Annotated in this window: 46 protein-coding genes (1 of these 46 running past the window's edge); 15 read left to right on the top strand and 31 right to left on the bottom strand. The window is 39.9% G+C overall.

The features are described 5' to 3' along the window. From hrmK to larE, 3 genes are all read left to right on the top strand, one after another. Nucleotides 1-715 carry the 3' end of a hybrid histidine kinase/response regulator HrmK gene (gene hrmK, locus H6G08_RS27480; RefSeq protein ID WP_190548836.1) on the top strand. 1082 nt of this gene lie to the left of the window's left edge, so 715 of the gene's 1797 nt are visible here — the last part of the coding sequence; the start codon falls outside the window, past its left edge; it ends in the stop codon at nt 713-715. Nucleotides 716-1356: 641 nt separating this feature from the next. Then, nucleotides 1357-2124 (top strand): Uma2 family endonuclease, encoded by a 768-nt coding sequence (locus tag H6G08_RS27475; protein ID WP_190548835.1) that lies wholly within the window; start codon nt 1357-1359, stop codon nt 2122-2124. A gap of 80 nt (nt 2125-2204) precedes the next feature. Continuing rightward, on the top strand, nt 2205-3032 hold the full coding sequence (gene larE, locus H6G08_RS27470; RefSeq protein ID WP_190548834.1) for an ATP-dependent sacrificial sulfur transferase LarE: 828 nt from the start codon (nt 2205-2207) through the stop codon (nt 3030-3032). Nucleotides 3033-3169: 137 nt separating this feature from the next. Here the strand turns inward: larE and H6G08_RS27465 are convergent, their stop codons facing one another. Then, nucleotides 3170-5968, bottom strand: coding sequence for an ATP-binding protein (locus tag H6G08_RS27465; protein ID WP_190548826.1), 2799 nt, complete (start codon nt 5966-5968; stop codon nt 3170-3172). Nucleotides 5969-6720: 752 nt separating this feature from the next. On the opposite strand from H6G08_RS27465, the gene ltrA reads away from it, so the two are divergent. The 3 genes from ltrA (at nt 6721) to H6G08_RS27450 (ending at nt 10168) form a co-directional block, all read left to right on the top strand. Next, complete coding sequence (gene ltrA / locus H6G08_RS27460) at nt 6721-8436, top strand: group II intron reverse transcriptase/maturase (RefSeq protein WP_190548825.1); 1716 nt, start codon at nt 6721-6723, stop codon at nt 8434-8436. 104 nt (nt 8437-8540) lie between these two features. Continuing rightward, on the top strand, nt 8541-9116 hold the full coding sequence (tmk, locus tag H6G08_RS27455) for a dTMP kinase (RefSeq protein WP_242046297.1): 576 nt from the start codon (nt 8541-8543) through the stop codon (nt 9114-9116). A gap of 92 nt (nt 9117-9208) precedes the next feature. Continuing rightward, nucleotides 9209-10168, top strand: coding sequence for a DNA polymerase III subunit delta' (locus H6G08_RS27450; protein ID WP_190548844.1), 960 nt, complete (start codon nt 9209-9211; stop codon nt 10166-10168). A 14-nt stretch (nt 10169-10182) separates the two neighbouring features. On the opposite strand, the gene H6G08_RS27445 is transcribed toward H6G08_RS27450, so the two are convergent. From H6G08_RS27445 to H6G08_RS27360, 18 genes are all read right to left on the bottom strand, one after another. After that, nucleotides 10183-12411, bottom strand: coding sequence for a GumC family protein (locus H6G08_RS27445; RefSeq protein WP_190548823.1), 2229 nt, complete (start codon nt 12409-12411; stop codon nt 10183-10185). Nucleotides 12412-12716: 305 nt separating this feature from the next. Next, entirely contained in the window at nt 12717-13895 is a 1179-nt protein-coding gene (locus H6G08_RS27440; RefSeq protein ID WP_190548822.1) for an endo-1,4-beta-xylanase, read from the bottom strand. A gap of 113 nt (nt 13896-14008) precedes the next feature. Next, complete coding sequence (locus tag H6G08_RS27435; RefSeq protein ID WP_190548821.1) at nt 14009-14797, bottom strand: WecB/TagA/CpsF family glycosyltransferase; 789 nt, start codon at nt 14795-14797, stop codon at nt 14009-14011. A gap of 40 nt (nt 14798-14837) precedes the next feature. Beyond that, entirely contained in the window at nt 14838-15908 is a 1071-nt protein-coding gene (locus tag H6G08_RS27430; protein ID WP_190548819.1) for a glycosyltransferase family 4 protein, read from the bottom strand. 49 nt (nt 15909-15957) lie between these two features. Further along, on the bottom strand, nt 15958-17226 hold the full coding sequence (locus H6G08_RS27425; protein WP_190548817.1) for an O-antigen ligase family protein: 1269 nt from the start codon (nt 17224-17226) through the stop codon (nt 15958-15960). A 128-nt stretch (nt 17227-17354) separates the two neighbouring features. After that, the gene (locus H6G08_RS27420) at nt 17355-18728 is read right to left on the bottom strand and encodes a right-handed parallel beta-helix repeat-containing protein (protein WP_190548815.1); all 1374 of its coding nucleotides are present in this window, start codon (nt 18726-18728) and stop codon (nt 17355-17357) included. Between the two features lie 65 nt (nt 18729-18793). Further along, nucleotides 18794-19885 (bottom strand): glycosyltransferase family 4 protein, encoded by a 1092-nt coding sequence (locus H6G08_RS27415; RefSeq protein WP_190548813.1) that lies wholly within the window; start codon nt 19883-19885, stop codon nt 18794-18796. A gap of 93 nt (nt 19886-19978) precedes the next feature. Then, the gene (locus H6G08_RS27410; protein ID WP_190548811.1) at nt 19979-21256 is read right to left on the bottom strand and encodes a hypothetical protein; all 1278 of its coding nucleotides are present in this window, start codon (nt 21254-21256) and stop codon (nt 19979-19981) included. Beyond that, nucleotides 21253-22698, bottom strand: a complete 1446-nt coding sequence (locus H6G08_RS27405) for an oligosaccharide flippase family protein (protein ID WP_190548810.1) — start codon at nt 22696-22698, stop codon at nt 21253-21255. Before H6G08_RS27405 ends, H6G08_RS27410 begins: the two co-directional genes overlap by 4 nt. A 421-nt stretch (nt 22699-23119) precedes the next feature. After that, the gene (locus H6G08_RS27400) at nt 23120-24061 is read right to left on the bottom strand and encodes a class I SAM-dependent methyltransferase (RefSeq protein ID WP_190548808.1); all 942 of its coding nucleotides are present in this window, start codon (nt 24059-24061) and stop codon (nt 23120-23122) included. A 127-nt stretch (nt 24062-24188) separates the two neighbouring features. Continuing rightward, nucleotides 24189-25187, bottom strand: coding sequence for a glycosyltransferase family 2 protein (locus tag H6G08_RS27395; protein ID WP_190548806.1), 999 nt, complete (start codon nt 25185-25187; stop codon nt 24189-24191). 67 nt (nt 25188-25254) lie between these two features. Continuing rightward, nucleotides 25255-26193, bottom strand: a complete 939-nt coding sequence (locus H6G08_RS27390) for an aldo/keto reductase (protein ID WP_190548804.1) — start codon at nt 26191-26193, stop codon at nt 25255-25257. 10 nt (nt 26194-26203) lie between these two features. Then, a complete protein-coding gene (locus H6G08_RS27385) occupies nt 26204-27868 on the bottom strand; it encodes an alkaline phosphatase family protein (RefSeq protein WP_190548802.1) in 1665 nt (554 codons plus the stop codon). 41 nt (nt 27869-27909) lie between these two features. Further along, on the bottom strand, nt 27910-29367 hold the full coding sequence (locus tag H6G08_RS27380; RefSeq protein ID WP_190548794.1) for a sugar transferase: 1458 nt from the start codon (nt 29365-29367) through the stop codon (nt 27910-27912). A 1252-nt stretch (nt 29368-30619) separates the two neighbouring features. Further along, entirely contained in the window at nt 30620-32143 is a 1524-nt protein-coding gene (locus H6G08_RS27375; protein WP_190548792.1) for a phenylacetate--CoA ligase family protein, read from the bottom strand. 139 nt (nt 32144-32282) lie between these two features. Further along, on the bottom strand, nt 32283-32726 hold the full coding sequence (locus tag H6G08_RS27370; RefSeq protein WP_190548791.1) for a type II toxin-antitoxin system VapC family toxin: 444 nt from the start codon (nt 32724-32726) through the stop codon (nt 32283-32285). A 2-nt stretch (nt 32727-32728) separates the two neighbouring features. Further along, the gene (locus tag H6G08_RS27365; protein ID WP_190548789.1) at nt 32729-32968 is read right to left on the bottom strand and encodes a DUF2281 domain-containing protein; all 240 of its coding nucleotides are present in this window, start codon (nt 32966-32968) and stop codon (nt 32729-32731) included. A gap of 66 nt (nt 32969-33034) precedes the next feature. Beyond that, the gene (locus H6G08_RS27360; RefSeq protein ID WP_242046295.1) at nt 33035-33253 is read right to left on the bottom strand and encodes a RelB antitoxin-like protein; all 219 of its coding nucleotides are present in this window, start codon (nt 33251-33253) and stop codon (nt 33035-33037) included. Nucleotides 33254-33442: 189 nt separating this feature from the next. Here H6G08_RS27360 and H6G08_RS27355 point away from each other — a divergent pair, with 189 nt between their 5' ends. Further along, nucleotides 33443-33880: a hypothetical protein gene (locus tag H6G08_RS27355; RefSeq protein WP_190548787.1), complete on the top strand. Its 438-nt coding sequence runs from the start codon at nt 33443-33445 to the stop codon at nt 33878-33880. Between the two features lie 87 nt (nt 33881-33967). Next, nucleotides 33968-35926 carry a tetratricopeptide repeat protein gene (locus tag H6G08_RS27350; protein ID WP_190548841.1) on the top strand — a complete coding sequence of 653 codons (1959 nt, stop codon included), beginning with the start codon at nt 33968-33970 and terminating at the stop codon, nt 35924-35926. Nucleotides 35927-36603: 677 nt separating this feature from the next. On the opposite strand, the gene H6G08_RS27345 is transcribed toward H6G08_RS27350, so the two are convergent. Then, nucleotides 36604-36765, bottom strand: coding sequence for a hypothetical protein (locus tag H6G08_RS27345; protein ID WP_190548846.1), 162 nt, complete (start codon nt 36763-36765; stop codon nt 36604-36606). Beyond that, a complete protein-coding gene (locus tag H6G08_RS27340; RefSeq protein ID WP_190548786.1) occupies nt 36762-37094 on the bottom strand; it encodes a DUF433 domain-containing protein in 333 nt (110 codons plus the stop codon). Before H6G08_RS27340 ends, H6G08_RS27345 begins: the two co-directional genes overlap by 4 nt. Before the next feature lie 258 nt (nt 37095-37352). Here H6G08_RS27340 and rtcA point away from each other — a divergent pair, with 258 nt between their 5' ends. Next, nucleotides 37353-38393: an RNA 3'-terminal phosphate cyclase gene (rtcA, locus tag H6G08_RS27335; protein ID WP_190548784.1), complete on the top strand. Its 1041-nt coding sequence runs from the start codon at nt 37353-37355 to the stop codon at nt 38391-38393. A 147-nt stretch (nt 38394-38540) separates the two neighbouring features. On the opposite strand, the gene H6G08_RS27330 is transcribed toward rtcA, so the two are convergent. Next, complete coding sequence (locus tag H6G08_RS27330) at nt 38541-38864, bottom strand: hypothetical protein (protein WP_190548783.1); 324 nt, start codon at nt 38862-38864, stop codon at nt 38541-38543. Between the two features lie 176 nt (nt 38865-39040). Between H6G08_RS27330 and H6G08_RS27325 the strand changes: the two genes are divergently transcribed. Continuing rightward, entirely contained in the window at nt 39041-40480 is a 1440-nt protein-coding gene (locus H6G08_RS27325) for an FAD-binding domain-containing protein (protein WP_190548781.1), read from the top strand. A 109-nt stretch (nt 40481-40589) separates the two neighbouring features. On the opposite strand, the gene H6G08_RS27320 is transcribed toward H6G08_RS27325, so the two are convergent. Continuing rightward, nucleotides 40590-40937, bottom strand: coding sequence for a hypothetical protein (locus H6G08_RS27320; RefSeq protein WP_190548779.1), 348 nt, complete (start codon nt 40935-40937; stop codon nt 40590-40592). Between the two features lie 323 nt (nt 40938-41260). On the opposite strand from H6G08_RS27320, the gene H6G08_RS27315 reads away from it, so the two are divergent. Then, the gene (locus H6G08_RS27315; protein WP_190548777.1) at nt 41261-41902 is read left to right on the top strand and encodes an LOG family protein; all 642 of its coding nucleotides are present in this window, start codon (nt 41261-41263) and stop codon (nt 41900-41902) included. A gap of 256 nt (nt 41903-42158) precedes the next feature. Here the strand turns inward: H6G08_RS27315 and H6G08_RS27310 are convergent, their stop codons facing one another. Then, the gene (locus tag H6G08_RS27310; protein ID WP_190548774.1) at nt 42159-42914 is read right to left on the bottom strand and encodes a hypothetical protein; all 756 of its coding nucleotides are present in this window, start codon (nt 42912-42914) and stop codon (nt 42159-42161) included. 110 nt (nt 42915-43024) lie between these two features. After that, complete coding sequence (gene cysE, locus H6G08_RS27305) at nt 43025-43750, bottom strand: serine O-acetyltransferase (protein ID WP_190548772.1); 726 nt, start codon at nt 43748-43750, stop codon at nt 43025-43027. Between the two features lie 212 nt (nt 43751-43962). On the opposite strand from cysE, the gene H6G08_RS27300 reads away from it, so the two are divergent. Both H6G08_RS27300 and cysK read left to right on the top strand, forming a co-directional pair. Further along, nucleotides 43963-44418, top strand: coding sequence for an RrF2 family transcriptional regulator (locus tag H6G08_RS27300; RefSeq protein ID WP_242046294.1), 456 nt, complete (start codon nt 43963-43965; stop codon nt 44416-44418). 18 nt (nt 44419-44436) lie between these two features. Then, the gene (cysK, locus tag H6G08_RS27295) at nt 44437-45399 is read left to right on the top strand and encodes a cysteine synthase A (RefSeq protein ID WP_190548768.1); all 963 of its coding nucleotides are present in this window, start codon (nt 44437-44439) and stop codon (nt 45397-45399) included. A 209-nt stretch (nt 45400-45608) separates the two neighbouring features. On the opposite strand, the gene H6G08_RS27290 is transcribed toward cysK, so the two are convergent. Beyond that, nucleotides 45609-48353: a two-partner secretion domain-containing protein gene (locus H6G08_RS27290; protein WP_242046293.1), complete on the bottom strand. Its 2745-nt coding sequence runs from the start codon at nt 48351-48353 to the stop codon at nt 45609-45611. Between the two features lie 158 nt (nt 48354-48511). Between H6G08_RS27290 and H6G08_RS27285 the strand changes: the two genes are divergently transcribed. Then, nucleotides 48512-49171 (top strand): cadmium resistance transporter, encoded by a 660-nt coding sequence (locus H6G08_RS27285; RefSeq protein ID WP_190548766.1) that lies wholly within the window; start codon nt 48512-48514, stop codon nt 49169-49171. A gap of 124 nt (nt 49172-49295) precedes the next feature. Here the strand turns inward: H6G08_RS27285 and H6G08_RS27280 are convergent, their stop codons facing one another. After that, nucleotides 49296-50093 carry a sulfite exporter TauE/SafE family protein gene (locus tag H6G08_RS27280; protein ID WP_190548764.1) on the bottom strand — a complete coding sequence of 266 codons (798 nt, stop codon included), beginning with the start codon at nt 50091-50093 and terminating at the stop codon, nt 49296-49298. 640 nt (nt 50094-50733) lie between these two features. On the opposite strand from H6G08_RS27280, the gene H6G08_RS27275 reads away from it, so the two are divergent. Next, the gene (locus H6G08_RS27275; RefSeq protein WP_190548762.1) at nt 50734-51507 is read left to right on the top strand and encodes a phosphatase PAP2 family protein; all 774 of its coding nucleotides are present in this window, start codon (nt 50734-50736) and stop codon (nt 51505-51507) included. A 254-nt stretch (nt 51508-51761) separates the two neighbouring features. On the opposite strand, the gene H6G08_RS27270 is transcribed toward H6G08_RS27275, so the two are convergent. The 4 genes from H6G08_RS27270 to H6G08_RS27255 form a co-directional block, all read right to left on the bottom strand. After that, nucleotides 51762-52949, bottom strand: coding sequence for an XdhC family protein (locus tag H6G08_RS27270; RefSeq protein WP_242046292.1), 1188 nt, complete (start codon nt 52947-52949; stop codon nt 51762-51764). A 61-nt stretch (nt 52950-53010) separates the two neighbouring features. After that, a complete protein-coding gene (locus H6G08_RS27265; RefSeq protein ID WP_190548760.1) occupies nt 53011-55125 on the bottom strand; it encodes a xanthine dehydrogenase family protein molybdopterin-binding subunit in 2115 nt (704 codons plus the stop codon). Next, entirely contained in the window at nt 55122-56117 is a 996-nt protein-coding gene (locus H6G08_RS27260) for an FAD binding domain-containing protein (RefSeq protein WP_190548758.1), read from the bottom strand. The genes H6G08_RS27265 and H6G08_RS27260 overlap by 4 nt, the downstream gene beginning before the upstream one ends. A 17-nt stretch (nt 56118-56134) precedes the next feature. Beyond that, a complete protein-coding gene (locus H6G08_RS27255) occupies nt 56135-56830 on the bottom strand; it encodes a 2Fe-2S iron-sulfur cluster-binding protein (RefSeq protein ID WP_190548756.1) in 696 nt (231 codons plus the stop codon). Nucleotides 56831-57671 lie beyond the last annotated feature (841 nt).

Below are 57671 nucleotides of genomic sequence, written 5' to 3'. Positions count from 1 at the left end.
TACAGGCAGTGTTGGTTTAAGGGTTTTGGCTAAAGGGAGTTTTGTCCATTTTACCGTTTGGGACACTGGCACAGGTATCTCCCCAGAAGACCAAGCAAAACTGTTTCAACCCTATTTCCAAACTGCTAACTCCATCGCTAAGAGTGAAGGTACTGGTTTAGGTTTAGCAGTGACGCGCAAACTCGCAGAAGTTCACGGTGGTTCTGTGGAAGTTGAATCGGAGCTAAATCGCGGTTCGCGGTTTACTATTATCCTTCCGCTCAATCCTGTTGGGGATTTAGAAGGAATTGAAAGTGAAGTTTCTGATTTATCGGCTTTACCACCGATTATTCACGCTCCTAGCTCTTTTATCGACATTTTGCTGGTGGAGAATGATTTAAACAACGCCAAATTGATGCAGATTTATTTAGAGAAATTAGGCTATCAAGTGACTTGGGCGAAAAATGCGGCGGAAATGTGGGAATATTTGGAAAATCTCACACCAGCAGTGATTTTAATGGATGTGAATCTCCCGGATGATAGCGGTCTTAACTTGGTGCGGCAATTAAGAGAAAATCAGCAGTATAGTGAAACCCCGATTATTGCTCAAACAGCAATGGCAATGACAGGCGATCGCGATACTTGTCTTGCTGCTGGTGTGAATGACTATATTTCTAAACCGATTGATTTACCTTTATTAGCTAATTTGGTAGCAAAATATAGTAAACCTGAGTGAAATACCTTGAGAGACTAAGTTAGCTAAAACAAAAAGAAGCCTCTCGCTCACTGCGACAGCAGGAGCAATGAGATGAATTTTTGGGTGGCGACGAACTGACCCCTAAGCAATTCAAGCCGAAGGTTTGACAGGACAAGGGGTCGGTGAGGAGTCACCATGATCCCTTGTTTTTCTGGTAGAATTATTTTGGCTAACTTCGCCCGTATTGGTGTCTGATAAGCCTCTGCCCAGTGGCACTGCGATCATTGGTAAGCGACTCCGTTGCACAGCATAAAAGTAAGTAGGCACATCTTGATGAATACAAATTACCTCCCTTGTTTGTCCGATAGCGCAAATAGCGCAAAGTTGGCGGTGTCGGTTTCCGTCCCGCCAAACTTTGCAAGACAGCCAGCATCTCATCCAGGACAGTGAAATTTGTAGGGTACAAGGTAAGAAATTGCATAGTCTGCGGTAGGGCATTCCGTGGACTCAAAACAAAGCTCATCGCCTCCGTTCGCGTAGCGTCTCCGTCAGGAGAAGCAATAGCTGGATTGGATGAGAAGCCCACACTGTACTGCTTGCAGTCAATGTGGGAGTATGTCACATTAACAATCTAGTACCATAGACATATTTGCTGCGGGCTACCCTATTGGTTAACAGCCATGTCAGAAACAACCCTACCTGCGCCTGGGATTGAAATTCCCCCTACCCAAGCAGAACTGCCCTATGATGATGGTGTCCCGATGGAAAGTGCAAGGCATAAAGCCCAGATGGACTTGCTGATAGATGCCTTAATTCCTTGGTTATCGCACCGAGAAGATGGGTTTGTGGGCGGTAATATGTTTGTTTACTACAGTCTGGCGCAGGTGCGAAACAAAGACTTTAAAGGCCCAGACTTTTTTGTGGTGTTGGGTGTCCCCAAAGGTGAACGCAAAAGTTGGGTAGTTTGGGAAGAAGGAAAAGCACCTGATGTTGTAATTGAGTTGCTTTCGGAAAGTACAGCTACCGCAGACAAAAACGAGAAAAAGCTGATTTATCAAAATCAAATGCGTGTACCAGAATATTTCTGGTATGACCCGTTTAACCCTGATGATTGGGCAGGTTTTTCGATTCAACAAAGAGTTTACCAACCTTTAGTGACAAACGATCGCAATCAATTGGTAAGTGAATCTTTAGGGTTAGCCTTGCAGCGTTGGCAAGGAAATTACAAAGGGATTGATGCAACTTGGTTACGCTGGGCAAATTTAGAGGGAGAATTACTACCAACCCCTGAAGAACAGGAACGCCAACGAGCAGACAGAGCCGAGGCGCAGTTATTGCAAACAGCACGTAATTTACTAGCAGGTGGGATGACGGTGGAAGAGGTGGCGAGGGTTACAAGTTTGGATGCAGAAGCGATTGCACCTTTAATACCCACTTCTGAGGCGTAATACCAATTCTCCACTCACTGAGCGGCAGAATCTAGAATAGAATCTGTTGGGTGCTATAGGATCGCGGTAGGGCCGGAAAAATGACAATAACCGAAAAACTTGAGCGACTAAAAGCGATATTCGCAGAAATGGAGCAAGCGTTAATTGCTTACTCTGGGGGTGTTGATAGTACTTTGGTTGCCAAGATTGCTTATGATGTTTTAGGCGATCGCGCTTTGGCTGTAACGGCTGTTTCACCGTCGCTATTGCCGGAAGAATTGGAAGATGCGAAAATTCAAGCGGCAACGATTGGGATTCCTCATCAAATTGTCCAGACAAATGAAATGGACAATCCTAATTACACCTCTAATCCTGTTAACCGTTGCTATTTCTGCAAAAGTGAATTGCACGACACTCTCAAACCTTTAGCTAGGGAATTGGGTTATCCCTACGTTGTGGATGGCGTCAACGCTGACGATTTACACGATTATCGCCCAGGAATTCAAGCAGCGAAAGAAAGAGGTGCGCGATCGCCTTTAGCGGAAGTTGGTGTGAGTAAAATGGAAGTCCGCCAGCTTTCCCAAGAACTGAGTTTACCTTGGTGGGATAAACCAGCGCAACCTTGTCTGAGTTCCCGCTTTCCCTATGGTGAAGAGATTACTGTTGCTAAGTTACAACGTGTGGGGAGAGCAGAAATTTACTTGCGCAAGCTGGGGTTAAAGAATTTGCGGGTGCGTTCGGAAGGGGATACCGCCAGAATTGAATTACCGCCAGAACAAATTAAAGAGTTTGTGTTAACTACGGATTTACCGCAGGTAGTCTCGGCTTTTCAAGAGTTTGGGTTTATATATGTAACCTTAGATTTAGAAGGTTATCGCAGTGGTAAGTTGAATCAGGTTTTGCCAATTGCTATTGCAAATAAAGGCTAATTTGTCAATAGTCAGAGACGCGATTCATCGCGTCTGTACAATTGTCAGTTGTCAATAGATTTTGGCGGGTTTAGCACCGCTAAACCCCTACGATAGATTTTTGGAGGCGATCGCTAATGTGCGATCGCGGTTATCAATTAATTGTGTGTCTGGTTTTGATGTAGGGGAATTTCAATTGTAAATTCTGTGCCTTTGCCGATCGCAGATTTACAATGTAACTTGCCGTGATGCTTTTCTGCGACAATTTTATAACTAATAGATAAACCTAAACCAGTACCTTTACCAATAGGTTTGGTAGTAAAAAAAGGTTCAAATAATCGTTGGTGTAAATCTTCAGGGATTCCCCAACCATTATCACTAATTTTAATTAACACGTGCTGATTGATTGTTAATAAAGTTTTCACATTAATCTGCATATTTTTAAGTTGATTTTGCGTAAAAAATGCATCTTCTAAAGCATCAATAGCATTAGCCAAAATATTCATAAATACTTGATTAAGTTGTCCAGGGTAGCATTCTACGCAAGGAAGATTTTCATATTCTTTAATAACTTTTATTCCTGGACGTTTGTCATTAGCTTTGAGGCGATGAGCTAGAATCATTAAAGTACTCTCGATACCTTCATGAATATTCACTGCTTTCATTTCTGACTCATCTAATCGGGAAAAATTGCGCAGAGAAAGCACAATTTCTGTGATTCTATCAGCGCCAACTTTCATCGAATTGAGTAAGCGGGGTAAATCACTAATGATAAAGTCAATATCAATTTGTTTGGCATGAGTTTGAATTTCTGGAATAGGTTGAGGATAATGCTGTTGGTAAAGTTCGATTAATTTTAATAAATCTTGAATATATTCATCAGCAGGAATGATATTTCCTGAGATGAAATTAACTGGATTATTAATTTCATGGGCGACTCCGGCTACTAACTGGCCTAAGCTAGACATTTTTTCACTTTGTACTAGTTGACTAGCTAATTGTTGAGCTTCTGCTTTTAATTGTGCCTCAGAATTGCGTAATATTTCTTCTGCTTGTTTACGCTTGGTAATATCGTGGAGAATGACAACATATTCTTGAAAATGTTGATGGGGACGATCGGAAATTGCTACTTCTAAAACTTTGCTATTGGCGTTGTGGGTGAAAGTTTGTTCGCTACGTTTTGCCCATTGTTGGGGATTTTTAGCTAATTCTGGTAGTAATTTATTGAGGTGTTTTCCTAATAAATCAGATGGATGAATATTAAATAATAATTCTGTGGCGGGGTTTGCTTGGTGGATAATTCCTTGTTCATCTGTGACGAGAATAGCATCTTGGGCAATTATAAATAGATGTTCGGCAGCTTCTCTGGCTTCAGCGATCGCCACTACTTGGGGTAAACTTGTCCAACAGGCGATCGCAACTCCTACAAAAGCGATCGTCATCAGCAAGACAACAAATAAATTTTCGCCTTCCCGATTTCTAGTATGATTTAGCTGAAAACCAAATAGCCAGCCAACTGCGACTGCACCACACAACAGAAATATCAGGATGCTTACCTGAAGCATAACTGAATCTTGATTAATTACCAACGGACGCGATCGCTTACGTTCTATCCACCAATGAGGACGGAAAGGTGGAAAAGCCATCCGGCTGATGGTGGTATCAATAGCCATAATTCCAATGGGAAGAAATAAACCCAGCAAAAATTCTCGCCATCCCCAAGCCAGTCCACCAACGAAGAGAATGACAACTTCTACCAGCAAAATTACTAATGTAATTCGAGGAAATAAAACTTCTGGCTTGTCTCGTTGTAGCCAGATTCCTAAATGTACAGCCATAATCGAGATAAACCAGCCGATGTTACCAATAACAACGATTGCAGCGACATTTCCCCAAATTAACCAGCCAAGGCTAAGTACTAGCGTCAATGCTAATCCAGGGCCAAATACACCCCAACGGGATACTACACCAAACACAGGTGAGAGGTATTTATCATGTGATAATTGATATAGTATTCTCGGACAATTAGAAACAACAGTTGCACAAGCTAATAGACAAGAAGCTGTGATTAAAAAAGCGATCATTAAGGCAGCTGCATTTCCCCAGAAAGGTTTGGCAGCAGCTAACAAGTTTAAAAAAGTACTATCTTTGAGGTTAGCATCTGTAGCTAAACGCATCACTACCCAGGATGCACCTAAATAAATTGGTAACATTAACCAAGCGGCAACTTTGAGACTGAAGAGAGTTTTGCTAGGATGACGACTGTCAGCAACAAAAGAAGCAGCAGTTTCACAAGCATAAGTTGCATAGGTAACGTACAGAAACCATTTAGCCCAATCTCCAAAGCTAATTAAGGACAAATCTTCTGGGAAAAAGCCAGGGCTAGCGGATGAGAAAGCTAACCAGCCAAGTCCTTGGGCGGAAAAAATCAGAAGTAAACCAAATGCTGGGATAACAAAAAATAAATGTAGAATACTCAGGGCACGAGTACCACTAAATGCCAAGACAAAGGGAAGTAGCATTAAGGCAATTTCTAATATTAGCCGAGGGCAGTTAATACCCAAAGATGCTAAATTCACCTCTATTAAATCTGTGAGGACAATTGCGTTAACTGGTAATGCTGAGACCCAACTAAAATAATATCCCAAGGCTCCATAGCGAGCTAAACCAGGGTAGCGCTTCAGCAGCTTACTTGCATAGTTGGGGGTTCCACCAGCAACATTTTGGAAGTGAAATCCTAAATGCTGCATTTGATAGTTAAGTAACATTCCGCACAAAACAGCCGGAATCCAAACAAAGATAGCTTGGGAACCTAAAGCTGCATGAATTGCCGGAATTACTGTTATCCATAGGATATGACCTGTAAGACCAAATCCCCAAGTTTCCAGTGAACTTAAACTTCTAGTTAAGTTTCCCTTGAAATATGAGCTAACAGTAGCAAAATCGCAATTAGACATGATGACAGAATTGGGAATAATCTAGTTCTTTCACTATCTAGAGTTCCCATTTATCCGGGAGCAAAAGTACTTAGAAGCTGTTAGCGTAATAAAACGTCAGCAAAAAAGTTTATTAACAGCATGAGTGGCAAATTAATTGTATTTGAAGGGGTGGAAGGCTGCGGGAAGGTGCGATTCGTTGGCTAGAAACCACAACCCGTAAGGGTTTGGAGGATTAGCCGCAAGGTTCAGAACCTTGACAACTGAATGACCATGTAGGTGTGAGTCCTATCCCGCAGGTGCAGCGGTGAAAGCACTTCCCCCAGGTTCAAGACTAGCCATCAACGCCTGAAGCGGGGATGAAAAGCGAAAGTACTGAAAGCCCAATCCCTCAGTAACCGCCGAGCAAAGTACCCATGAGTAAAGCAACAGCTTGAAGACGTGTCTGAATCGTCGTTAAACCTAATCAGCGAAATAAGGCTGATACGCTGAAGCCAAAAGGCAAAGGATAAGGAGTTGGCAGTTTTTTCCTTGACCAACTTGCACTTCCGATAAACCCGGCGAATAGCGTCACTCTAAAGGTACATAGTATGGTCATTCGGAACGAAGTAACCTCTCGTATGTTCTCAGGAAGGTCGATGTCTTGAGTAGGTGCTAACCGGATACTGCGAGCAGGAAAGATTGAGTCAGAAGCGAAAGCCTGGGGTAATGCCCAGGATATGCAGACAGATTCACGGTGATTTGGAAGATAAAGTCTCAACTAAAGGGTTAAAATGTCTAAGACGAGTTTAAAGACTACGGTGGAATGGCACAAGATTAACTGGCGAAAGCTAGAGCGTCGGGTGTATAAGCTCCAAAAGAGAATTTATCAAGCCTCGAAGCGTGGTGATGTAAAAACATTTCGCAGACTCCAAAAGCTGTTAATGAAGTCCTGGTACGCCAAAGCTTTAGCGGTTCGTAGAGTTACCCAGGATAATCAAGGCAAAAAGACGGCAGGTGTGGATGGTGTTAAATCACTGACCCCAAAGCAACGTCTGGAGCTAACTGATAAAATGCAACTGGGTACAAAGGTCAAACCTACCAGACGAGTATGGATTCCAAAACCTGGTAAAGACGAAAAACGACCTTTGGGAATACCTACAATGAACGACCGCGCCTTGCAAGCACTTGTCAAGATGGCTCTTGAGCCAGAATGGGAAGCGCGATTTGAACCTAACTCATACGGGTTCAGACCTGGACGCTCGTGTCATGATGCTGTTGAAGCAGTCTTCGGGTCAATTAAGCAAAAACCCAAGTTCGTCTTGGATGCTGACATTGCCAAGTGCTTCGACCGTATTAACCATAAAGCATTGCTGAGAAAATTAAACACCTTCCCTAGCTTACGCCGACAAATCCGGGCATGGTTAAAGACAGGTGTTATAGATTCTGAGCAGTTGTTTCCAACAACTGAGGGAACGCCACAAGGTGGAGTAATTTCTCCATTATTGGCAAATATAGCCCTCCACGGAATGGAAGAGCGAATTAAACAATTTGCCGAAACGTTAGATATGAAAAATACCTACGGACGGCAACAAAGCAAAAGGGACAAAAGATACTCCCTCAGCCTAATTCGCTACGCCGATGACTTCGTGATTCTTCATGAAGACATAACCGTAGTCCAAAGATGTCGAGAAATTATCTCGGAGTGGTTACATGACATGGGTTTGGAATTAAAGCCAAGCAAAACAAGACTAACCCATACTCTCAACAAGTATCTGGGAGAAGAGCCAGGATTCGACTTTCTTGGTTTCAACATACGGCAGTTCGCCGTAGGCAAAACACACTCTAAACTTGGCTTTAAAACAATCATTACTCCAAGCAAGGAAAAGCAAAAGGTACATTATGACCAAATCGCTAGTATTATTGAAAGCCATAAATCAGCACCTCAAGAGGCACTGATTAATAAACTAAACCCGATTATTAGGGGATGGGCAAATTACTATGCGACCGTAGTAAGCAAGGATACTTACTCGGAAATTGACAACCTCATGTATCTGAAACTGAGAGCTTGGGCAAACCGCCGACATTCAAAGAAAAGTGCGGAATGGGTACTCAAAAAATACTGGCTACCCATAGGCAGCTTTAGCTGGGTTTTCGCAACCAAAAAAGGAGAGGAATATTGTCGCCTATTCAGACATGACACTACTCCAATTATCCGTCATGTTAAAGTTCAAGGCGAAGCATCTCCATACGATGGAAATCTAGTTTACTGGAGTACAAGAATGGGAAACAGCCCAGAAATGCCCACCAGGATAACAAAACTCCTGAAAAAGCAAAAAGGGAAATGTGCCCACTGCGAATTATACTTCCGCGAAAGCGATGTGCTGGAAATTGACCATATCATCCCGAAATCGCAAGGTGGAAAGGATGACTACAACAATCATCAACTCCTGCACAGGCATTGCCACGACACAAAGACAGCCAACGATGGTAGTCTGAGGTGCGTATGACAAAACGCCAAGTCACTGAGGAGCCGGATGAAGCGAAAGTTTCACGTCCGGTTTTGAAGACCAGTGGAATTGGTGACAATTTCGCTGAGTTTAATACAAGCCAAATGCAGCTTTGTCAAGCTTGGTTGGAAAATATGGGTATTTCCGTATTCTTGACGCGAGAACCAGGAGGAACAGAATTAGGTTTAGATTTGCGCCGCTTGTTGTTAGAAAAGGCTGATAATAAACCGATCGCAGAGGTAACAGAATTATTGTTATATGCTGCTGATAGAGCGCAACATGTGGAACAAGAACTTAAACCCTATTTAGCCCAGGGTAAGTATATTTTATGCGATCGCTATGTTGAATCGACTATTGCCTATCAAGGTTACGGTCGGCGATTAAATATGAGTTTAATTGACCAGCTAAATTATATTGCTACTGGGGGTTTACAAAGCGATTTGACTATCTGGTTAGATGTGGATGTAGAAGTCGGACTAGCTCGCAAACGTGGCACAGAAGCAGCTTTAGACCGAATTGAACAAGAAACCATCGCTTTTCACCAGCGCGTACAGCAAGGATACGCAGATTTAGCCGCAGCTTTTCCCGAAAGAATTATCCGCATCGATGGCAGTTTAAGTCAGGAAATTGTACACCAAACCATTCAAGGCATTTTACGCGATCGCCTATTGCTAGGATAGAGGCTAGAGACTAGGGGCTAGGAAGATAAATAACAAATTTCCAATGCCCCATGCCCAATGCCCAATGCCCAATGCCCCATGCCCCATGCCCCATGCCCCATGCCCCATTTCAACCACTTTTAGGACAGCAACAAGCCATAGAATTATTAACTCAGGCGGTGAAACAAAATCGCGTCGCACCGGCTTATCTATTTGTGGGGCCGGATGGGGTGGGACGGAGTTTAGCAGCGCGGTGCTTTATTGAATTTTTATTTGCGAGTTTTGTAGAGACAAAATTAATTTCGTCTTTACATAATCGCTTGCTGCAAGGTAACCACCCAGATGTATTGTGGGTAGAACCGACTTACCAATATCAAGGACAGTTACTCACAGCTAAAGAAGCAGGTGAGAAGGGTGTGAAGCGGAAAGCACCGCCTGTCATTAGGTTAGAGCAAATTCGCCAAATTACAGAATTTCTTGGTCGTCCGCCTTTGGAAGCACCAAGAAATATTGTCGTGCTGGAACAAGCAGAAACTATGGCGGAAGCAGCAGCGAATGCGTTACTAAAAACTTTGGAGGAACCAGGACAGGCGACTTTGATTTTAATTGCACCTACACCTGACTCTGTGTTACCAACATTGGTGTCACGCTGTCAACGCATCCCTTTTTCTCGCTTGGATGAGTCTGTTTTAGCTGAGGTACTAACTCAATCCGGTCATTCAGAGGTTTTGCAAAATCCCCCATTGTTGAGTATAGCCGCAGGTAGTGCGGGAAGTGCGATCGCATCTTATCAGCAACTCCAATCTATCCCCCCTGAGTTACTAGAAGCTGTGAAAAAAGCACCTGCATCTTACCGTCAAGCGCTGGAGTTAGCAAAAACAATTGATAAGGATTTAGATACAGAAGCACAGCTATGGTTAGTTGATTATCTTCAGCAAATATACTGGCAACAATCGTATAAAAAAGAGATAATCAAACAACTAGACAAAGCGCGTAAAGCTTTACTTTGCTACGCCCAGCCGCGTCTTGTGTGGGAATGTACTTTATTATCTTTGTATCAACAATGTCATTAATGCAGATGTACTGTTTAATTATGTCTACTTATTTCAGGAGACTCATATAGTACAGCTTGGGAAGAAGCCGAACCGAAATATTCTGAAGCATGGTAGAAATAATTGCTAGGTTCATTTTGCTCGTTAACACCATTGATGACTAAACCTAAGACATGATGATTAGCTTTCTCTAACATCTCGCGTGCAGCTAATGCACTGTTAGAATCAATCACTCCTGGTCTTGCTACTAACAAAATTCCATCAGACATTTTGCTTAAAGTTAGTGCATCAGCAGCCAGCAGTGCCGGAGGAGCATCAATGATTACATAATCATACTGTGATGAAAGTTCTTTAATTAATGATGCCATGCGCTTGGAATCTAACAAAGCTAGGGGATTGGGAGGTCTGACTCCAGCAGTTAAGACATCAAGATGATCCATCACCTTCTTGACAGCAAATCTCACATCTAAATGACCTACCAAAACTTCACTTAAACCTGCTGCACTAGTAATTCCCCAAATATGATGTTGTGAAGACACCCGCATGTCTGCGTCAATTAGTAAAACTCGACGGCCTAATTGAGCGATCGCTGCTGCTAAGTTTGCGGAAACAGTGGACTTACCTTCCTTAGCAACTGCACTAGTAACAACGATTGTTTTTAGCAGTTTATCGGAACTCAAAAATTTCAGATTAGCTTGAATCATCCGATAAATTTCGCTAGTTAGAGAGTCTGGTGTATCTCTAACTGCAATTGTGGGAATCTGATATTCTCCATCGCGTCTGCGGGATGGCGTCTTTTGAGGTAATAGAGGAATAATACCTAATAATGTATAGCCGTTAAATACTTCTTTAACTTTATCCAGTGTTTTGAGAGATTTATCTTTGATTTCTAATAACAGAATCGTACTAGTAGCCAAGAATAAACCAAACATTGCGCCTATTACTAATACCAGCATTTTTTTAGCTGCTAATGGTTCTTCGGGAACCGAACCTCGCGCAATGATCCTCGCATTCGCTGTATTAGCGTTTTCCGCTACTTGCAATTCTTGAACTTTTTTCAATAAAGTTTGATAGGTTGATTCAGCAACTTCAACTTTTCGCTCTAATTGACGCTGTTGCTGTGCTAATTTTGGCAGGATTTCCATCCTTTTTTCATGGGACGAACGAGTATTAAACAAAGAATTAAGTCTTTGATTTAAGCCAGTGCTTTGCAACTCTAATTGTAAGAAGTTATTGATGAGGTTTTGTCTGACTTCTCCAAGTTGCAATAGTCTGGGTGAAAACTGCAATTTCTGTCCCACACCAACCGTTTTGGCAATTTGTAGTTGTAGTAAATTGTTTAAATTATCTTTTTTGGCTTCCAGACTGACAATTATCGGGTTATCATCGGTAAACCGACTGCGTTCGTTAGCTAACTGTCGCTCTAGTTCTTGCAACTGTGAGAGAATTCCTTGCACAGCTGGCGATTGACTCAGGGTTGTAACAGCGATCGCTTGTTGAGTAGTTAAGCCCAGTTGCTGACGTAATTCATTTTTTTGCGCGACTAGATCGGCAAGTTGAGCCTTAACAGCATTAATTTCATTATCTATATTGGTAATAACACCAACTGATGTCCTTGTTTCTTCTGCTAAATCAACAATATTATTCTGCTCTCTAAATTTACGCAGTACAGCTTCTGCATGATTAACAGCAGCTTGAGTTTGCGGTAGCTGCCTTTCCATAAATTTACGTGTTGCTTCCGCTTCCTCACGATTTGTAACAATATCGTTGTCTACATAAATATTCATTAATGCATTGACAACTGCTGCCGCTTGTTTGGGATCGTTACTTTGATAAGTAATCTCTAATACATCTGTCCCACCAATTATTTTTAGCGTCAGTTTCTCTTGTAGTTCCTCAACTGTCAGGGGTTCGCCTTTTATGTTGGTTAATGCTAATTTATTGATGACTTTTTCCAACAAAGGCGGCGAAGAAATTACTTCTACTTGGGTGCTAATGGGATTTTGTGTAGAGACTAAACTTTTCAAATCTCCTGCTGCACCACCTTCATTACTATTAGGTAACAGATTAGTACCTATGGTTTTAAAAGAAGGTATGCGGAACCATAATTTTCCCGATGATTCATAGGTAGGCTTTAATAAAGTTGTTGCCAGAATACTTAGAGAAACTGTCCCTAAAAAAATACTCGTGATTGATATCCATCTTCTTCTCAAGAGATAGAGATAAATTTTTAAATCCAAATCAATAGATTCTCTAGATTCCATGATTTTTTATTGTATTGTTTTTTACTATTTGACCGGATGAATTCAAGTTATGATTTACTGACCACAGATACTTCTCAATTAGACAAAGTAATATATTTTTGTTAATCTAGATATCTCCTTAATTTTACCGTATTTGTTAAGACATTTTAAACTAAGGTAATTTTTACAATAAATATATAATACTTTATCATAGTATCAAGTAAAAATACATAATATGTACTTGAGAAGAATATATTAAGTAATTAGCTGGTATAAATAGATATTGATATTTTGGGATTTACTAAAGCTGTTGTGAACCTGAAGAATCAGCGTATAGGAGCATTATCAAAAGCACGCGCGATCGCATTCCAGGCTAATTTGCGTCGCAGCTTTTGATCAAGAGGCAAAGGACGCACCGCAGCTTTATCCGATCTAGGTTTAAATTCACCAAGCCAAGAATAGCGATCGCTCAATCCCCAAGTCAGAACAGCAATTACGGCTGTTTCATCCAAGACAGTCGAAAGGTAATCTTCATAAGTAGCAGCAATAATGCGATCGCGCAATGTAATATCTTGTGGTAGATAGTTATCTGCTACATCCATTTCTGTAATTATAATTTTCAGTCCCAAACTAGCAACATCCGCAAGAAATTGACGCAATTTTTGGGAATTAAATTTATATTTTCCCGGAGATAAATGACCTTGAATACCAAGACCATGAATCGGCGTATCTTTGGACTTTAAACGTTCTAGTAATTTGAGTACAGCTGTCCTTTTAGCTTCATGTTTGGGTGTGTCGTAGTCTAAACCATAATCGTTATAAAATAACAATGCTTTTGGGTCAGCTTCAGCTGTGAGACGAAAAGCTAAATCAATATAATTTGTACCCAAAGATTCTAACCAAGGGGTGATGCGCAAACCATCATCTCTACCATCATCTGGTTCTATAGCTTCATTCACTACATCCCATGAATGGATTTTACCTGCATAACGTTTAACCACGGTTTGAATATGATTTTGTAATAGCTGCTGTGCATTTTCACGATTCACAGTGTCCTTAAACCACTTAGGTAAAGACTCATGCCAAACTAAAGTATGTCCACGCAACAGCAGTTTGTGAGTTGCAGCAAAATCAGCGATCCAATCAGCAGCAGTAAAATCAAATTTATCGAATCCAGGACGAAGAGTCGTATCTCCAGCAGTCCACTTAAATTCCCATTCTGGGACAAACATACTGCAATTTTCCACTATAGCAGCCATATATGCTGGGTTTGCTGCCAGGAGACTTTTTGTACTAGTCGTTCCATAAAACAACCCTTTAGCCGCCGCACGTTGCTTTAAAGAAAGCTCCTGAGTAACTGTAAAATTCCTTTGAGGATTATCAAGTGCTTCTATATCCTGATGACGTTCCAGAATTCGACTGATTACCACTGTACTGCTAGCAGCTAAAGCACCTAAGGCGAACAAAAAATTGCGTCTAGAAGTTAATTTGAATATCTGATTCATCTCATAATTTATGATTAAAAATATTTTGGTTTTTAGTTTACATTTGTTTATAGATTTATCTATCTACCAAAGTAGGTAATAGATAAAAAATAATTTATAAAACTGAATTTTTATCAAAACTCGTCCGAATGATTGGCGATAAAGCCCTGATTAATTCGTTGTTTAAATATTCGATAAAAAAATAAAGGATTCCCTACAATATAACGTTCCCAAAGACGTGTAGGTTCAGTAATTAAGCGAGTTAACCACTCAAAACCGTTATCAGTCAACCAACGCGGGCCTCGATAAACAGAATCAGTATAAAAATCTAAACAAGCGCCTAATGGTAGAAAAACGCGAGTTTCGATTTTATTAAAGTTATCCAAAATCCATTTTTCTTGTAATGGCATTCCAAACCCAATATATAAAACATCAGGTTTAAATTTATTGATTTTCTCTATGACAACATCATTTTCACTCCCACTTTTATTAAAATAACCATGATGTCCTGCTATGCGTAAATTAGGTGCGATTTCTAGTAATTTTTTAATGGCTTTATCTGTTACACCTGGTTTACCAGCAAGTAAAAATAAAGAAACATTATCTTGCTCGCAAGCTAATGCTAAACTTTCAATATAATCTGGACAGGTCATCCGATGCCTAGATTCCATTTTGTATCCCAAAATTCTTGCGCCTAATATAACTCCAATTCCATCGCAAAATACTAAATCTGCATTATTAATAAAATTGCGATACCAAGGTAACTGATAGCTGAAATTTATAGCCCTTACATTCACGTTACCTATAATTGTTTTTTGCTCGATGCCTCCAGATTTTACGATATATTTAATTAAATCTTGTACTGTTAACTGGTGAAATCTTGTATTTAAGACAGTTATTTCTGGGTAATTGTGTAGAGTCATATAATTTGCAGAAAGTAAACGTAAAAATTTGGTTAAGTGATTATTTAATATTGTTCTTCAATGCAGATTGATAAATATTAGATAAACTGGCAATATAATTGTTGATGTCAAAAGGCTTGGTACTGTTTCTCGCATTTTTACCTAAATAGTCTTTAAATTCTCGATCGGCGATTAATAGTTGCATTGTTGTAGATAATTCGTGAATATTTCCTGGTTGTACTAGTAACCCATTTTTACGATCAATCACTAACTCAGGAATCCCTCCTACTGGTGTTGCAATCGTAGCTAAACCCCAACTCATTGCTTCCAGCAAAGCCATAGGTAAACCTTCATTATATGAAGGTAAGACAAACACATCTGATTTGGTTAAGAGTTCATCTCGTTGCTGTTCGTCTACCCAATCTAAGATAGTAATATATTCACTTAAGTTTAATTGTTTTACTAAGTCTCTGGCTTTTTGTCCTTCCCCATCACCAGCAATAATTAATTGTGCATTTTGCTTTTTTTCTTCAGGAATATCAGCAAAAGCTGCAATTAAATCAAATGCTCCTTTCCTTTCCCCAATCCTACCCAAAAATAAAAAATTAACTTTTTGAGAATTTACCCGTTGTGAAATCTCTACAGGCAATTTTACTGGATTAGGTAAAATAACAACTTGCTCTGGGTTCAAAGCCAGATTTTCTATATAAAATTTTTTCCAGCTATCTGATAAAACAATAAATCGAGTTGATTTTCTAAATATCCAACTTAATCCTAATTGTATCATTTTAGGTAAGTTAGAATAAAATACATGAAAATCAGCACTATGAGTATGCAGAATTACTGGTTTACGCATAATCCAAGCAATCATAGTAGTAATTGACTGACGAAAGGCACTACCTCGCTCAGAAACATGGATATGAACCACGTCAGCTTCTTGTTTGATAAGTTGCCAAAATAATCTTAGTAAAGCTTGGAAAAACACTAATAATTTCTCTATTGTAGAGCCATTCGGTAAAGTAGATAAATGACTAATTTCTATGTCAGAATAATTGTGTTTCATTATCAATTTTTCAACTGAAACTATTCCTCCCTGCCTATCTAAACTTTCTCCTAACATGAGAATTTTCATTTGTTGCTCTCCCTGGTTTAATAAAATAAAATGAGTAATTAGCGAATTTCTATAATGAATACAAACATTTAATTTTTTTATTACTAACTACTATCATGGAAACTTCTGTAGATACATAAAGAATCCAAAATATATTATTTTGAATTAATAAAGAAGTTTCTGTGAGATTAATCATAATTAAATAAAATAGACATATTGCTGGCCAAAAACCCTCTGAAGTATTAGTTATTCTGATGTATTTAAAACATTTGCATAACAACACAAAAAATCCAATGAAGAATATAACTACTCCGATTAAACCCAAATCTAACCATAAGTCTAAAAAACCATTGTGGGAGTTAGGCGGTGTCCAGCGAGAAGCATACCAAACAGAAGCAGATTCTCCATCTAAACCTTGCCAAAAGCCACTAAATCCATAACCTAACCAGGGACGTTCCCAAATTTTATCCCAGACTAAAGGCCAAAGATCGCCACGACCTGTTAGGGTAGCATCCTTACCAATTGAGCCAAGTAGATTATTTAAATTACTAGTAACAAATAAATATAAATTAATACAAATTATGGATATAGCACTTAAAGCTGGAACAACAGCAATAACAGGAGAGCGAAGAATTCTTAAACCTAAAAAGATTACTATAAGATTAGTAAAGCTTAACATTGATGAACTAGAACGGGCTAGTATCAAACAAATGATAGCTATGCCAAAAATAGCCCAGGTAAACAAAGAATTGCGTTTGTTAGCGCTAGCAACAAGTAAACAGTTAACGCCACCAAGAGATAAGATTTTACCAAACACATTTTTATGAGTATAGATACCTCTTAATGCTCCTGAATGTAGCCCACCCATCAATCCATATTTGGGTAATGCTATTGCAAACAATAAACCTAATATTATTGCTACACAAAACATCCAGTTAATTAACTCCATTTGCTCTTTCAATGTATAGCGACTAGCCAAATACATACCAAAAAGGCTTGTACCGAATAAAGCTACAGTCCGAACTATGGTTACTTGAGGAGCAGCAGACCAAAATATAGATAATGCAGATAAGAAGATGATTAGCCAGGTAAACTTAACTTTACTCAGTATAGAAATTGCTTTTTTCCAACGTAACAGAAGCAGAATACAAGTGATGAGATAAATTACCATAAATACAAGTTGGATTAAGCCTGTATCGGTAGGTGCTTCATCACTATCTCCCTCACTAGCTCCCCCTGAGAGGATGAGAGTTAAAGGCCCGCCAGAATAAAAAAGTAAGCAAACAATTGTAAATATTTTTTCTGAATTTAGTAAAAATTCTTTCTTGTTAATCTTCATGGATGGACAATTGGCTAGATGATTCACCCTCTGTTATTAGTGCAGGTATAGCATCAGCATAACCTGCACTAAATTTCATAATCTTTGTATTTGAAGCCAGATATTTTACTAGTTAAAAAGTATGATAACTAGTATTCATAAGCTCCAATATCATACCCACCACCAGAGGGACGCGCTTTACCGGCATAATCAGTTTTTAGGCTTGCCGAGGGATAAGCCTTATTAATTGCTGGACTAGTTTGTTGCAGTCTAAAATCACCTTGGGAAGGATTAACAAACTTGGGATCGGCAATTATATCGTTATATCCTTTGGCTTCCATCAAAGTACTATTGCCATAGATATTGTAGTTGTAAGTGACCCTTGTATTTTGTGCATTGATGTTAATGTATTTATTGGCTGGTGCATAGAGAATGTTGTTGACAATATTCACATCAGATGAATAATTAGCGAATATTTGTCCATGTTTAATATCCGGACTCTGATTGTTTAAGTAAGCCGTGTTATGCAAAATATCAACATATTGGCTCCTATATGTATGAATACCTGAGCCGCCATTGTTATATGTGATATTGTTTTCAACTAAAGTTCGTCCAGTATATACACCCAAGGTAGAGTTGTTTTGTGTGTTTTTGGAATCATCAATAATGATGCCATTGCCGTCTTCAATCTTGCCTGTATAAATCCAGGGAATGTATTGCCGATTGTTATAGACTTTATTTTTTCTGACATACATTTTGTATCCTGTATGATTATCAAAACGCCAGTTTTGATACAGGGAAATACCACTAGTACCAAAAGGTGAGTACCAGGCATTATTGAAGACTTCATTACCTTCAATGGTCACATAGTCTGTTTGAATGGCGGAAATACCTGCTCCTCCGCATCTATGAACCTTATTATTGAGAATCCGGATGTGATGGGGATGACCATTTCTGCGTCCATCAATACTAATGCAGTTACCACTGGTTAGAGGGTTGGAGGTATTAGACTTTTGACTGATGGCGTAACTAAGAGTGATATTGTCGTTGTTGCCAATTACTTCCAGACCATTGATTTCAATATACGAGGCTCCATTCTGAATTAAAATTCCATTCCATCCATTGTGCTTGAGTTTGGGGAAATGCCCAGGATATGCTTTATAAGTAATCCATGCACTAGCTGTCCCAGAACGTGTAATTTTGATGACTTCACCAACTGGAGAAGCGTTGGTATATACTCCGTTCATAATTAGGACTGTATCTCCCGGATTTGTTAAGTTGGCAGCCTTTTGAATCGTTTTAAAGGGAGAGTTAACAGAGAGTCCATTGTTGCTATCACTACCAGACGCACTGACGTAGTAGGTTTTGCTTGTGGCTTGGCTGTATAGGGTGGCTTGGTTGGAGTTGACTACCTGACTGACTGTATCACTTAAAGAAGTTGTGATTCTTTCTGGGTTAACCATACTGCTAACTAAAGAAGGAAGCAGAAGGGTTGCTATCAAACTAAATCCATTAGTAGCCATAAGAGTAAACTCCTTTAATGTGTAAAAGTCAGCTACATCCACATTAGGAAGGCTGGAATGTTGATTTACATTTTGATGGCCCTGTGATACGTTTCTACAGTTTTTTCGGCGATATTTGACCAGTTTAAATCTTGTTGACAGCGCTCTCTAGCGGCTGCTTGCATCTGATATTGTAAATTGCGATCGCTCAATAATGTAAAGATCGCATCAGCCAAAGCTGGGACATCACCAGGTGGAACTAAAAAGCCATCTTTTTGATGTCGGACTATTTCACTTAATCCGCCGATATCAGATGCAATAACTGGTATTCCCATCCCATAAGACAATGCTGCCACACCACTTTGAGATGCTTCAATATAAGGTAAAACGGAGACTGTACTGCTTTGGAACAGATCTGCTACCTGTGCCAGAGGAATGAAGTCATTTAATAGGTGGATGCGGTTACTATCATAACCGGTAGGGAAGTATTGTTCAATATTTTCACCTCTACCGGCAATAATTAATTTGACTTCCGGAATTTTGGCAGCAACAATAGGCATTGCTTCTAGTAGGTATTTTAAGCCTTTGTAAGGCCAAATTCGCCCAAAAAACAGCAATGTGTATGGCTCTCGTTGTAAACTAGTTTCACTAGTGCGTCGTTTATATAAGCTACCTAGTTCGCCATGCGGTATCACGTTCACTCGTTGTTGGGGAACGTGAAAATTTTTAGTCAGGGCATTTTTTAGAGATTGAGTATGAACTATTAATTGTTGGGAACGATAGAAAGCAAGACGCTTGGTATATTCGGATGCAAGTACACTTTCGCGATCGCCTGGATGACGAAAGACATCATGAATAGTCGTCACTAATGGTGGCATCTGATTAAGCAGTAATGTTAAGTCATACCAAGGATCGTTAGTTTCTTGAACGTGTAACACATCTGGTTGCACTTCCTTGATAATCCGCATCATCGCCATCATAGAAGCTAGATTGCGCGGATCGCGAATCCTGGGTTTGGGAAAGCTAACTGTGCGTATACTAGGATCGAGATTATCTTTACAAACAGCAGATACTTTTTCTGGGTGAATCAGCGTTAAATCAACATATTTCACCAAACTATTAGCTAGTTCAATTGTGTAGTCTTCAAAGCAAAAATGTAGTAAAGCAATCTTGAGCATAGATGATGCTGAGTTATGGCAGTTGGTAATTTTGGATTTTAGATAAACGACTCTTTACAAAAAATGGGTAATTTAATTAACCAACAGGCACACCTATGCTAATTTAGTTTGAGTAATTTTATCCAAAGTGCGATTTTTTTTCACAGATTTAGGTTTGGGAATTTTAGAATAAGCATGATATATTGCGCCGCCCAATATCTTTTTATCTATATTCTTAATAAGTTCCTTAGAACGAAATCTGCGGCTAAGACGCTGAATGCTGATGACTAAATCAGTACGATTTTGTTGTTCAAATAATTCCACCAAATCCAGATAATAAGCTTCTTCATCAAAGTGTTGAATATTTGATTTTTGTAAAATCATCTCTGCGGAAATATCATTAGCGGGAAAAGTTGTAGCCTTTTCTAACATACCTAAGGCAGCCAATTGAGCCATTGTTGCTACACATTTGGGACATTCACCACAGTTTAAATATCCTGGAGGTAAGCTTAATTGATCGCACACCCTCAATTTTTGCAGAGCTAAATCCCATTCGGCAACCAACTTAGTTTTGGTAAATCGGGAAAGGGCGATATATTCATGGCGAATTGTGAAATCATAACTGCTATAGAGAGTATCGAGCAGAGGATGTGTTCCCCAAGGTTGTAGATAAGCAATTTCATCGCTAGAACTAACTGAAATACTAGCTAGTCTGCTGCTAAAAGCATGAGCAACGGCGGATAATGCGGCACTAGTATAATAATCTTTCCAGAATTCTATACCAAACTGTTCTACATCTAAGTCTTTAACAAAAGCGTAAAGATTAGTATAAACAGGTATTAGGGTAATTCCCGCATCTTTTTTAATCTCATCAAAAGACTTGTAGGCTTTTTCATAGTTTTCTAGAGTGGTGTTAGAAAAACCATAAATAAACAGTCCATCTTTAATCGATCTAGGATGCTCTAAAGGGTAGTTGATCCGGTTCAGCCGTAAGGTAGCTAATGTATCAATACCCCCAGTAAAAAATATGCTTGCTTGCTTAGGTGTGGTGGGTGTTGGTACTGTAGTTTTGATTTTGGCTTCAATGGGAATTATAGAGCGATCGCTGCGTTTGTACCAAACTTTGAGCATAGCCATCGCTGTCTGTAAGTTTTCTAGTAACTGCGGACAAATCTCTGCATCGATGAAAACCCTTTTCTCTCCGTAGTAAAAAGCCACTATTGTGCAAGCGATTAAAAAGCTATGGGGATTGCATGATAAATCCTGTGCAAACTCTTTAGTAGTAGCAATATATACTTCCTGGGGAGCGCGATCGCGATTTTCCCAAATTACAGTTGCTCCTACCTGAAATAAATTATCTTTTTGCTCGCTCTTCAAGTTAATAATCTTCATATTTTCTCCTCAACTCGATTAAAAATTTTTTTCCAAGTAGCATTGATACCCCCTAGAGCCTGAATCATAAAACAGGCTGAAAATAAGCTATAGGCTGTGACAGCAATCGCCACATTTAAAAGTAAATTCAAGTTCACTGTTTGTAGGGCTATAAATACTAATACGATCCCTAGACTCATTAACAGGGGACGTAATATGATTTTCCATAAATTTATCATTAAGATTCGACTAAAAACAGCATAAGTAAGTATTGAAAAAGCAGTTATTATACCCATTACTTCCATTAATGCCGCGCCTAATAATTTATATTGGCTAATTAATATTATTCCCGATACACCTGATACAACAGTTGTAACAACGGTTTCAATTAGGTTAAATTTTTCCAAGCCATTGGCTAAAATAAGATAGTTAAATATTCTAACAATAGGAAATAAAATCAGCGCCAATGAACTAATGTTTAGAGCTAAAGTTGCCTGATTAAAATCAGAGTCTTGATAAATAAATTTTAGTAAATCTCCGCCGATAAAAAAAATACCCACTACGAATGGTAAGGACATTGCCATGAGAATTTCAATAATATTTTCCGTTACTTGACGCTGATTTTCCTTAGTCTTGTCTACAGCTTTTGTCAACTGAGGAAACACAGCCAGACATAAACTATTGACAATCATCATAAAGGGTTGCTGCAATTGTCCAATAGCACCATAAAGACCAACCATAACCTCACTCCCTAAAAGTGAGATGATCAGGATATCTAATCTACTAGCAACTATTCCCACAGCATCAATAGCCAAAAATGTGCGCGCAGTTTTCAAGAGTTGCCAGATAAAATCTTTCTGAAGCTGCCATCTCGGCTTAACTGTCTGTGTAATTAAAATCCACTGAATTACAAAAATTAAGGTTTCGGAAACTAAGAATATTCCAGCTAAATAATTTACTCCATAATCTAGCTGCATAAACCATAGCATTACCAGTAAACGGATAATGTACACTGGTACTGTAGAGATAGCAATCAAATTCATTCTCTCTTGAGCCTGAAAAATTGCCTCTGTGATGTTAGAAAGGGCAAAAGGAATGATTGTTAAACCCAATATGTAGCAAACTGTCGAGGTGTCAGAATTATAGGGTAGTATAAACACCACAACTGCCATTACTACATAACCGATAACACTTAACAGAAGTTGTAGGAAAGTACCACTCACCAAATAAACTGGCATTTCTTGAAGATTGCGAGATAATTCTCTTGTAAACAAGGTTTTCAGACCGAGGGAAATGATATTGACAAAGATATAATAATAGGTGAAGGCTAGGAGATATTGCCCTAAGGCATAGGCACCTAAAGTACGAGTTATAGCTGCCGTTAATAAAAATGTAGTAATACTTTGTACTACACGATTCGTCAACAATGAAAAAGTATTTTTTACTAATTTGAATTGTCCCATCTGCTTCCAAATAAAGTTTACAAAATTTTGGCTGAATCTAATGGTTGTTAAGACTTAGCGTCCAAGACATTTTTCATGTTTACATATAATTCACTTTTTGGATGGGAATTCAATATTTTTGTGTAAAAAATCAACTTCAAATCCTTGCATTGGATGGTAGATACGCTCCCAATAAAAAATCACCTGAAACCCAAATTAAGATATTAAGAAACTATCTGAAACTATGTCAAACTCTCTGGATATAAGGTTGAGGTAGTGTTTTGGGTATTTGGTGTTTAATTTTTCAGATGAATTGGATATTAATCACGGAGGTTAACCTAATTTTGTTTTAGATCTATCTAAGTTGTTAATTTCATATCATCCTCTGATAACTATGCTAAAAAATTGAATTAATCGCTGAATCATTCTATCTGTATTTCTTTTATTTTTCAGCAATTAAGAATATATTATCAGCGAATAAATAGATTTTTCTCAGAAATTTACTCAAACCACGGCGTTGTTTTTTGCTAGGGATTATAAACAGAATATTTTCGACAATTAACATCAAATGGAAATAGAAAATGCCAATGGTTCTGATTTGTTTTTCATTTCCCAGCCCCAGTTTTGATAAGAGTTTCTTCAGTTTAGCAGGCACGGCGCTATAAATGCGTTTGAATCCAGCCTGTTTTAAAGATGCTTGTAATTCATGATAAGTATATTCTTTCAGATGCATACATTGAGGTTGGTCATATCCAAAAACCAACGACAAATCATGGGGCCCTGTATGACAGTGTGGCGTAGTAAAAATGAAACTACCCTGTTGATTAAGAATTTTATAAACGCTCCGAAAATGGGTAATTAGATCATGTGGATGAAAATGTTCAACTACTTGATTAGACACGACAAAATCATAAAAATCAGCAGGTTCAAATTGGTCTAAATGTACACCATCAGAATTACCCCAAGATAAGTTATTTGATGAATTAGTTACATGTTTTGAACCACGTTCCTTAGTAATTTCTGTAGCTTTGCATTCAAACCCACATTTAGCGAAATATGCTATCATTTCTCCCTTTCCAGAACCAACCTCATAAATTTTCTTGGGTGGAGAACCAAGGATTCCTAACCAGGTTTCGTATTTGCTTACAGGTGGTGTGCTGTCTACAGAAAAGCTGTTGAGCCAGTCTAAGCTACTATAAAGAGTAGTATAGGCTTTTTCAAATACTTCCCATCGATTTTCTTGAGTTGAGTCTAAAAGCTCTTTTGTCAAGTTCTTTTCTAACTCCCAATGATTAAGTATCATTTCTTCTGTTACTTCCGCAGTCGCAGGGATGCGGTAGTTATCTTTGTACAGACTTATTAGTTTATTTCCTCTAGGTTCCATTGCTAACTCCTTTTTTCCTTTTGTTATGGGTAGATAAATAAAAATGTCTAGCTGTGACCAAAAAATTAAGCTTATGGCTATCTTTAATTGCCAAAGATTAATGACTCTATAATTGTTGATTTATTTTTCAGCTAAAAATATCATATGCTGCTTGATTACCAAAAATATAAAACTGAATACGGCGATTGATAATACCAGGAAGTTTTAAACATAAATCCAGAAAAAACTTAGGATTGTATAGAATCTCTTTCAAAGCTTTTAACCATTTTCTATCCTTAAGTGGTTCTACAATTTTGTAGTAAGATAAATAATCTTGCAAAACTCGATAATTTGCCGACAAGGCATCAGCTAACTGTGGTAATTTACTCAAAATTTGCTCTTTTTCTATAAATGTTACTGTAGCTGCGCAATTTTGAGTCAGAAAGGTTATTTTGTTGGTATAAACTAAAGAACCGGGGCGAGCCAGATAGAAATAATATGGTTCTGGAACTAAGGAAAACCGCGCTCCTCTGACTAAACAAGTTAAAGCTAGCCAAAAATCTTCAGCCACTTTTATACCTTGATTATATTGAATATTTTCTTGCATCAGGAAATGGCGTTTAAACAAAGGTTTTGATATACCTAAATGTAGTCCTTTTTTGCCATATACATCTGTTTTCACAAAATATACTGGGTTAATTTGTTTAATTTCTGGTATGTACTCTCCACTTTCTTTAATTAGGGTACTCCAAGCATGTTCTTCACCATCTTTAATCAGATATAAATCATCAGCAATCATATCTGCATTTTCTTGGTAAGCTACTTGCACAAGTCTTTCTAGGCGTTCTGGTGCATACCAATCATCTGAATCTAAAACTGCAATCCAATTACCTTTAGCTTCTTTAAGGGCGCGATTGCGACTACCACCAGCACCTAGATTTTCTTGGTTAACAAAAACTTTCAATCTTTCATCTTTAAAACTTTTGATGACTTCTAATGTATTATCTGTTGAAGCATCATCGACCACTATGACTTCAATATTTTTGAGAGTTTGCCCTAAGGCAGATTCTATGGCTCTAGCAATATAGCCTGATGTATTATAGGCAGGAATTATAACTGATACTTCGGGGCTGCTATTCGACTTCATAATTTATTTTCATCTTGGCTAATTTTCAAAATTACTGAGTTTAATATTGATGAAATACCAGGGTAAATTAGCGAACAAATTGTAGCAATTGTTTTTTTACCCATCTGAGTTTTTGTTTGAGGTGATCAAACGGAACCGAGCGGTCAAGTCTATTAACTTCTTCGGGAGATAACTGTACCATTAAGGCATTTACAGATGCTTCGATGTTAGTAGGTCTACTAGCTCCGACAATAGGAACTATTACAGGTGATTTACTTCTTAACCATGCGAGCATCAGGCTATATACAGTTATTCCTTTGGCTTCAGCTATTTCTGTAAATACTGTGAGTTTTTCTAAAGCGCTAGTACGACGCACACCTTGAATACCACCAAAGGGGCTGGAAGCCAAAAAGGTTAATTTTTCTTGTTGAGCATAATTTAATACGCCATCAAATTCATGATGTCGATACCAGGGATTTAATTGATGTTGCACAGCCACAACTTCAACTAAATCACGAGCGCGTTTGATTTCTTCTACTGAGTAATTGGACAAACCAACAAAACGGATAATTCCAGCAGCTACTGCTTCTTTAACTGGAGTAAGTGATTGTTCAATAGTGTAATTTGGATCGGGTCTGTGATGTTGCCAAATATCGATTGGTTTTTCACCACCAAGAGCTTCAAAGCTTTCGCGAATTGTTTTGCGTAAATGTTCAGGACTACCGTTAAATACCCATTCACCTTTTGGACGAATATAGCCACCTTTTGTGGCGACTAAAACATGACTGGTATCGCCATTGTACTGTTGTAAAGCTTTGCAAATCAGGCGTTCATTGTGATGTTTGTCTGACTCATCTATGCAATAGGAATCAGCCGTATCAATGATATTGATGCCCAGGTCGAGGGCGCGGTGAATAGTTGCAATTGCTTGTGATTCTGGGGGTTTGCTAACTAAAGACAGCCCCATTGCGCCCAGAGAAAGTTCGCTGATATAAACATTGGTATTACCAAGTTGCTTCATCTTCATGATGTTTACCCTAATAATTAACTGGAATTTTTAACAACGATTTACCATCAAAGTAATCGGGAATTGGCGCACCCATTAATTCTAAAATCGTAGGGGCTAAATCTACAGATCCAGCATCTGGTAAGCTAGAACCAGGAGTAATACCTGGCCCTTTAGCCATGAAAAACCCTCGATTCCAGTGAGTACCTGCACGGAATAGAGTGACAGGCCCAATTCGTCCAAAATCCGGGCTATCTACCACATCTGTCATATGTTCGTGCCATATAACTATTAAATCTGAATCTGGATGTTTGGGATCGTTATCTGTAGCCGACTTTCTAGTGCGTGCTACTTGTTTAACTAAAGGTTTTCCTGTTCTAGCATCTTTGAGACGGTAAAGAATCTGAGTTAGTTCGTTACAGATATTTTCATATTCGGAATTTGAAACAATGCCATCTCGTTCTCTTCCCTCTAAGTTGATGCGGATATGTCCATTAGCAAAGGTTGGTAGGGCAAATGCTTTCATTTGCGGCCAAAGAGGTTTATACCAGGTAGCAGGCATCCAACCAAAGGGAACAGATTGTTCTAGGAGCGAGTAAGGACTAGCCAAACCATTTTGATCGTTATATAAAAACTTGCTAGGAGTCCAAGGTCTAAATAACCGCTTGATGGGATTAGGCTCATAATTTTTCATCCACATCTCCCCTAACCAAGAATTGCGAATGGGGTTAGTAGTCATAGGTGGAGGAGGAACTTGTGGATTTCCAGGTGCAATAGCAACTTTACCTGGGAAATTGTAGCGATAAAGTAGTTCTGCTAAAAAGACGGCACTTGGTACATCACTGTAGTTTGGCCCCATACCATGCAAAGAAAAACACAGAATATAAGCGTCTTCGGGTGCTTGTTCTAAGATTTTTCCGATTCCTAGATCGATGTTTTCATATGTTTCTAGTAATGGATCGGGAACCGTACCGTTTTTACTAAGGTGCGGATAAAGTGGGTGATCTGCTTGGCTGTAATTATATATGTCGTGTCCGGCGGTATGGGGTTCGCCAAAAACTGTTAAATATAGATCCCAGGAGTTTTGTTTAAGTAAGTCGCAACAAATTGTTGTACGACGGCTAACACTTTCTGTGAGTGCTTTTCTTAGCCATTTGACGTAATCTTTATCCCACCAGATGCCAGTATCGTTATATAATATTGGGTTTTCGCCATATTGATGAGCGATTTTGCTCAAGAGTTCTGAGGGGCTAGATGCACTAGGTGCAGAGGGAAAATGTCCTCCCCATCCTAAAATTTGAATGCCATTTACTCCCTGAGAAATTCTTGTACCGGGGACATCAAATACTGCTACTTTGTATTTTTCTCCTAAGGCGTAAAAGGGAGCATATTCTTGGTAGTCGTAACCACAAAATTCCAAATTACAATCTATTTCGTAATTTTCTGGTTTATATGTTAGGGCATCCCAGTAGCCAATTTTCTCGGAACTACAACCAGTGGCAAATTGCGCCCATAATCCTTCTGTGACTGCATATTCTGTTGTTTGTCCGCAATATTTAGCTGTATTGCTGAGATGAGCGTAAGCTCCTTGTTGACGAAGTTTACTAATATTTTTCAGATATCCTTGGGAGATCCATTTATCTATTAAAACGGGATCGCCAGCATCTAAACCAATTGCAATTACTGGATTTTTCATTTACTTCTCCATTTATTCAAGATAATAATTAACTGGTAGTTTTAATAAGCTCCTTCTTTTTTGAGAACTACCATGACTGTCCTGATTAAGATTTCAAAATCTAATTGTAGTGACCAATTTTCAATGTATTTAACGTCAAGGTTAATTACTTGCTCAAAATCTAAAATGTCCGAGCGTCCTGATACTTGCCAAAGACCAGTTACACCAGGTAGTACTTCTTGACGAATGAAATGGTGTTCCAAAAACTTATCGACATCTCTTTTTGGTAAAGGACGAGGCCCGACTAGGCTCATTTCTCCGAGCAAAACATTAAATAGTTGGGGTAATTCATCTAGGCTATAACGACGGAGGAATTTACCAATCCGGGTGACGCGAGGATCGTCTTTGATTTTGAAGAGGATACCATCTTTAGTCTCATTCAGAGCCTCTAATTCTTTTTGTAGTTTATCTGCATCTGTTCTCATGGTGCGGAATTTCCAGACTTTAAACTCTTTTCCATGTAGACCGACACGGATTTGTTTGTAGAATACGGGGCCTGGAGAGTCTAGTTTGATAGCTAGAGCGATCGCTAGATAAACTGGGAAGAAGAACATTAAAAATAAAATAGTGGCAAAAAAGTCAAAGCTCTTTTTAATCCAAAAGTCTTTACCTGTAATTGCCGGACAATCAAAGCTAAGACAGGGCATTCCTCCTACTTTATTTAAAGTTAGATGTCGATAAATTGGTTTTAATTCCATTGGTAATATATGTATCGTGATGCCATAGGTTTGAAATAGCCAGTATAAAAAGAGGCGATTTTTTATGGCATCCCAAGCAATAAATACTTCCGATACTCCCAATTTATTCAGGGTCTCTATGGTTTGTTGACGGTTAGCTCTATCTAATGATTTAGCAGATGCTGTTCCATGAATAATGTAGCGTTTTTCTTGTTCAAGTAATTCAAAGATTTTCTCACTATTTTCTGAATCACAGATAATGTAAGTATGGTTAGATGCTAGAGATTTACGTCGTATAGATGCAAGATGAAGGTTAACTATCATCCTACCAGTACAGACAAGAACTATACTCATCAACCAAGATACTATGAAAGATGAGCGGGGAATATCAACTACAGGAAGATATAAAAAACCAACCAGTAGGATTAAGCCGTGGGCTAAAGTTAAAGCTGTGATAATGCGAAAGTAGTCATAACGTTTTTTACCTGCTTGATAAGTACCTTGGAGAAATAATGTTATTATTTCCACAAAAACTAATGGGACAAACACAAGTTTCGGTACATCAATACCTGGTTTATTCCATAAAGCTTCTACATAGAGAGAATGGCGTTGAGCTATTACACAGGCAGTGAATAAAAGAATAAAGTCAATGGAGATGAGAGTGAGTAATCTCAGTTGCCACAGTCCTTTTCTCACTCTGACGTATGAAGGTGCACGTAAATCATCTATAGAAGTGCTAAATTTATAGCCTGAGTTTTTCTGGAAAATACTGGAGTCTTTCATAAGTTATCAGTTGATTTATCGCCAAGTATATTCAACATTGGTTTTTTTTCGTAACTGTCATCCTAAATTTTTATTCAAACAGCATAAATGTTTCTTATCTAGAAAAAACCTCAGATATACATTGATAAATCTTGGTGGTAAAATAATGTTTTTCATTTGATGGCAATGGTTTCATGATTATTGACAATGTTACAGAGCATTTAAATTGCTCAGAAACAATAACTACGAAAACAGCCACTAAACAGGGAACAAAAAACAAAAACTTTCAAAATACAAGACGATCAGGTGAATGTTTTTACACCTGAAATTCATAGATTTTGTAATTTTGCTAGGTAGTTTCAGCGAGTTTCATGTAAAAGTTCTTATGATGTCCTGATAGTTCAGATGAAAACATGTTCATCGCCATGCATGAAACGAGGACAAGGGTAGAGCTTACAAAAATGAAATATTGCAGCTAGATGGCATATCTTAGTTAATGTATGCCAGGAATTTACTAGCTAAATTCCATTTTTTTACAATGTCAAAATCAAGTATACGCATTTTTATGGAAGTAAGATTACTTAATTTATAAAATTCATAAAAGCTTCATGAATTTGCTCTTTATCTGCTATTTTAAGTATATTTACTGGATAAAGAAGTAACACAAACAACAAATCTAACATTTGCTATAATCGTAATTTTAGTGAAATAATGAAAAATATATGAAGATATAATAAAATTAAAATTTAACTTTTTGTTAACCATTTGTTATTGCAAGCATAATATTTGTGACGAAATTAGCCAATAATTTGATTTTTTCCAAAAAAACACTACATCATAGTGCATTTTTGCTTTTTTACTACCTTTTTTTCGCTCTAACCCAAGAATTTAAGGTATTAAATTATATTGGTCTATTGTATGTATCAATTTTTGAAACAGGAAGTCATACTTTCATGCAGACATCATTTTTGCTGCTTGCAGTATGAAGGATTTACGGTGTTATGAATCTAGATGATTGAGGAATGATGCAATTTAAGAGAATAAACCCAGCTGTTGTGATGACTTTTTATAAATTTTATGAGTAATACCTAATTATTTATCAACTTTGTCGGGATACCCGATACGCATACATTCGAGTTAGCTTAAGCTTTAACACTCTAGAGTGGCACATCAATATATTCTAGAGAGCATGGCAGTGCCATGCCTCTACAATCTGTCGCATTCTCTGTTCAAATGGAGATAGAGTTGAGTTTTGATCGGGTTAACTTAAGTTTTATGATTTGCGGGTGTAGCGATGTTTAACACCGATGGGGAAATATTCGCGATCGCCTGTGGGAGCTAGTGCAAGTTGTGGCATTTGATATTCTGGGGGAACATAGTTAGCAAACTCGCTGTTGAGGCGCAGCAGTTGGGAGAGTATTGAAGATGCGATCGCTTGTTTTTTATCTTCACTAGCTTCAATTCCTGGTGCTAACTCGACAACTATGCATAAAAAGCGGTTTTTGTCTGCATCTTCTTGTACTTGCAAAACAAATTTACCTGTTACCCATTGGGAAATTGGCGATCGCTCTAAGCCGACTGTGACATTTTCTGGGTAGATATTGGCACCAAAGTAAGAAACTGTAAAGTTAGAACGTCCAAATACATACACAAACGGTAGGGGACGAATCCCTCTTGCTGGTTGAGATGCAATGCAGATATCTGGATGATGGATGGGATCGAATCCCCATGTTGCTAAAAATTTCAGCATGGCATCATAACTAATAATGCCACCTGTATCTAAAATGTTATAACGCACCAAGGGAATGCCATTATTCCCGGAAAATAGTAATGTGCGATCCTCAACTTCAAAAAAGCGGCTGATGGGGTCATATTGTATCAAGGTTGGCAGACGGGATTCACCAAATAAGGCTTTGGCTGCATCGGGGTTTTGAGCTAAAAAACGGCGAATGCAGATACTCAAGGGTGTTTCATTCCCTAATACACCAGCGTCAGCAGTTCCGTAAAGGGATGCGAAATCATAACAGGGATTTGACGCACCTATCCTTTCTGCAACTAAACTGCGCCATTCTTCACTGAAGACTTCTCCCGCCATGACTAACTTGATATGATATTGCTGCCATTGCACACCTTGAGCAATACCCGTATCAATGACATCTTTGAGAAATGGCGGATAGCCTAATAATACAACTTGGTCAAATCCTGCGCCGAGTTCTTGAACTACCCGGAAGATTTCTGTTTTATTATTTCCTGGGGTAATGACTGTGATGGGGTAACCTTTACTCGCCAGATAGCGACAGCAATTAGTGGTAAACATTCCCCCTACCCATGTACCCAGGGTAAAGCAAACCACTGCTAAGGTACGTTTGGTATCTGCATAAAAGCTGTCGTGAAAAATTTGCTCAAAGCGGGTGGCGATTTGTAGTTCATCGCTGAAAAAACGCGGCCAAAATGTGGGTTTACCTGTGGAACCGGAGGAAGCGGCTATCATATCGCATTCAGATAATTGCCCATTGCGGCACAAGTCGGTGAGAGGATAGCGGGAGATATAATTATTTTTCGCGATCGCGGGTAAATTTTGAAAATCTGCTAAACTCTGGATTGTTGCGGGATCGATTCCCTGTTCTTGGAGAAAAGCTTGGTAAGCTGGGACATTTGCAGCGACATCGTGAAATAAAGCCAAAACTGCTGATTCTGTTGGTGTTTCTAGATGCTGTTGTAGCAAGGTGTCTAGGGGTGTAGAGACAAAATCACCAAAGGCTGTAATTGCTTTTTGCTGTTGTGATGTGCTGTTCATGAGTAATTAGCAAATTAAATTAAGTAAGGCATCAAGTAAAAATAAGTAGTGCGAGCATCTTGCTCGCGCGGGCAAGATGCCCGCACTACAAATATTAAATTGTTCAACTTATTTTTACACGACTCCTAAATTAAATAAATTAAATCCAACTTTCTACAGGAAATTCCCTGACTTGACGCATTCTTTGAAAATCACTATCTGATGTTACGAGAATTAATGAATGGCGTAAAGCTGTAGCCGCAATCCACAGATCGTTTTCACCTATACCAATTTCTTGTAGTTGAGTTTTTTGGCGTTTACTCTTTTCTTTGGGTGCGAATTTTTTAATAATGTCAGTCTTTAAATCTCCGTAAATCTCTGCTGTCTCATCATCAATTGGATAAATATCTATGCGGCTAAGAAATGCTCTAATTTTGATGAGGTTTGCAGTTTTTTGTTGGGAGTTTTGAGCCATAAATCTGAGTTCGCCTGCAACAATGGCACAGGTTGCAAGTCTCACTTTTCCTAATTCCCGAAAGTAATTGACAACTTTTGCTTCACCTTCTATTAAATAACTGCAATGATTTGTGTCAAGTAAATACATGCTTAAAATTCTAGTGGCAGTCGAGTATCATGTACAAGCTGAAGACATTCTTTAATATCATCACCTGACCAAGTGCCGGCAAATTCTAGTAAATCTTCAGCTGTCGAACCATGTAATTTATTTGTATGAGAATGTTTTGCTGTATGAGTGGCTTTGATTTCTCTAATTAAATTAAGTGCTTCTGTGAGTAATTCTGGTGGTAAGTTTTCTATTTCTTGCATTAATAATTCTTTAGTAGTCATATTTTATCTGTCGCTGTATTGCTTTATTGTTCATTTTAGCGTTTTTTTAGAACTCAAATTAGATGTTTATAGTTGTGCTAATGCTTCATCAATGTTTAGAGGTATTTCCTGTTCTACTGTCTTCATTGCTAAGATGAGTCCTTCATCCTCAATAGCTTCTAGCAACCGTAGATAATCATGAAAATCTATGACTACTTTGCGGATATTACCTTCCGTGTCAGTAATCAGTTCTTGCGCAAAAGGGTATTTATCAGCTTGCATTGGGATTGTGATGTTGGTAGTCATATTATGACTTTAGCGTTAATAGATATAGTATGGCTTGAGCAAATGTATTTGTGAGATTTTATTGTTGAGTAAAAGTCCATTAAACCCAAATGCTAAGACAAATATAAATAAATTTGGATTATTTTTAGCAAATGAGTTGTGCTAGATTACAATCTCCATCAGCATAATCTCGGATTTTTTGCCTAAAATATGGAGCCTGTAACCCTAACTGCGGCGGGAATCGCTACTTTAGTTTTTACCAAAGCTTTTGAAACCACTATCGAAAAAGCTACAGAAAGTGTTTTGCAGAAGTTGGAGATGCTTCGTCAAAAGATTGTGCAAAAATTCCGGGGGACACCAACAGCAGAAGCGGCGCTAGTAAAAGTACTGCAAGGTTCCAAGGAAGATTTAGATGTGGTTGCTGCTTATTTGCAAGTAGAAATGGACAAAGATCCGCAATTTGCCAAGGAAGTGAAAACCCTGGCGACAGAAATTAACCAAGAAATTAATATTGCTAAGGTGGAAGGCAAGAATGTCCAGAATGTTAACGGTGGCGAGGGTTATCAAAATATTGAGAGTAAAGCACCCATCTTTCAAGGGGTAAACAATAGCCCGATTACTATTAACTATCATAATTCTCCTGATTGACTAGAGCCGCCTGTGGGGAAACAGGTAAAGTCTCATTCCCAAAGTGAAATACCGCAAAATTTACCCCTGAGTGGGGTAGGGGAATTTATTGGGCGTGGGGAAGAATTGCAAACACTCCACGAACTTTTGCAGCAAAATCAACAAGTAGCCATTGCGGCTATTGCGGGGATGGGTGGTGTAGGGAAAACAGAATTGGCGTTGCAATATGCAATCCAGCAGCGCGACAGTTATCAGGGGGGAATTTGCTGGTTATTGCCAAAATCTGGGGATATTGGTGTGCAAATTGTCCAGTTTGCGAGAATTCAGCTTGATTTAAACCCGCCCGAAGATTTAGATTTCTCCGCCCAAGTACAATATTGCTTTCGCAATTGGCGTGAGGGTGAAGTGCTGCTGGTTTTGGATGATATTGCTGATTATCGGGAAGTGAAACCTTACTTTACGTCTTTATCTTCTCGGTTTAAAGTACTGATGACTAGCCGTCAGCAGTTGGGGCGTATAGCAACATTATCTTTAGATGTACTGCAACCAGAGGCGGCGCTGGAATTATTAAAGTCTATTCTTGGGAAAGAAAGGTTTGAACGGGAAAATCAACGCAACCCCCAGGTAGGATTACAGTTATGTGAGTGGCTGGGATATTTACCTTTGGGTTTGGAGTTGGTGGGGCGGTATTTGGCGCGGAAACCAGATTTATCTTTCGCGGAAATGCGGCGACGGTTGGAGAAAAAGCGACTAGAACAACCTGCGCTTAATAAACCAGAACCCGACATGAGAGAACAACGGGGTGTGTTAGAAGCTTTTGAGTTGAGTTGGCAAGAATTAGAAGACGCGCCTTGTAGGGGCGGGGTTACCCCGCCCCTACTGGGGTGTTTATTGAGTTTATTTGCAGCCGCGCCTATACCTTGGAATTTGGTGGAACAGTGTTTACCAGAGGAAGACGGGGAAGATTTAGAAGAAATTAGAGATGATAAATTGTTGAATTTGCATTTACTTCAGCGCAAAGGTGAGGGAATCTATCAACTACATCCCCTGCTGCGGGAGTTTTTTCAATATAAGTTGACAGGTTTAGATAAAGCAGAGGAATTTAAGCATTATTTTTGTAGAGTAATGGTAGCAGTTGCCAAAGATATTCCTCAAACCCCTACTTTTGAGCAAATTAACAATTTCGCCCCCGTTATACCTCATATAGCTGAAGTCGCAAACAATCTCATTCAATATGTCAGTGATGATGATTTAATTTCGCCTTTCTTCGGTAACGCTAAATTTTACACTGGTCAGGGATTGTATGATCAAGCAGCACCTTGGTTTGAGCAGTGTCTAGAAGTTACAAAAAGACGTTTGGGTGAAGAACATCGACTTGTTGCAACTAGCCTCAACAATCTGGCGTCACTCTACGATTCCCAAGGTAAATACAGCCAAGCTGAACCTCTGTACCTGCAAGCTTTAGAACTATGGCGACGCTTGCTGGGTGAAGAACATCCAGATTTTGCACAAAGTCTCAACAATCTGGCGTCACTCTACCGTTCCCAAGGAAAATACAGTCAAGCTGAACCCCTTTACCTGCAAGCTTTAGAACTAACGCGACGCTTGTTGGATGAAGAACATCCAGATTATGCAACTAGCCTCAACAATCTGGCGTCACTCTACCGTTCCCAAGGAAAATACAATCAAGCTGAACCCCTGTATGTGCAAGCTTTAGAACTAAGGCGACGCTTGCTGGGTGAGAAACATCCAGATGTTGCGTCTAGCCTCAACAATCTAGCGTCACTCTACCGTTCTCAAGGAAAATACAGCCAAGCTGAACCCCTGTATGTGCAAGCCTTAGAACTAAGGCGATGCTTACTGGGTGAGGAACATCCAAATGTTGCAACTAGCCTTAACAATCTGGCGGAACTTTACCGTTCCCAAGGAAAACACAGCCAAGCTGAACTCCTGTATGTGCAAGCTTTGGAAATTTTGGATCATCGGTTAGCGCTAGATCATCCCCTTGCTGTTATTGTGCGTAAAAATTTAGCATTTCTTCGCGCTCAATTCTACTCAGAACAGTAAAATTTTAGTTCTTATCTTTATTATTCAAGCTTTTATCTCCAATTTCCGTCTTCTGAACTCGAAGTTTCCTGTTACCAACGAGAACGTTCCTGTTTTTAGCTTGAAGTTTCATGTTCTGAACTCGAAGTTTCATGTTCCAAATGAGAACGTTCCTGTTTTTAGCTCGAAGTTTCCTGTTTGGAACTCGAAGTTTCATGTTCCAAATGAGAACGTTCCTGTTTTTAGCTCGAAGTTTGATGTTCTGAGGTGGAATGATGGAGTTATGAAAGCGCTCGCTGTTTTTCACCAGTTTTCACCTATTTGAACCACATCTGTCGTAGGGGCACGGCACCAGTAAAATTATTGTATGTACCAAAAGATTATCGATGCCGTGCCCCTACAGTGTGGTCTATTTACCTGAAAATAGCTGTAATATTCTCGGTTGTTTGGTGTGCGATCGCGATCGCTTGATAAATATCGGTTAATGTTGGGTTTCGTTCCTCAACCCAACCTACACAGGTTCAGGTTTTTGATTGAATTAGTGCGATCGCTATTTTTATATTCTCCGTTGTTTGGTGTGCGATCGCAAATCCGCAGCTTATACCAGTTTCATTTTATTGAATAAGTGCGATCGCTGTTTTTATATTTTCCGTTGTTTGGTGTGCGATCGCCAATCCCCAGCTTACACCAGTTTCATTTTATTGAATAAGTGCGATCGCTGTTTTTATATTCTCCGTTGTTTGTTGTGCGATCGCAAATCCCCAACCTACACGCACAATATCTATAGCAGGATTTAACCGCAGAACTGCTACTTTTAACCGGGGTGACAAATTTTCATCGAGTAAAAAGCGAACCTTCACAAAGCGCCTACCTGCTGTTCTGTTTTTTGAGATTTTAATGTTCTCAGACGTTGCACTAATGCTGAAGGATTAGCAATAGATTCTTGATAACGCTGCTCGCGCCATGATGCTAAACGTAAAAGATAAGCGTCAATTTGTGCGCGATTATGAAGGTAAAACGTAATAGTAGCGTGAATTTGCTCTAAAGTCAGAGTGGGTAGATTTGCAATAATCTCTTCGGGTGTATATCCTTCTAAATAATACTCAAGTATATTGTCAATGCCGATGCGGTGTCCTTTCAAGCGAATATCATCGGCAGAGATAAAGTCAAAATAATCTTCTAATTGCATCGCTTCACGGTTAATTCTAGTTGCTTGCTCTATTATCTCGCTTCACAGCTTTCTAGTTGCGATTTTTAACCTGCTGTGCGTTAGCGCTTGAGTAAAATTTTCTCTGGTATGATGTGCGATCGCAATAATCTCACAAATATTGCTCATTGTTGGGTTGAGGAACTAAACCTAACCTACACAGTTGCCGAAAAATGAAAAATTTGTATTGCACTCCAGTGTAAACCGCTATAATCAAAGGTTCAAAATCATCTATTGCCCATGATTGAAATTGACGGTTCCTACGGAGAAGGAGGTGGACAAGTTCTGCGTACCTCCTTGAGTTTAGCCGCTATCACTGGCGAAGCGATAACTATTGCAGGTATTCGCGCTAAACGTAAAAGGCCGGGATTAGCCGCCCAACACCTCACAGCAGTTCGGGCGGCGGCGAAAATCTGTCAGGCGCAACTCCGGGGCGATACCTTAGGTTCAATGCGGTTGGAATTTATTCCCAGTAGCGCAGTGCAACCAGGACAATATACTTTTGATGTCACAGAAGCACAACAAGGTGGTTCTGCTGGGGCGATGACTTTGGTTTTGCAGACTGTACTTTTACCTCTAGCTTTAACAGCAGGGGAATCCCAAGTGATTTTAAAAGGCGGCACTCATGTACCTTTTAGTCCGACAATGACATACATTGAGCAAGTGTATTTACCAATGTTGCGCCGCATGGGAGTTAAGGCGACAGCAAAGTTACGCGCTTGGGGTTGGTATCCGCAAGGCGGGGGCGAAATGCAGATTAAGGTCAATGGTGGTGGGACAATTAAAGGTATTACGTTACTAGAACGGGGTAGCTTACACCAAGTACGGGGACTAGCTGTGGTGACAGAATTAGCTTCCCACATTGCGCAACGGATGGCGAATCGTACAGAAAATTTATTGCGTCAAGCGGGATTAAAACCTGCTATCGAAGCTTTGCGGGAAAAGGGAATTGCACCAGGGGCAGGTGTATTTTTAACTGCTGAGTATAAAAATAGCTTAACGGGATTTGGTGGTTTTGGACGTTTGCGCTTACCTGCTGAGAAAGTTGCAGATATTGCATGTCGGCAATTATTACATTTTCATCACACAGGCGCACCAGTTGACGAACATTTAGCAGATCAATTATTGTTACCCGCTACTTTAGCATCTGGCGCTAGTCAGTACCGCGCCTCAGAGATTAGCAGTCATTTAACCACCAATGCGGCGATTATTGAACGCTTTGGTATAGCCAAGATTACAGTGGATGAAACCGAGAAAATAATTGCGATCGCACCTGTATAAAATTAGTAGCAGATATATTTTATAGGGGACAAAGGGGACAAGGGGGACAAGGGGGACAAGGAAGATTACTGACTATTGACTATTGACTATTGACTATTGACTATTGACAAACTTCCCCAGTTATCTTTAATTGCACCAACCTAATTACTAATTCAAGTGACATAAGCATATTGATTTTTCAACCGCATAACAACTTATCTGTAAAGCAATTATGAAACTGACAATCGAATTAACAAAATCACTGTTAGATACGGAACTTCTCAGATAAACAAAAACCGCCCAAATTAACTTGAGAGCGGTTTTGAGATAGAAGTAATATATGGGGGCTTCATAGTTGTATGCCCCAGTTTCGGTATAAATCGTTCTGTATATAAGGGTATACAGGTTGATTTTGACTGGTTCCGGAAAAAACTCCAGGTTAATGCAAAAATCTAGCTGGAAAATGGGAATTGGGCATGGGGCATTGGGCATGGGGCATTGGGCATTGGGCAAATAGAATTCTTAATGCGCGAATTTTGAATTTTGAATTTTGAATTTTGAATTATTTGTCTCCCTTCCCTTCCCGTGCCAAGAAATTTACCGCTAGATTGATGCTTAAGGGTACATTAGAATCTAAACTAGTACGGGCGAACTATTGTGAGTAGATAATGTCTGATTTAATTTTATTTTGGCATCGTCGGGATTTACGAATTGCTGATAACACAGGATTAGCGGCGGCGCGGCAACAAAGTTCTCAGGTAGTGGGGGTATTTTGTCTCGATCCGAATATTCTGGAAGGGGATGATGTTGCACCTGTGCGTGTAACTTATATGATTGGCTGTTTGCAAGCTTTACAACAGCGATATGCGCAAGTAGGTAGTCAACTGTTAATTTTGCGAGATAATCCTGTAAAAGCCATTCCTCGGCTAGCTGCGGCGTTGAATGTCAAAGCTGTATTTTGGAACTGGGATGTAGAACCTTATTCTCAAGAACGCGATCGCAATATAATTGATGCTCTTAAAGAAAAAGGTATAGGATTTTTAGAAAAAAATTGGGATCAAATTCTGCATACACCAGAAGAAATATTTACAGGTGGTAATGCTGCTTACACTGTTTACACGCCTTTCTGGAAAAATTGGATTAGTAAACCCAAAGCCAAACCAGTAGAAACTCTGCATGATGTCGCAGGTTTAACACCAGAACAACAAGAAATAGCGAAACAAGCAGGCGCGATCGCATTACCCACAGCGAAAGATTTAGGATTTAACTGGGATGGTGGCTTAATTCTTCCTCCAGGAGAAGCCGCAGCGCAAAAACGGCTAGAGGAATTTACCCATGCTGCTATCAATGAGTATCAAGAACAACGCAACTTTCCCGCCATTGAGGGTACATCTCAACTGAGTGCAGCTTTCAAATTTGGTGCTATTGGGATTCGCGCCGTTTGGCAAGCTACCCTAGAAGCATTAGAAAATAGCCGCAGCGAAGAAACCGAAGTTAATATCCGCACTTGGCAACAGGAATTAGCATGGCGAGAATTTTATCAACATGCTATGTATCATTTCCCAGAATTAGCCGATGGTGCATATCGCAACACTTTTAAAAATTTCCCTTGGGATGATAACGAAGAACATTTTCAAGCATGGTGCGAAGGTAGAACAGGCTACCCCATTGTTGATGCAGCTATGCGACAAATGAATGAGATTGGCTGGATGCATAACCGTTGTCGCATGATTGTTGCTAGTTTTCTCACCAAAGACTTATTAATTAGTCCAAAATTGGGCGAGAAATATTTTATGCAACGGCTAATTGATGGCGATTTATCTGCTAATAATGGTGGTTGGCAATGGAGTACTTCTAGCGGTATGGACCCGAAACCATTGCGAATTTTTAACCCAGCCAGTCAAGCACAAAAATTCGATGCCGATGGTGAATATATTCGTCAATGGATACCAGAATTGCGTTCTCTAGATACGGAATATTTAGTAACAGGTAAAATCACGCCTTTAGAACGTCGTGCTGTTGGTTATCCTGACGCGATTGTGGATCATAATCAACGCCAAAGGCAGTTTAAAAACCGCTATCAACAGCAAAAAGAACTGGTGGGGTAAGTAGTGCGATCGCTTTTAGATTAACATTATCTATAAGTTATTTTTAAGCGATCGCTTTTGAGGTAAAAAATTATGCGATCGCTATTCCAAGCCTATCTTCAAAAAGATTTCAGACTCCAGACTTTACATGAGCTATTTGATTAGCTTCTAAACTTTGATGGCGTTGTGAAAACTCTTCAAATAATTCAAAAAATTTATCTAATGCATCACTTTCATCTTCAGAATAAAACAAAATAATTCGACTCCAAGATTGAGTGTTAACTTGATTAAATCTTTGCTCTATCCATTCTTGAAACTCTTCAAAATCCTGTTCTTGTTCTGTAGGTTCAATACCAATTTCGCGGCGAGCAAAAGTGTATGCATCTAAAAATACTTGTAAATGACTTAATGAACGCTTGCCTAAATACAAAGATGGTCTTTTTTTTACTTTTTGCAGTAATTCATAAAATTTAGACATACCTAACCTCAATATACAAAAACTTTTTTTAAATTCAATTACTGTGCTATTTACATAACTTGTTGGCGAGTTTCATCTATCTCAATCAATCTTTTTGCATTTTATATTCATTAATGATTAATCTGGCTTAGTATAGCTTTGCATAAAATCGTGGTGGATTCAGGGTTGGAAGTTAAACGCAAAGGTACGCGGAGGTATGCGCAAAGGTACGCGGAGGATTTGTGAGGAATTAAGGAAAGTTTGGATTTAGCTAATTTTGGAGTTATTTTGTGCGGTTCTAGTACTAGCGCTAAAATCTCGTTATATCTTTCAATATCGGTACTATGAGCGTACAACCAGAGTTTAGTATTTGCGTGTTTTGCGGTTCTCAATCTGGAACTAACCCTGCATATCAAAATATTGCCGCTACTTTGGGTAAGAGTATGGCAAAACGCCAAATTGGGTTAGTATATGGTGGTGCTTCTATTGGATTGATGGGTACAATTGCAACTGAATGTCTGAATGCTGGCGGTTATGTTGTTGGAGTGATGCCAGAAGTTCTCATGTCTTATGAAATTGCTCATCCTCGATTATCTTCACTCATAACCACAAATACTATGCACGATCGCAAAGCTATGATGTACAAATTATCAAATGCTTTTGTGGCGCTTCCTGGCGGTGTTGGTACATTAGATGAATTATTTGAAATTGTCACTTGGGCGCATCTTGATATGCATAAAAAACCTATCATTTTGCTGAATGTGGCTGGTTTTTTTAATACTTTACTGGCATATCTTGACCATACAGTTAAAGAAGGATTTGTATCAGATAAAGTTCGCTCTTTAATACATGTTTATGATGATGTAGAAATAATGCTAGATAATCTTCAGCCAGAAAATTATTTAGGAGATAGTGGTATTTCTGTGACTTCCTTACAACAATCTCTAGATGAATACTCACTACTTACAGAAGAGTTAAATAATTAATGTCGGTTGGCGTAACGAAAATACGGATAAATGTAGGTTGGGTTGAACGAAGTGAAACCCAACAAAGCGCCGAAAATGTTGGGTTTCGTCCCTCAAACGCCACTTGCTTCAAGCCGGGAAACCCGTCCAACGCAGTGGCTCCCCAACCTACGCTAAATCAATTTTTTGACGCTAACTGAACCGTATTGACTGATTGACACAGAAGCAAATTCCAGGCTTGAATTTAGAGGGATGATTTGATTACTTTGCTATTTCACTACAATCTTCTATCTTTAGCTTGTCTGGAAGTCGCTTCTAAAAAATCGGTAAAAACTTGGGTAAATTTGTGTATTCCCTCGCTACCGCCAGCAATTAAGCCACCAGTTAAGAAAGCATCAAAACAACGAAATATAATTAGTTGAATAGGATTACTAGCATCAAGAATTATTAGCGGTTCTAAGGAACGAATGCCAATTGCGCTAATTAATAAGCCACATAATAGCGAAGTCCATAACGCAATTATTCTTGTATTAGACTTATAAGCTAAACGTTGACGCTCTATAGCATTTAAATTGTTAATTATACTATTTAATTCATCAATATATACTTTTATTTGTGAGGATGAATCTACAACAGGGATTGGCGGATAATCTTGAATCAATTGCTGTTCTAAAGTAGTTCCGCCTGATTGATTAACTTGTATAGGATTGGCTTCTACATAAGGAATTTGACTTTGTTGTTGTTCTACGATTAATTTGCGTTTCTCAGTAATCAGGAAATTTTGTTGCTGAATAGTTACTTCTAACTGTTCTGTGGTGGGGCCTCGCCAAGTAGTAATAAAAACTTCTAAGGAACGCTCTAATAATAAAGAAATAAAAAATGGTAACGCAAGTAACTGCATAATATCATCAAATCCAAAGGGTCTTAACTCTAAAGGACGTTGTGATAACCAAGCAGTAAAAGTTACCAATAAAAAGCTAATAACTATTAAGAAAATAAATAATGGAGATTCCAGAGAAAGTTTGAGCAACATTCCTATATTCCTGTTCTGTTCCACAATATCTAACACGGAGGGAAATGTAGAACAGCAGGAAGAAATGGAGATTGTTGACTGTTGACTGTTGACTGTTGACTGTTGACTAATTAAATTCCCGCACCATCAAGAAAGTCTTCAATTACACGATCGCTCTCTGAATGGCTAGTATCAATTACTGCTTCATCTACTTCAATTGGCGATACATTTGGCTCAGTTTGTAAATGTTCTAGCTGTTTTTCTAAGTCTTTGACTCGTTCAAATAAGGCGCGGATGGCTTCTGCTTCTACGTCCCTGACTTTACCATGTGCGAGAATATCGCCATTTGCGTTGTTCTGGCGAGTGATTCTTCCGGGAATACCTACAACAGTAGTATCGCTAGGTACATCGCGCAAGACTACCGAACCTGCACCGACACGGACGCGATCGCCTATTTGAATATTTCCCAAAACTTTTGCACCTGCTCCCACTACTACATGGCTACCTAATGTGGGATGGCGTTTACCAGTCTCTTTCCCTGTCCCACCAAGAGTCACGCCTTGATATATCAGCGCATAATCACCGATAATGGCTGTCTCGCCAATTACTACCCCCATACCATGATCGATAAATACACCCTTACCAATAACTGCACCAGGGTGAATTTCAATCCCCGTTAAAAATCGGCTGATATGGGAAATAAATCGTGGAAAGAAGGGAACCCCGATTTTATAGAGCCTATGGGCTAGGCGATGAAATAGCAAGGCTTGCAGCCCAGGATAACAAAACAATACCTCTAGCCAGTTACGCGCTGCGGGGTCGCGCTCATATATGGTTCGCAAATCAGTTAGTAACATACATCCCTTGAGTGAGAAGGTCTTTGATGGGCGAGGATTGGGAATTTTTCTAAATATTCACACTATTTATCAAAATTTTATAAGATAATCTACGGTAAGTCGATAGGTATACGTACAATTTTGCGAAGAAAAAATGCGATCGCATACTATACTTTTAACAGCAGAAACTTACGCTAAATCAATCGACCTACCGTATTATATTGATTAAAGACTTGAACACTCAAACCTACGCCCTCCTGGATCTGTCGTCTAAAGTCGAATACGCACTGCTAGCACTTTTAGAGTTAGCAGGTAACCACAGTAAAAAAGTCCCTCTAACCATGAGTGAGATTACAGCCAAGCAACCCATACCAGAACGCTATCTAGAACAAATTTTGACCAACCTGCGGCGTGCTGGTTTGGTGCAAAGTCAACGCGGCTCTAAAGGCGGTTTTGTATTAGTAAGGGAGCCTTGGCAGATTACTTTATTGGAGATTGTGACTGTGGTGGAAGGCGAACGCAAAGACAAAGACAATTCAACATCCCCCACCCTCGAAAGAAGCCTCGTCTATGAAGTCTGGGAACAAGCTAATACAGCCTCCATAGAGGTGTTAAAAAGCTATACACTCCAAGACTTATGCCAGCAAAGAGAGGCTCGTTTACAACAGAGTCCCATGTATTACATCTAGTTACGCAGGAGTACCCTGATGCGGATAGCAAAAGACATCACACAGTTAGTCGGACGGACGCCTTTAGTTCAATTAAATAAGATTCCCCAATCAGCAGGCGCACTGGCGCAAATTTTGGTGAAGCTAGAAAGCATGAACCCAGCTTCGTCTGTGAAAGACAGAATTGGTGTCAGCATGGTGGAAGCCGCAGAGAAAGCCGGTTGGATAGAGCCAGGAAAAACAACTTTAGTCGAGCCTACCTCTGGAAATACAGGTATTGCTCTGGCAATGGTTGCAGCCGCCAAGGGCTACCATCTTATTCTAGCGATGCCCGATACAATGAGCCAGGAACGGCGGGCAATGCTAAAAGCTTATGGGGCGCAATTAGAGTTAACACCAGGGGTAGAAGGAATGCGAGGCGCGATCGCTCGTGCAGAGCAAATTGTCGCCAAAACGCCCAACGCCTATATGTTGCAGCAATTCCGCAACCCGGCTAATCCCAAAATTCATGCTTTAACTACCGCAGAAGAAATTTGGGCGGATACAGATGGACAAGTAGATATTCTCATTGCTGGCGTGGGTACTGGCGGGACAATCACAGGGGTTTCCGAAGTGATTAAACAACGCAAACCCAGCTTTAAAGCGATCGCAGTTGAACCCATTAACAGCCCAGTATTGGCTGGTGGTAAACCAGGCCCCCATAAAATTCAAGGAATCGGCCCCGGATTTGTCCCCGCTATTTACCGCCCAGATTTGGTAGATGAAATTATTGAAGTCACAGACGAACAGGCGATTTCATACAGCCGTCGTTTAGCCAAAGAAGAAGGGTTACTATCAGGTATTTCGGCTGGCGCGGCTTTATATGCTGCCATCGAAGTAGCCAAACGTCCAGAAAATGAAGGTCGTCTCATTGTCATGGTACAACCCAGCTTTGGCGAACGCTACCTTAGCACCTCATTGTTTAGAGATCCAGAGGAAAGTGAATGGTTAAGTAAAGTCTAAAACTTAATTTCAGACTGATTTACTGGGTATTTTTAGCATTTTTTGACATCAAACCCCGATAAAAACTCACTATATAGGACTTACGCTAAAACTCTAAGAAATTCTCCTTTCTCTGCCGCCTCAGCAGTAATCTTAGGGAATACAGTGCTTGTCTACGATTTTCCGTAGCTGGCTTGTAAGTCCTGCTATAGCAATTTTCATGAAGCCAGTTAACTTTGAGAAAGCGCCGCACAACTTAACTGCATCTGTGTATTTGCGGAAGATGGCGCTGCTACTAACTCAATTTTGCCATCGGTACGACGATGCCAAGCAGTAGCTTGCACGAGAGTTCTTGGTAATGGAGGTATTTGTGCTGTAACTGCACCATTTTCCTGATATGCAGAAAGATCGCGGGTGTCAGACCAAGTGCGATCGCTCCTGAGTTCCTGCGTTGGATTTTGCGGTGTTCCACCCCTACCTATAGCAACAAACGTGCTACCAGTATTTGCTGCACAACCGGAAGCAATTTGCTGCGATGAATCGGTGACATTCTCTGGTAGTTCCACTAAACCCGAATTTGGGTCAACACCAATTGTATTGACTTGGACATCACCACTCAGCCCAAATTGTGAACTAGCAGTGATGTCACTATTTGTTGTAGGTTGTGCTTGAAACTTTAACCCAAAGATACCTTGAGTGGTAATTTGGATATTGCCACCGCTTCCTAAAATAGCATTCGCCGAAATATCGCTGTTTTCAGTTGGTACAGCCACCATCGACCCCACATTAATATTAATGTTGCCACCTGTGGAAGCACTTAAAGCATTAGTAATAATTTTACTACCATGCCGTAAGAGAAGAACATCATTGACATTGAGGTAGATATTACCCTGACCGCCGCCATTCACCTCAGAACGTAAGCTGGCGTTATTGTCCAGGAAGAGGTTATTGGCTGTAATATTGAGGTTACCTGCATCGCCATTGCCTGTATTACTGACAGTAATTACTGCATTATCTTTAACACCCACGTTGTTTGATGTAATATTGATAGAACCCGCAGCCAAGCTAGTAGCGGAGGATGCAGCGATCGCACTGGGCAAATAGCTACCATTTATTATGTTTTGGGAAGTTCCTTGTACGTCAATATTTTTCACCTTGAGGTTAACACTACCAGCAGATCCCTGACCTAAGCTGGAGGAAGTGATCTGTCCACCGTTAAACACACGCAAGTTATCTGCTGTCAGGTTAATTGTCCCACCTTGACCAACAGCATCCTTACCCAATCCCACAGTAATACCACTCACCCCTTGGTTAAAAGTATTGATTACTGGGTCGCTAACTTCTACATCCTGAGCATGAATCTCTATATTTCCCGCTTGACCACTTCCTGTGACATCATTAGCCACAGAGCCACCTTTTGACAGCGTCAGGTGAGCAGTATTAATTAAAATATTGCCAGCTTGCCCTAATGTAAAAGGTTGAATTGAACTAATCACAGCACTGTTTGAGCCATCCACGCCCACTCCCGAAATTTCTAGTTTCTCGGAGGCTCGAATCACAATGTCTCCGGACTTACCGATGGTGGGAGACTCAGAAAAACCAGGGATATAAAAGCCGATCAAATCTGCACTAATAAAACCACCATCAAGCAGACTCACCCTTTGAGCATCAATAGTTACCTTGCCATTTTCATTCGAGTGACCACCGCTAATTAAAGTAGTAATAGCGCTAGCAAAGTATAGACCTAAATCAGAACCTAGAAATGCGTATGGAAATCGATTGTAACCAGTAACTTCCACATCTGCAGCTTTAATATTAATATCTCCCGTTCTGGAGTCATTACTGGGGATGAAGTTAAAGGATATAAAGTCGAAGGGAGAACTCAGAGTAGACTCAATCCAAGCTCCATTTGCTAAACGTAAACGCCCGGTTTCGACTGTAATATCTCCGGCTCTACCTTGATTCCCCATGACGCTAGTGTGTAAACCAGAGGTAGGATATTGATCGGCGGCGGATGCACCCAACAAATCTACAAATTCTGTAGTTTTAATGTTGATTCCTTGCCCTTTTCCTAAGGTTCCAGTGCTAGAACTGATTTGCGAACCGTCCTGAAGTGTCAAACCTCGCCCCCGAATGTTGATTGCTGCGCCATTCAAGCCGTTAGTCTGGATATATGAAGACTGTCTGAGCAAAATATTTCCCCAATCAGCCACAGCAGGGCTAGTGAGTTGTAATCCTGCTTGATTATTCAAACCTACTTCAGTATTTCTCAATGCCCATAATTCGACTCTACCACCAGGATTAGTCAGATAAGTCTGATTAATATCGATATCACTACCAATCAACGCTACAGTTTCCGCCTTGAATATTTGTGGGGAACCGTACAGGAAATTGGCTGGTGAGTTACCTTGGGTGCGAATCCCACCAGCATTAGCTCCTAGTTGCAATCCCACAGGTACACTCATGGTTAATAATGGTGGTGTTGCGGAGTTTACTGCACTAAATTCCACCCCATCCGCAAATTTGATACTAGTCGCCGTTGTCCCCACAAACGCACCGCCAATATTTAAACTGGCATTCGCCCCAAATACAATCCCGGCTGGATTCAGCAAAAATAAACTTACTGAGTTATTGCTATTGATTGTGTTAATCAACCCGTCAATTTGAGAAATATTCCCACCAGTTACCCGACTAAATATGCTTGTAATATTTGGTGTATTAACTAAATCAAAGGTGGCTGTCTTACCAGTTGGGACAGAAAAATTACTAAAGCTATGAAATAAATTATTGCCTTGGTTAATTCCATTAAGAATCGTAAACTTATTATCGCCAGAGTTGACAATGGTGTTAGTAGTACCATCAGATATCACCTGACCATGAGCATAGTTGTGATCTAAGAAAATAGTTCCCGATAGCAGCATCAAACTTGCCAATAGGGGATTCAAGCCACTACAGCCAATAGAGAGCGATCGCATTCTCTAGCCTCCATTTATACGCAATTTAATATACCCAAATGCGTATATTTTTAAACACTAATTCCAGTAAAAGTGTTTAAATAGCCCTAATTTTCTCAATTTATGGCGACAATCATAATTTGGTATGGTGATAAATTGTAAGTTCTCACCATCACACCATGAATCAGCTTGGTTCAGCTTTCACTGAAGGAATAATCGCTTTTGCAGCTACAAATATTGATGATATATTCATCCTATTGTTATTTTTTACCCAAGTAGATAATAACTTTCGTCGTCGGCATATTATTATCGGTCAGTACCTTGGTTTTTTAGCGATTATTCTCGCTAGCTTACCAGGATTTTTTGGTGGCTTGGTAATACAACGAGAATGGATTGGATTATTAGGAATATTACCAATTTTAATTGGTTTGAAGCAATTACTATCTAAAGAACAAGAAAACTCAGAAGTCCAAACAGTATCTGATAATTTTACACAAACTTCACCGAGTAACTTTATCCTTACATTTATTTGGACTATTCTCCATCCTCAAACTTATAAAGTTGCCGCAGTCACAATTGCTAATGGTGGCGACAATATTAGTATATATATTCCCTTATTTGCTGGTCAGAATTTAAACAGCTTGGGAGTCATTTTAATAGTATTTTTGATTATGGTAGGAGTTTGGTGTGCGATCGCTTATTATTTAAGCCTTCACCCTGCCATTGCTACTATATTAAACCGCTACGGTCATCATCTTGTCCCTTTTGTCTTAATCGGCTTAGGTTTACTGATTATGTACGAAAGAGGTACATTTACACTACTACCTTGGTTTAAATAACCTTACCAATGACCAATGACTAATGACCGAAAATAAAAAGTATAAAAGCCCCCAAATTCTTTATGGGTGTCTTTAATTTTGAATTTTGAATTTTGAATTTTGAATTCGGAGTGAAGCGACGTGACTATACCTGATAAACCAACTTCCAACTAACCATCATCAAAATTGCATAAACAATAAATCTTAGGGGACGCTGAGGGGCAATTTTGCAGATTTTCGCACCTAATAATACACCAGGAATTGAACCGAGCCAGATAGGCAATACTAAACTCCAATTGACTGTTCCTAATGTGAGATGCCCTAGAGAAGTAAATAATAATAAAATTGCTGCTTGGGAAATATCTGTACCTACCAATTTACGCGCATCTAGACGGAAAAACCCAATCATTACTAAGGCAAACATTGAGCCAGAAGAAACGCTAGTTAGTCCTACAAAAGAACCTAAAACTGCGCCGATAACGACTGTGAGAAACCGTCCCCAATTGGTTGTTAAATCTAACTTTGGTAGTTCTGGTAAACTAAATTTTGGAAAAAAAGTCAGCAGTAGTAATTGTACCAGCGCTAATACTGTAACTAAGAGAATCATCACTCCTAGCATCCGTAGCAGAATGCTATCTAGATGATGTTCGCCAGTTTGTCGGAGAAAGTGCAAAATTCCGACACCACACAATGAACCAGGAACGCTTCCCAACGCCAACCACTTGACAACTTCTACATCTAGGGTTTTTTGCTCCCAGTGTTTGATACCACCAACAACCTTCATCAATGTTGCTGCTACCACATCAGAACTGACAGCAATTGAAGGCGGTACCTGAAAGACAAAAATCAACATAGGAGTGATTAAAGAGGCTCCACCAATTCCTGTTAAGCCAACAACGATGCCAACAAAGAAACTGAACAGTGGTAGTAATAAAAAGTGCATACTCCTATCCAACAATAAGGTTTACAGGCAGGCGAAATTTAGCTTAGTGGTAGACTAAGCTCGATTATTTATGGTGTTCCTCAAAAGATAGGTAACACAAAGGCGATTCAGACTCAAGCTGGAGTTGAGTTAATCCCCAGTCAATCACAAACCATTTAGGCATGATCTGAGCATGGATGCTGTCATCGTTGTTCCGGATCGCTTTTCCTGCTAGGTTTAACTGCCGATTGATTTTTTGCTGTTTTACATATAAAACACGCAAAACCGACTGACTTACCGTATTTTAACCATAAAGTTGCTGTAAAGTCTAGGGTACTCGTGTTCTAAATTACTTAAATTTTGGATAATACATGCACTGAAAGGGGATTCGCTGTTTTGTACTGCTATAAAAATTACCCGCCTTAGCTGCTAGACTTTCTAGTTCCCAGGCAAGTAGGTAGTGCTAAGAAAGACGATCCTGAAAGCATTGGGAAACTCCGTTCCGTAGCTGGAGTTTTTCAACCCACCCTACAAAGCGATCTATATTCCGACCATTTTACAGACAAGGGCGATCGCGTCTCTTTTTCTGAGAAAATTCAGCCCTTAATATAGATGTATTCGCCAAAATGAAGATTTATTTTGGAATAGAACCAATAAAAAAATGATACAACCTGTGAAACAAGCGACTAATGAGCGTCGTTCGCTGCTGAGTTTTCTCAAAAACGTACTTATTGCCCATTGGCGTTCTTTATTAATCCTCTTAATAGGGGTGTATTTACCCTTTCAATTTTTTGAAATTCTGGCAGTTAAGGTATGGCAGAATCAAGCTGGCTTTCCTTGGGATATACCAATTTTATTATCTATTCACTCGCAAGCTAGACCACAATTAGATGTGGTGGCGGTAATTCTGACGAGGTTTGGCTCGGCTTGGACAGTTTTACCAATTATGAGTGCGATCGCGATTGTATTATGGCGCAGAAAGTTATGGCGATCGCTCGCTTATTTACTCACCACCGGCATAGGAAGTATTATTATCAACCGCACCGCCAAAGCACTGATGCATCGAGTACGTCCCCAACTATGGCTATCAAGTGCGCCTGAGTTTGATTATGCATTTCCTAGCGGCCATGCAATGACAAGCATGACTTTGGTAATGATTTTGCTAATTTTGGCGATCAATCATCCTCGTCGGTGGTTGATGCTGCTATTTGGTAGTTTCTATGTTGTGGCGATTGCTTGGACAAGGTTATATTTAGGGGTTCACTTCCCTAGTGATATTTTGGCAGGTTGGATGGTTGCGATCGCTTGGGCGATTGGCGTCAGTCTAATTATCAAACCCTATGGGAATCGCCCTCACCCCACAATTACTCAGTCAACTGTGGGTGAAACTAACTTATTACCAAAAGAAAAACAGACTTTAACAAAAGATCAGTAGCTGGAAAGGGTTGTCATTTGTCATTTGTCATTGGTATGTTTACAGGTATTTTCAGGTAAATAAACCACGCTGTAGGGGCACGGCACCAGTAAAATTATTGTATGTACCAAAAGATTGTCGATGCCGTGCCCCTACGACAGATGTGCTTCAAATTAGGTGAAAACTGCTGTAATAGTAAAAGTAACTAAATAGAAAGAAAAGGCATAGATATATTGCCAAATTATAAAATATGCAAAATAACTTTCCTTAGATATTCAGAACTTTTGCAATGTATTGAGGGTAATTTCTTTGATTTGATGTCGTTGATGAATTGGTAAGTTACGGTTTCTTAAAAAGTTGCCGCAACGATTAGCTAATACAGCTTGAATTTCGGCGATGATGGATAAGGCGATCGCTTCTGGTGTATCTGCGCCAATGTCAAGACCAATTGGACTATGTAATTTGTCTAATTGTTCTGGGGTATATGCTTCTCCCTCGTCGCTCAATTCTGCTAGTAATTTTTCGCTGCGACGCTTCGGCCCTAAAATACCTAGATATTTTATTGGGGAGGGAAGTAATATTTTGAGAATTGCTAAATCATCGAGGTAGTTATGAGTCATGACTACGGCGATAGTTTGCTGATTTACAGAGATTTGTTGTTGTAAAATCTCGCGACGGCTAAGAATGATTTCATCAGCTAAAGCAAAACGTTCTTTAGTGGCTTCGTTGGCGCGACAATCAACTATAGTCACGCGCCAGCCTAAATCTTTGGCAAATTGTAGCACGGGTAAAGCATCTTGACCGGCACCAAAAATTATTAGGTGTGTGGGTGGTTGAATAATTTCGATAAATACTTCAACAATACCTAATGATAATTGATATTTATTAATAGTTGATTTTTGATTTTTTAAGGCAATTTGGGCATCGTGAATTAAAGCAGATTCTAAAGCTGAGTCTGTGATGTTAGTAATTAGATTATGATTTGGTTTAATAATTAAGCGATCGCCTATTTTCACATTCATGGCACCATCGACAGCAAACACAGTGGCGATCGCACCTGGTTGCTGTTTGGCAAAACATTGGTGTATCAAGGTTAGGGGATTACAAGCGTCATCGAGATCTAAGTGTTCAATCAGCACTTGCACCAATCCATTGCAACCCAGCCCAAACCCCCAAAGAATATCTTCATCAGCAGTTGAGTCATAGGTAACCACTATTGGTTTACCATCAGGCATGGAAACACGAGTATGTTCAAATACATCATTTTCCAAACAACCAGCGCTGATTGTGCCAATTAGCCTATGCGATCGCGTCATCAACATCCGCGCCCCAGGGCGACGATAGGTAGAACCTTTGACATTAACTACAGTCGCCAAAAAGCAAGATTCAGCATCATCTTGCAGTTTGGTAAAGGCTTCTAAAATAGCGGTAAGTTCTTTCATAGGGTATGGGGCATGGGGCATTGGGCATGGGGCATGGGGCATTGTTTCTTTCTCCTTCTGCCTTCTGCCTCCTGCCTTCTGTTTACAACAATTTATCTGGTGTTATGGGTAAATTACGGATGCGTTTACCTGTGGCGTGATAAACTGCGTTGGCGATCGCAGCTGAGACGCCGGTAATGCCAATTTCACCCACACCTCTAGCGCCGGCTGGGTTGAAGTTTAAATCTGGTTCGCCAACAAAGGTAACTTCAATGCGGGGGATGTCTGCATGGGCAGGAAAATGATATGTAGCTAAGTCATAAACTACGGGGTAGCCAATATTGGGGTCAAAATGGCATTCTTCCATTAAGGCTTGACCAATACCCATAATGACACCACCACGCACTTGGCTGGCTGCGGTTTTAGCATTCATAACTTGGCCAATGTTCATTACCGAAACCCATCGGGTAACTTGTAATCTACCGATTTCTTCATCTATACTGACTTCACAAAAATGTGCGCCCCAAGATTGAAACGCCCATTTCTTACCCTCACCGCCTGGGGCGCTGGTAGCGGTAGCTTCAAAAGCTGATGAACCAGATTCTTGTAATTTTGTCAAGGCTTCTTGAGCATTTTTTACACCAGCAGTTTTCAGGACTTCTGCACAAGCTGACATGACTGCAGGGGCTAGGGATGCTGTCATTTGGGAACCGCCGGCGATACCTGCATCGGGTAATAGGGAGTCGCCCATTTCTACGCGGATTTTTTCGACTGGTAAACCCAATGCGTCGGCGGCGGTGGCGGCGACAATGGTATAAGCGCCAGTACCCATATCATTACCGGCGGTGAGGATGTGAGCTGTACCATCGGGTAATAATCGAGCTTTAACGGTTGATTTCCCGCGCATACCAGGGAAGGTGGCTGCGGCTACTCCCCAACCTATGAGTTTACCGTCACGGGTGAGCGATCGCACTTGTTTTGCTCTGTCTTTCCAGCCAAATTTTTCTGCACCGACGCGCAAACAATCAGCAAAATGCTTGGCGGAAAAGGGTAAGCCTTGGCGCTGGTGTTCTGTGGTTTCATTTTTTAACCGCAGTTCTACCGGATCGATGTTTAACGCCCAAGCTAACTCATCAATGGCTGATTCCATCGCCCACATCCCCGGATTTTCTCCCGGCGCGCGCATGAATGTGGGTGTACCGACATTCAATGTGGCGATTTCTTGCTGAATTCTCAGATTTGCTGCTGCATACATTGCTGGGGTAATCCCGGTGCAGAGTTCGGGAAACACATCTACGAGTGAGGTACAGGATTTGGCTTCATGGTCAATGACGGTGAGTTTACCATCTGCGGTTGCGCCTAGTTTAATTAATTGCTCAGTTTCCGAACGATGTCCAGTATTGGCTGTCATTTGCTGACGGGTGAGGACAACTTTTAACGGGCGCTTAATTTCTCGCGCTGCTGCGGCTGCTAAAATTCCATGAGGCCAAGGAAAAGCTTTAGAACCGAAACCGCCACCCAAAAAGGGCGTGACAATCCGCACTTTTTCTGTAGGTAAGCCACAAAGTTGGGCATAGGTGCGTTGGGAAGCGGCTACCCATTGGGATGGTTCGTAGATTGTCAAGGAGTTATCATCTGTCCAATGAGCAATAATGGCATGGGGTTCCATTGCTGCATGGAGTTCGGTAGCTGTGGTGTAAGTTGCGGCAATTTTTACTGTAGCGGCATTAGTGCCGGCGGCGATATCGCCTTTGGTAAATTTGAGTTCTTCACCAAAAAATGGCGGTGCTTCTTTGTAGCTGGCTTGTTTGCCATCAATTACAGGCTTTGAGGTTGTATATTTTACTTTTACCAAATGGGCTGCATGACGCGCCCGCTCAAAGGTATCGGCGACAACTAAACCGATAATTTGCCCGCCGTAGTATATTTTATTATCTGATAAAGGTAATCTTGCCTCGTAAATTTTCGAGGTCATAAAATCGTTAGCAGGTTTAAAGATTTTCGGGGGATTTTGGTGAGTAAATACTGCAATTACCCCTGGTGCTGTTTTGGCGGCGCTGGTGTCGATACTGTCAATTTGTCCGTTAGCGATCGCAGCTGTGACAAGATAACCATGTACCAAATTCGCAATTTGATGTTCGGCGGCGTAGGTTGCAGTTCCCGTGACTTTGGCGAAGCCATCTTTGCGGTTGACGCCTGTACCAATTACTTTATTCATACGACTCCGCCTCCTTTGGCAGAAATTGTCAGTGCGCGGCGAATTGCTCGTTTTGCTAGTTCGACTTTGTAGGCGTTGTGTTCTAAAGGTTTGGCTGATTGCAGAGCGATTTCTGCTGCTTGTTGAAAGGTTGCAGTTTCCGCAGTTTTGCCAATTAAAAATTCTTCTGCTTCTAGGGAACGCCAAGGTTTATGAGCTACACCACCAATAGCGAAGCGGACATTTTTAATTTTATCTCCAGTTAAATCAATGGCGGCGGCGACGGAAATTAAGGCGAAGGCGTAGGAAGTGCGATCGCGTAATTTTAAATAAACTCCCGATTTAGCAAAGGCTAGGGGTGGCAAAATTACTGATGTAATTAACTCCCCTGGCTCTAAATTTGTATCTCGTTCTGGTGTGGTTCCCGGAAGCCGATGAAAATCTATAAATGGTATTTGGCGCTTTCCTTGGGTTCCTTCCACTTCAACCACCGCATCCAACGCCGCCAACGCCACGTTCATATCGGAAGGATTCACCGCCACGCAATGTTCGCTAGCTCCCAAAATCGCGTGCATTCGATTAATTCCATTAATCGCCGGACAACCTTGCCCCGGTTCCCGTTTATTGCAAGGGAAAGCTGTATCGTAATAATAAGGACAACGTGTGCGTTGCAGTAAATTACCTCCTACAGTCGCCATATTACGAATTTGCTGGGATGCGCCGGATAGAATCGCCCTTGCCAAGATAGGGTAATCACGGCGAATATCTGTATTATCTGCGACTTCTGTATTGCTAACTAATGCCCCTAACCGCAAACCTCCATTCCCTAACTTATCAATGCGCTTCATCTCCAAGCGCGAAATATCAATAATTTGCGATGGTTGATCTAAAAATCCCTTGAGTCTATCTACTAAATTTGTTCCCCCTGCAATATACAGAGAATTGCGATCGCTACTTGCTTTTTGTACGGCGTCTTTTTGTGAGCTAGCGCGAGCATAAGTAAAATTATTCATGCCTTTTCCCCTACTCCCTAAACTATCACATCCGCAACTGCCGTAGGTGGCGTTTGTCCTGCTGCTTGTTGAACTGCGGCGACAATACCGTTGTAGGCGCTACAACGACAGAGATTACCACTTAACCGTTCTTTAATTTCCCGATCTGAGAGTTCTGCTAATTGTGGGGGACGAGTTAAATCTGCGGTAACCACACTCGCACAACCTCGCTTTACTTCCTCAAGTAGCGCCACGGAAGCACAAATTTGTCCGGGGGTGCAATAACCGCATTGAAAGCCATCATTTTCAATAAATGCTGCTTGTACTGGATGGAGAGTATCGCCTGTTGCTAAACCTTCAATGGTGACAATTTCTTTACCTTCTTGCATCACTGCCAAAGCTAGGCAAGAATATACTCGTTGACCATCAATTAACACTGTACAAGCTCCACATTGTCCGCGATCGCATCCTTTCTTACTTCCCACTAACCCTAAATTTTCCCGCAATGCATCTAGTAGGGTGACACGCGGTTCAATATCTAAATTTTGCAACTCACCATTTACCTTTAATTTCACCTTCATCTCTCCTTGGGAATTGGGGGTAGCTTTTTTGTTGGCTACGCTTACTTGATTAATCAAAGTCGGAGCGACTATCGCTGTACTCGCTGCGGTTAATGCTTGTCCAAAAAAACTGCGTCGGGAAGTTTTTCCTTTGGCTTTTTCATTGTCAGACATTATTTGACCTGAATAAATTTGTTCGATTAGGTAAGTAAATTGTCAGGATTTGAATTGTTAGCTAACAATTCTTCAAACTTGGCAAGCTTGATTAGGCGCAAAAGCATTATAACTATCGGCAACCAAGAGATTCTATCTTAAGGATGAAGCGGAATATCGTAGATAAGAGTATATTTCTTACTTTTAAAGTTGTTCATTTATTTTCTAGATAATTACCAAAAACAGAGATTTATATTTAATAATAAACGAATTCTTTCATTATTTTTTTGCCAATTTTATGTCAAAAGTTTATCAATGATAAATTTTAATACATATTAAATGATAAATATTAACTCAACATTAAGATATGTTAATTAAACAGTAGAGTACAGATTGATACCAATTTTTTATGAGGCTGCATGGAATTCGATCCCCCCTAGCCCCCCTTAAAAAAGGCTACGGTTTACACACAAGTCCTAAAATCCTTGCCGCATAAGATGCAAATCTTAGTAGGTAAGGTTTTGAGATACTCAATCAGATTGTCAATAGTCTTAACTTATTGATAAGCATCTAACGGAAAATCAAGGATTTAAAAAATAAATTTCCGTTCTTGTGCGTCAATTTGATTCTCAAACCAAGATGTGTGTACACCGTAGCTGAAAAAAGGGGGGAAAAGAATCAAAGTCCCCCTTAAAAAGGGGGATTTAGGGGGATCTAGATATATGCAACTTCATATTAAATTGGTATGAGATAACGGGAGCATCCCAAATGTGCAAAAACGCCCTCACCCTATAAGGGTGGGGCTAGAAATACGAAGCCTGCCTTCGCAGGCTATCAAACTTTTAGCCTGCGAAGGCAGGCT

Origin of the sequence: Calothrix anomala FACHB-343 (assembly GCF_014696435.1) — a bacterium.
Lineage (GTDB): Bacteria > Cyanobacteriota > Cyanobacteriia > Cyanobacteriales > Nostocaceae > Aulosira > Aulosira anomala_A.
Note: the sequence above shows the minus strand (reverse complement) of the source record. Positions and strands in the feature narration are given on the sequence as shown.

Coding starts and splice junctions, on each gene's coding strand:
- H6G08_RS27475 (WP_190548835.1), top strand. CDS start 1,357: ATGTCAGAAACAACCCTACCTGCGCCTGGGATTGAAATTCCCCCTACC.
- larE (WP_190548834.1), top strand. CDS start 2,205: ATGACAATAACCGAAAAACTTGAGCGACTAAAAGCGATATTCGCAGAA.
- H6G08_RS27465 (WP_190548826.1), bottom strand. CDS start 5,968: ATGTCTAATTGCGATTTTGCTACTGTTAGCTCATATTTCAAGGGAAAC.
- ltrA (WP_190548825.1), top strand. CDS start 6,721: ATGTCTAAGACGAGTTTAAAGACTACGGTGGAATGGCACAAGATTAAC.
- tmk (WP_242046297.1), top strand. CDS start 8,541: ATGCAGCTTTGTCAAGCTTGGTTGGAAAATATGGGTATTTCCGTATTC.
- H6G08_RS27450 (WP_190548844.1), top strand. CDS start 9,209: ATGCCCCATGCCCCATTTCAACCACTTTTAGGACAGCAACAAGCCATA.
- H6G08_RS27445 (WP_190548823.1), bottom strand. CDS start 12,411: ATGGAATCTAGAGAATCTATTGATTTGGATTTAAAAATTTATCTCTAT.
- H6G08_RS27440 (WP_190548822.1), bottom strand. CDS start 13,895: ATGAATCAGATATTCAAATTAACTTCTAGACGCAATTTTTTGTTCGCC.
- H6G08_RS27435 (WP_190548821.1), bottom strand. CDS start 14,797: ATGACTCTACACAATTACCCAGAAATAACTGTCTTAAATACAAGATTT.
- H6G08_RS27430 (WP_190548819.1), bottom strand. CDS start 15,908: ATGAAAATTCTCATGTTAGGAGAAAGTTTAGATAGGCAGGGAGGAATA.
- H6G08_RS27425 (WP_190548817.1), bottom strand. CDS start 17,226: ATGAAGATTAACAAGAAAGAATTTTTACTAAATTCAGAAAAAATATTT.
- H6G08_RS27420 (WP_190548815.1), bottom strand. CDS start 18,728: ATGGCTACTAATGGATTTAGTTTGATAGCAACCCTTCTGCTTCCTTCT.
- H6G08_RS27415 (WP_190548813.1), bottom strand. CDS start 19,885: ATGCTCAAGATTGCTTTACTACATTTTTGCTTTGAAGACTACACAATT.
- H6G08_RS27410 (WP_190548811.1), bottom strand. CDS start 21,256: ATGAAGATTATTAACTTGAAGAGCGAGCAAAAAGATAATTTATTTCAG.
- H6G08_RS27405 (WP_190548810.1), bottom strand. CDS start 22,698: ATGGGACAATTCAAATTAGTAAAAAATACTTTTTCATTGTTGACGAAT.
- H6G08_RS27400 (WP_190548808.1), bottom strand. CDS start 24,061: ATGGAACCTAGAGGAAATAAACTAATAAGTCTGTACAAAGATAACTAC.
- H6G08_RS27395 (WP_190548806.1), bottom strand. CDS start 25,187: ATGAAGTCGAATAGCAGCCCCGAAGTATCAGTTATAATTCCTGCCTAT.
- H6G08_RS27390 (WP_190548804.1), bottom strand. CDS start 26,193: ATGAAGATGAAGCAACTTGGTAATACCAATGTTTATATCAGCGAACTT.
- H6G08_RS27385 (WP_190548802.1), bottom strand. CDS start 27,868: ATGAAAAATCCAGTAATTGCAATTGGTTTAGATGCTGGCGATCCCGTT.
- H6G08_RS27380 (WP_190548794.1), bottom strand. CDS start 29,367: ATGAAAGACTCCAGTATTTTCCAGAAAAACTCAGGCTATAAATTTAGC.
- H6G08_RS27375 (WP_190548792.1), bottom strand. CDS start 32,143: ATGAACAGCACATCACAACAGCAAAAAGCAATTACAGCCTTTGGTGAT.
- H6G08_RS27370 (WP_190548791.1), bottom strand. CDS start 32,726: ATGTATTTACTTGACACAAATCATTGCAGTTATTTAATAGAAGGTGAA.
- H6G08_RS27365 (WP_190548789.1), bottom strand. CDS start 32,968: ATGACTACTAAAGAATTATTAATGCAAGAAATAGAAAACTTACCACCA.
- H6G08_RS27360 (WP_242046295.1), bottom strand. CDS start 33,253: ATGACTACCAACATCACAATCCCAATGCAAGCTGATAAATACCCTTTT.
- H6G08_RS27355 (WP_190548787.1), top strand. CDS start 33,443: ATGGAGCCTGTAACCCTAACTGCGGCGGGAATCGCTACTTTAGTTTTT.
- H6G08_RS27340 (WP_190548786.1), bottom strand. CDS start 37,094: ATGCAATTAGAAGATTATTTTGACTTTATCTCTGCCGATGATATTCGC.
- rtcA (WP_190548784.1), top strand. CDS start 37,353: ATGATTGAAATTGACGGTTCCTACGGAGAAGGAGGTGGACAAGTTCTG.
- H6G08_RS27330 (WP_190548783.1), bottom strand. CDS start 38,864: ATGCCCAATGCCCCATGCCCAATTCCCATTTTCCAGCTAGATTTTTGC.
- H6G08_RS27325 (WP_190548781.1), top strand. CDS start 39,041: ATGTCTGATTTAATTTTATTTTGGCATCGTCGGGATTTACGAATTGCT.
- H6G08_RS27320 (WP_190548779.1), bottom strand. CDS start 40,937: ATGTCTAAATTTTATGAATTACTGCAAAAAGTAAAAAAAAGACCATCT.
- H6G08_RS27315 (WP_190548777.1), top strand. CDS start 41,261: ATGAGCGTACAACCAGAGTTTAGTATTTGCGTGTTTTGCGGTTCTCAA.
- H6G08_RS27310 (WP_190548774.1), bottom strand. CDS start 42,914: ATGTTGCTCAAACTTTCTCTGGAATCTCCATTATTTATTTTCTTAATA.
- cysE (WP_190548772.1), bottom strand. CDS start 43,750: ATGTTACTAACTGATTTGCGAACCATATATGAGCGCGACCCCGCAGCG.
- cysK (WP_190548768.1), top strand. CDS start 44,437: ATGCGGATAGCAAAAGACATCACACAGTTAGTCGGACGGACGCCTTTA.
- H6G08_RS27290 (WP_242046293.1), bottom strand. CDS start 48,353: ATGCGATCGCTCTCTATTGGCTGTAGTGGCTTGAATCCCCTATTGGCA.
- H6G08_RS27285 (WP_190548766.1), top strand. CDS start 48,512: ATGAATCAGCTTGGTTCAGCTTTCACTGAAGGAATAATCGCTTTTGCA.
- H6G08_RS27280 (WP_190548764.1), bottom strand. CDS start 50,093: ATGCACTTTTTATTACTACCACTGTTCAGTTTCTTTGTTGGCATCGTT.
- H6G08_RS27275 (WP_190548762.1), top strand. CDS start 50,734: ATGATACAACCTGTGAAACAAGCGACTAATGAGCGTCGTTCGCTGCTG.
- H6G08_RS27270 (WP_242046292.1), bottom strand. CDS start 52,949: ATGCCCCATGCCCCATACCCTATGAAAGAACTTACCGCTATTTTAGAA.
- H6G08_RS27265 (WP_190548760.1), bottom strand. CDS start 55,125: ATGAATAAAGTAATTGGTACAGGCGTCAACCGCAAAGATGGCTTCGCC.
- H6G08_RS27260 (WP_190548758.1), bottom strand. CDS start 56,117: ATGAATAATTTTACTTATGCTCGCGCTAGCTCACAAAAAGACGCCGTA.
- H6G08_RS27255 (WP_190548756.1), bottom strand. CDS start 56,830: ATGTCTGACAATGAAAAAGCCAAAGGAAAAACTTCCCGACGCAGTTTT.